This is a genomic window from Ochrobactrum chromiisoli (assembly GCF_026241335.1).
GTDB lineage: Bacteria > Pseudomonadota > Alphaproteobacteria > Rhizobiales > Rhizobiaceae > Brucella > Brucella chromiisoli.
Window position 1 is genome coordinate 633,121 of sequence record NZ_JAPHAV010000001.1, and the last position, 57,046, is coordinate 690,166.

A 57,046-nucleotide genomic window follows, 5' to 3' on the forward strand; every position below is an offset into this window, starting at 1 on the left:
AAAATGCACGCTATCAGAAAATATCCTGCAAATTTTTCAAAAAAATCCCTATCAATATTTTGATTTTAAATAATTTTACTTCGATACTGTAAGTATCGAATGGTCGGAATTTTCAAAAATTACTGAAAATTAGATTGGCTGATTGCGACGGCGTGCGACAAAATGGCGCAAAATTGCCGCACGTCTCAATGCAGAGATCTGCTTTCGCGCGGCACTTTGGGGCGTGTTTTGATTGAAAGCCTCTTGCTCAAAGCATGAATTCGGGAATTCTTGGTCCGTGCTGATGGGGCTTATGCACTAGGGTCCGTGGACATTTACTTTAACGCGATGATGGTTGCGACGAGGTGCCAGTTTGCAGCGTAACTAAAGGCAGTTTTCTCGTACCGCGTTGCGATTGCTCCAAATTCCTTGATCTTCGCAAAGAAATTTTCGATCAGGTGTCGCCACCTGTATGCATGGCGATCAAAGTCGCGCTGCGTCTTTCTGTTTGCTTTTGGTGGAATAACCGCCGCTGTACCACGCTGATCGAGTTCTGAAAGCAACCAGTCCGCATCGAATGCCTTATCCGCGAGCAGCGCTCCGAACGACACATTGTCGATGAGCGGGGCAACACCTTTCATGTCATGGGCTTGCCCGGGCAACAGGTGAAAGTTGAACAGGTTTCCAAGCGCATCGACCAGGGCGACGATTTTGGTGGTCAATCCGCCGCGCGAACGCCCGATAGCCTGAGGTTGAGTCCCCCTTTTGCGCCACTGGCCTTCTGGTGAGCCTGGACTATCGTGCCGTCTATGAGCGCGTACTCGAAGTCCGGGACGCCCCGGTTACCTTTGACAAGCCGCTCGAACACCCCGGCTTTGGCCCAACGGCGAAAACGCCGGAACACGCTGTTCCAGTTTCCGAACGCCGTTGGGGGATCACGCCATGGCAATCCCGTACGCACTCTCCACAGAACGTCTTCAAGAAACACGCGGTTATCTTTGCCAGTTACTCCTCGATCCCCTTGCTTGCCGACAAGCAAGGGCTCAATGCGGGAGCACGCCGCGTCCGATACCACAATCCGTGTTTTGTCCATTCAAATCTCCAATTGGGAGGCTTGAATCAGAAACGAGATCGCGATTAAAACATTCGTGTCGACAGACACCAGCACCGTCGATTGGCAAACATTAGGAATTTTCAATGCCTATACCAATGGAATACAGGCTTGCGGCTAAAGAATTCGATAATTTTCTGGCAGATGTCGCTATGAAAACGAATTTAGGTTCCAGACACCAAGCATATACAACGACGCAAGGAGTGTTTTTTTGTTTCAGGCGCAGGCTGAGTATTCATGATGCGATTTCATTTGTGCAAGTCTTGCCTGCAATGCTCCGGGCTTTATTCGTTAGCGATTGGAACACCAATGAGCTGCAAGAAAAATCATGGGATCGGGACTTGATGACAGACGATGTGAAGCAGCTTCGCAAGAATCACAATTTCTCCCCTGATACTGCAATTAATGATGTTGCCTGCGTTCTGCGCAAGTATGTAGATGAAGTCACATTCGAACGTTGTTTAAAAAAACTGCCGTCTCATGCTCGTGCTTTTTGGCTTTAGAACAGAATTTATTGTCCACGGACCCTAATAAAAGCTGGTGGGGAAATAGCGCAGATAGAGTTCTGTAAGCTTACCCTGCTGTTGCAGCGATTGAAGTGCATTGTTGAGGGCGCTTGCCAGCGGCGCATTTTTCTGTGTGACAGCTATGCTCAGGCCGGGGCCTAAAAATTGCGGCGCGAGATAAGGTCCATCTGTAAAGGTGCAGCAATCATTGGCATCCTCGCCTTCAAGCCAGAAAGACAACGCCATTCCGTCATCAAAGGCGGCCTCTGTTTCGCCTTTTTGCAGTGCCGCCAGAAGTTCCGCGCGGTTTGGATAGGGTTTGGCAATGGCTTGCGGAAAATAAGCCTTTAAAAGTTGCTCATGTGCGGTGCCTGTTATGACGCCGATATTTTTTCCCTCTACCGCAATTGCAGCAGGCTGCGCAAAGAACTTGGCTTTGGTTGTTACAAAGCGTGCAGGCAGACGCATATATGCACGGGTGAAGATAAATTTCCCCCGGTTTTGTGAATTTGCGCTCAAACCAGCAATTATGGCTTCGGCCGCACCACTTTCAAGCTTCTCTTCAAGCGCGTTCCAAGGGGCAGCCTCAATCTGGCAAATGTCGTCTAATCCCATTTGAGCACAAAGCGCTTTTGCCAGATCGACATTATAGCCGGAAAGCTGCCCCGCCTCGTTGAGCGAATTAAACGGTGGAAAGTCGAGCGTCGTTATAAAGCGTAACCTGTTCAGCCCCTGTAAGGACGGCAGGGCCAGCCTTTCCTTCTGGTTAAAGAAGTCAGGTGCCTTGGGTGCGGATTGTGCATGTGCAGGATGGCCGCCTAGAAGCCAACACGCTGCGACCGCTATGCTCAAAAGGGGTCGTTTCATCGCTACTTCGTATAAGCATTATCTGATAATTTCGCGTTAACGGAGGTTTACCAGAAGGAGAGGCCTTGTTGCAGCATGTCTTAAATAAAAATATTAATGAAGGATTAAAGAATCTTATTTCTATTTAAATTAAAATGGAATACATTTTATATGTAGGTATTTCTCCATAAAGTAATTTAGTAAATAATATTGATTGTGGAGAATAATCGATAAAATATTACATTTAATTAAATTAATACTGCGTTTAGTGCGGGGGTACTATGAGTAGTGGATCGATTGCGTTCGATCTGGGGGTATGCACAGCCATATCCGCTAGATTGGAGCGGCGAGGTGTGTCGCGCAGTTGCCTGAAACGGGCCTATGAAACAGCGCGCGTCAATGGAACGAGTTTTTGCGAGGAAATTCAGCACGAACAAGCTGTTACGGAGACGATGCTTTTCGAGGCGATTGCAGATTATCTGAACCTTCCATTCACCGAAGAGATCTTGCCATCGCGTATCTTTGTTTCGGGGGAGGCGGCTGCATCAGAGGTGGAGGTGGGGCAGGCAATGGTTTTGGGCCATGACGGCTCAACCTACTTATATCTTGCGCCGAATGAGCGTCGAACGGCACGGCTTCTTGAACACCTGCGTCGCGCTCCAGAACTGCGTGGACGCATACGGATATGCACTCATTCCCTGCTGAAGCAAATTTTGCGGCAACGCCACCAGAAAGAGTTGATCGTCAGAGCGCATTCCATGACGCCGAAGAGTTTTTCTGCGTCGCGGGTGCTGGAGACGCCTCAGGCTTTTCTCATCGCCATGGGTTTATATGCTTTTGTGGCGGGTATCGTAATCTGGCCGATGCAAACAATCTTCGCGCTTCATAGCAGCCTAACCCTGTTCTTTTTAGGTTGCGTTCTCATTCGATTGTTTGCGGCAGTTTCAAGCCGTCGTCTTCGTTTGTCACAGATCGCTCCCTTTCACAGACGCGATCTGCCTGTCTATTCCGTTCTTGTTCCGCTTTACCGCGAGCAGGCGGTTGTCGGGCAGTTGATCGCGGCACTTGACCAAATAAATTGGCCGCGCAGTAAACTCGATATAAAACTGATCTGCGAGAAGGACGATTTCGACACGCTTGCAGCCATTCGGCGTTGCAGGCTGCCGAGGAATTATGAAGTTATTCTTGTTCCAACGGGCGGACCGCAGACAAAGCCGAAAGCACTCAATTACGCGCTCCAGTTTACGCGCGGCGAGATAATTGCCGTCTTTGATGCAGAAGATCGTCCGCACCCTGACCAGCTTCTCGAAGCCTGGCAGGCGTTTCAGCGGGAAGGTCCGGTGCTTGCCTGCGTTCAGGCGCCACTCATTATCGCAAATTTTAGGGAAAACCTGCTGACGCGTATGTTTTCATTTGAATATGCCGCGCTTTTTCGCGGTCTTCTGCCTTGGCTTGCATCCCGCCGTCTCGTTATTCCGCTGGGCGGGACATCAAACCATTTTCGCCGCTCTTGCTTGGAGCAAGTTGGTGGATGGGATGCTTATAACGTCACGGAAGACGCCGATCTCGGTTTGCGTCTGGCGCGTTTTGGTTATGGCATCAGTGTCATCACTCGGGGAACGATTGAAGATGCACCGATCAGTTACAGCGTGTGGCACAAGCAGCGCACGCGCTGGATCAAGGGGTGGATGCAAACATGGCTTGTGCACGGACGCAATCCCTATGCGGCATCCCGCGAGCTTGGCTGGTGGCGTTTTACGATCAATCAGATTTACACTTTGGGGATCATTGCATCAGCGCTTTTGCATCCATTCATGCTGATGACGGTGGCTCTGTTGTTCGTGAGCATGATATTTATGCCACTTGACGCCGATAACATCTGGCTTCTTCGCATCGATATGGTGAATATCATGCTTGCTTATCTGAGTTTTTATGTGCTCGGCTCCAAAACTATGGAACCAACCGAACTGGGTGGATATTTCCATATTCTGGCCATACCCGCTTATTGGATTTTAATTTCAGTCTCTGCGTGGCGCGCAGTTTGGCAACTGGTGCGAAAGCCTCATCTTTGGGAAAAGACTCCGCACCAGCCATCCTTTTTCTATGTGCCGGATGAAGAGGACTGCGCAATTTTGGATGCAAGAAATGCAGCCCCACGACCGATGATGGACTGATCTTCTGGTCCGATGGCCGCAAGATCACGGCCTTCATATGGCAAGGTGAGCAAGATGCGTCGCATCGCGGCCAGTCTTGCCCGCCGCTTGTCGTTGGAGCGGATGATTGTCCAGGGTGCATAGCCTGTGTCAGTGCGCGCAAGCATGGTTTCCAATGCCGTTGAATAATCATCCCAGCGCGATATGCCTGCAATGTCCATCGGAGAGAATTTCCAGTTTTTGAGCGGACTATGGCGACGCTCGTGAAAGCGCTTGAGCTGCATTTCCTGACCAATATCCAGCCAGAACTTGAACAAGTGAATACCTTCGGTCACAATCATGCGCTCGAAATCAGGTGTTTCGGTGAGAAATGTTTCAAGCTGCTGGGCTGTGCAAAACTGCATGACCCGTTCAACACCCGCGCGATTGTACCAGGAGCGATCAAAGGTCACGAACTCGCCGGACGTGGGGAAATGTTGGACATAGCGCTGAAAATACCACTGGCCACGCTCGGTTTCGGTTGGCTTGGGAAGCGCAACATTGCGCGCAGTACGCGGGTTCATATACTGCCGGACGGTAAAAATCGTGCCGCCCTTTCCGGCTGCGTCCCTGCCTTCAAAGACGCTGATGACCCGTTCTCCGGTCTTTTGCAGCCAGTATTGCAGCTTGACGAGCTCTATCTGAAGTCGCTCAAGCGTTTCCTCGTAGTCTTTTAACTTCATTTTCTCGGGGTAGGGATACCCGCCCGATTGCAGCGCGTTGTTTTCAATCCAGTCCGGAAGCTTGGGGTCGTTGATGTCGAACTTATGCGTTTCACCAGCGATTTTTATCTTTATGGGCTTATCAGCGAGTTTCGTAGGATCTATTTCGGTCTTCTTGTTGTTAGCTGTCTTCGAACTGTCACCCACGATAGGCTCCCTTGGTTTATATAGGGCACGCACCGAAACGTGCCCGCAAATGCTCATCTATGATATGGGCTGTTTATAAGGCGCGTAAAGGATGCTGTTTCTGATTTTGCAGGGATGCTATCGAAAAACAGATCGCTTCGATACTGCGAGCGTAAAAGGAGTGCAGAATGAGTGAAGGCAACGGCGGGGATGTTGCGGAGCCCGCAAAGGATGAATCTCTTTTTGCACCGCTGTTTCGTGTAAAAGGCGTGATTTTTGCCAGCGTCGTGCTGATTCCCTGCATTCTGGCGCTGGACTTGCCAATCTGGTTTCGTGCCGCCCTGCTCATCATGGTGCTGATTGGAGCGGTCTGGGTTTCCAGTGCAACGGGTGACGATGAGCCAGCTCGCAAACAGGAGCAAAAAAAACAGATCAACGAGATGTCGGACGTGTCGGGCGCGCGTCTCGCCGATCTTCTGACCGATCCGATGATTGTCTTTGATCATCGCGGCACGGTGCTGTTTGTCAATGCCATGGCCATGGATGCATTTCAGTCGCTTGAGCCTGGAACGGCCCTTTACCTGCGCTTTCGTGCACCGGAAATGCACAGGCTTATTCAGAGCGTCATTACCGATGGCGAACCACGCAGCATCGATTATTTTGAGCGTGTGCCGATTGATCGGTGGTATAAGGCGATGGTCAAGGCTTTGCGTGATGCTGACGGCAAGCCGGAACTCTTCGTGTTGCTGTTTCGCGACCAGAGTGAAACCCGCCGCATCGACCGCATGCGCTCGGACTTCATCGCGAATGCGAGCCATGAATTGCGGACGCCGCTTGCATCGCTGCTTGGCTTTATTGAAACCTTGCAGGGGCCTGCACGCAATGATGCAGCCGCGCGCGATCGCTTTCTGGGTATTATGCAAAAGCAGGCCGAGCGCATGTCGCGGCTGATTGATGATCTTTTGTCACTCTCGCGTCTTGAAATGCGGGCACATCTGGCGGTGACCGAATGTGTGGACATGACGGCAGTGCTCAATCATGTGGCTGATACACTCAGCCCGCTTGCGGCAGGTCTTGACGTTACGATTGAGCGCCATTTGCCGGACCATCCGGTCAATGTCACAGGTACGCGTGACGAACTCATTCAGGTCTTCCAGAACCTGTTAGAAAATGCCTGCAAATATGGACAGGGTGGCAAGCGGGTAATCCTGTGTCTTGATGAAGAACAGACAGAGCTGGGGCAGGAACTGGTTGCATCCGTGCAGGATTTTGGTCCCGGTATTGCAACTGAGCATCTGCCGCGCCTGACGGAGCGCTTTTATCGTATCGATGTGGAGACAAGCCGCGCACAAAAAGGCACGGGCCTTGGCCTTGCTATCGTCAAACACATTCTGGCGCGCCATCGGGGACGCCTTGTCGTGCGTTCGCAACTTGGTGAAGGGTCTACGTTTGTTGTGCGTTTGCCAAAGCGCGCGTAATAAAACGGTTTCAATCAGGATTACAGATAAAGAAAAACCCCGGAGCAGGGTGCTGCCGGGGTTTGATATTGAGCAATGTTTGCGCGTTGCATCAGCGGGCGCGGCGACGCTCTGCCGTTGGCTGGAAAGCCAGCTTGGAATGATAGCTGCAATAGGGGCTTGATTCACCGGATTCACTGCCGCAGAAATGGAAATCTTCATTAAGCGGATCGCCGATTGGCCATTTGCAGGTGCGCTCGCTGAGCTGCAAAAGCGTCAGCTTGCGCGAAATCGGAACCACAACGTCCGATGCGGGGCGTACAACGCGCTCCGCTACAGCATCAGCCACATATTCCATCTGAAGCGCAGTTGCGCCAACGGTCTGCGTAACTGTTGCGGTGCGGATGGTGGTGGTCGCCTGTGGGCGGCTGGTACCGGTGCTATTGCTTGTTGCTGCAGGACGCGGGGTCGCTGCAACGGTGTTCACTTTTTTACTGCGTGGCGCTGCCGTGGTCGTTTTGCCGCGGCCCGAAAGCTTCAGGCGATGCACTTTACCGATCACTGCGTTGCGGCTGACGCCACCAAGCTGCGCTGCGATCTGGCTTGCACTCAAGCCTTCGTTCCATAATTTCTTTAGCAGTTCGACGCGCTCATCTGTCCAGTTCATCGCCCTGGGCTCCAATCAATTTTCGTTATCCGGAATCCACTCGCGTTTCCGGATTGCTCCGGCCACAATTACTATATCTATCCGGGTGACTAGGTCGGTCGCACGAAATGTAGTTTTAACTTTAAAAAAGAAACTACAATATCGAACGACTCCATGACAAGGGATAGCCTTGTCAGGCGGATTCCATTTTTATGGTTTTCCCCAACTTGGGTGATAATGACGGTTTTTCTGAGTCAGCTTTGCCCGTTTAGCAAGCATTTTTCATGGATGGTACCCGTCAGGGAAAACGTCTCAGGGGTATATATCCACCTGATCCACAGAATGCCACCCCCGCGCTGCATGACACCTATCTTATATAAGGTGTGTTTCCGGCATGAGTTCATGCATAAAGATGCATGATTATCCGGGTCGGCTTTGATTGACATTTTTTTTGTGAACGCCAATATACGCGCGGGATTAAACAATGCCGCCTTGAGGGCGGTTTTTTATTTCCACTTTAGTATGGGAAACGCTGCCTGGCCGGCCCTTGCCGGAGGCGCTGCAATGAAAAGGCTAATGGAGGCCTGCTGCAATGACCAACGTTACGACTGTGCAACCGCTTTACGACACATATAATCGTGCGGCTTTGCGCTTCGAGCGAGGTGAAGGCATCTGGCTTATTACCGAAAGCGGCGAGCGTTATCTCGATTTTGCGGCGGGCATCGCGGTTAATGCGCTGGGCCATTCTCATCCGCATCTGGTGAGTGCGCTCAAAGAGCAGGCTGATAAGCTTTGGCATCTGTCGAACCTTTATGAAGTTCCGGGTCAGGAAAAGCTGGGTCAGCGTCTGGTCGACGCGACTTTTGCGGACAAAGTATTCTTTACCAATTCCGGTGCGGAAGCACTTGAATGTGCGATCAAGACTGCGCGTCGCTATCATTATGTAAATGGCCATCCTGAACGCTTCCGTGTCATTACCTTTGAAGGTGCATTCCACGGCCGCACGCTGGCAACGATCGCCGCTGGTGGTCAGGCCAAGTATCTTGAAGGTTTTGGCCCGAAGGTCGATGGTTTCGATCAGGTTCCATTCGGCGATGAAGCCGCATTGCGTGCAGCCATCACCGATGAAACGGCAGCAATTCTGCTTGAGCCTGTGCAGGGCGAGGGCGGTCTGCGCGGTTTCCCTGAAGAGTTTATGCGCCTTCTGCGCAAGATCTGCGATGAAAAAGGTCTGCTGCTGATCCTCGACGAAGTGCAGACAGGCGTTGGTCGGACCGGCAAACTCTTTGCGCATGAATGGTCGGGCATCACGCCAGACATTATGGCAGTCGCCAAGGGTATCGGCGGTGGTTTCCCGATGGGTGCTTGCCTTGCAACGGCTGAAGCTGCCAAGGGCATGACGGCTGGTGTGCATGGCACCACTTATGGCGGCAATCCGCTCGCTATGGCCGTTGGCAATGCCGTGCTCGATGTCGTGCTGGCCGATGGTTTCCTGGAAAATGTGCAAGAAACAGCACTCACCATGAAGCAGGGCCTTGCATCGATCATCGATCGTTTCCCGAATGTCATTTCGGAAGTGCGCGGTCGCGGCCTGCTGCTGGGTATCAAATGTGTTGTTCCAAACGTGGCACTTATTCAGGCTCTGCGCGACGAGCATCTGCTCAGCGTCGGCGCTGGCGATAATGTCGTGCGTATTCTGCCTCCGCTGGTGACAACACCGGAAGAAGCGCGTGAAGCATTGGCACGTATTGAAGCAGCCGTTGAACGGCTTTCTGTCGCAAATCCGACCAGCAAGACGGCATAAGATCATGGCGAACAACGGTATCAAGCACTTCATTGACCTCTCGACGGTTCCAGCTGACGAATTGCGCGCGATCATGGAAGACGCAAAGGCACGCAAGGCGCGCCTGAAGGCTGGCGAGATCGAAAAGCCTTTCGCAGGCAAGGTTCTGGCAATGATTTTCGAAAAACCGTCCACGCGAACCCGTGTGTCGTTTGATGTTGGTATGCGTCAGCTTGGCGGCGAGACGATCATGTTGACCGGTTCGGAAATGCAGCTCGGTCGCAGTGAAACCATTGCAGATACGGCCAAGGTGCTTTCGCGCTATGTTGATGCGATCATGATCCGCACAACATCGCATGATCGGATGCTGGAACTGGCTGAATATGCAACCGTTCCGGTTATTAATGCACTGACCGACGACACACACCCTTGTCAGATCATGGCTGACGTTCTTACATATGAGGAACATCGCGGCTCGATCAAAGGCAAGACCTTTGCCTGGATGGGGGACGGCAACAACGTCCTGCATTCGCTTGTGGAAGCTGCGGCGCGTTTTGATTTCAACGTCAATATCGCAACGCCGGAAGGCAGCGAGCCGAAGCAGCAATATATTGATTGGGCAAAGGCAAACGGCGCGAACATCATGTCCACAGCGGACCCTGATCTGGCGGCACGCGATGCAGATTGCATCGTGACCGACACTTGGGTTTCCATGGGGCAGGAAGATCATGCTCGTGGCCACAATGTTTTTATGCCCTATCAGGTGAATGCTGATCTGATGGCTAAAGCTGACCCTCAGGCGCTTTTCATGCACTGCCTGCCCGCACATCGCGGAGAGGAAGTGACCAATGAGGTGATCGACGGCCCGCAATCGGTCGTCTTCGATGAAGCTGAAAACAGGCTTCACGCCCAGAAAGCCATTCTGGCGTGGTGCTTGCAAGGCAGCTGATTGGGAGCATAATTTGTCTGACAAGATCAGCAATGAGCATAACGAAGCCGAAGTCGTTCATATTGATCTGAACAATTTCGACTTCGCAGGCGATGACGCCGTTGTGCCTTTCCAGGTGGAAGGGCTCGACGTGCGTGGTCGCGCGGTACAACTGGGCGGCACAATCGATGCCATCCTGAAACGCCATAACTACCCCGAACATGTCGCACGCCTTCTGGCAGAAGCAACAGTTCTGACCACGCTTCTTGGCACATCGCTGAAATTCGAAGGGAAGTTCATTTTCCAGACGCAGTCCGATGGGCCTGTCGATATGCTGGTCGTGGATTTCCGCACACCGCATTCTGTGCGTGCCTATGCACGCTTTGATGCCGAACGTGTCGCGGAAGCGGTGAGCGCTGGCAAAACCCGTCCTGAAGAACTTCTTGGTCGCGGAACACTTGCTTTCACGGTCGATCAGGGCGCGCATACGCAGCGCTATCAGGGCATTGTTGCGCTGGATGGATCAACGTTGGAAGAGATCGCACGCACCTATTTCCGTCAGTCGGAACAGATAGCGACCGATATGCGGCTGAGCGTTGCAAAGCTCGTTGAGCGCGACAGTGATGGTAAGCTTGTCGAGTGCTGGCGCGCTGGTGGTCTGATGATCCAGTTCCTGCCTGAATCGGAGCTGCGCGCACGGGTGCCTGATCTTCCGGGTGGTGACGGCGATGAGAACACCGTTGTTCTTGATCTTGAAGATGACGGATGGGATGAAGCGCGTTCGCTGGTCGGAACAATCGAAAGCTCGGAACTGACCGACCCACAGGTTGGCTCTGAACGTTTGCTTTATCGTCTGTTCCACGAGCGCGGTGTGCGTATCTATGAAGCGATCCGTGTTGAGGACAATTGCTCATGCTCGCGCGACAAAATCGAAGGCGTGTTCAATAATTTCTCGGCGGAAGAAATTCAGGACAGCATTCAGGACGGCAAGATTTCCGTGACGTGTGAATTCTGCTCAACGACCTATGAGTTCGATCCTGCACAGTTTGCGAAATAATATTATGAGAAAGGCGCTTTGAAAAAAGCGCCTTTTTTAATTCAGGGTTCGTCTTGTCTCTGGAATATCCAGCGAGAAAGCCGGAATATCGACATCAAAGGCACTCCCATCCGGTAATTGCATTTGATAGCGCCCGACCATAACACCGGATGTGGTGCTGAGAGGGCAACCGGATGAGTATTGATAAGAATCGCCCGGATTAAGTGTGGGTTGCTCGCCGATGACGCCAGCACCCTTCACCTCTTCGATGCGGCCATTGCCATCGGTAATCTGCCAGTAACGTGAGCGCAGCTGAACGGTCTGCGATGAATTGTTGGCAATGGTTATCCGGTAGCCCCAGACATAGCGATTTTCGTCCGGTTCGGACTGGTCTTCGAGATAAAACGGTTCAGCCGTTACCTCAATATCCCGCGTTACCGCTCTGTACATGCATACCCGCCTTTAAGTCTTATCAAACATACTACACAAAGCTATCGCCAAAGTTGCGCGGGAGGTCAACGAATTGATGCCGACAAATGCATTGCAATTGCCGAAATGTTCCGGCAATTGCGTCGTTTAGGCATCAATCTTTAGCGCGCGGCTGCAAGCGCTTCCAGCACGTCCTCAACCAGATCATCCTGGTCTTCCAGACCGACAGAGATGCGCAGCATACCATCTGAAATGCCGAGTTCCGCGCGTGCTTCGTCCGTGAGGCTCTGATGTGTCGTTGTGGCCGGATGAGTGATGATGCTCTTTGCATCGCCCAGATTGTTGGAAATGCTGAACACCTGCAAAGCATTTTCGAACTTGAACGCAGCTTCCTTGCCGCCTTCGAGTTCCAGCGCGATCAGTGTCGAGCCGCCAGTCATCTGCTTGGCGATGATGTCGGCCTGCGGGTGATCGGCGCGGCCCGGATAAATGACCTGCTTCACACCTGCCTGACCAGCCAGTGCATCGGCCACGGCTGCGGCAGATTGCGTCTGCTGACGCACGCGAACGCCGAGCGTTTCAAGACCTTTCAGCATGATCCATGCATTGAACGGGCTCATGCCGGGGCCGGTATGACGGAAGTAAGGCTGGAGAACTTCTTCGGTCCATTCCTGATCGGAAAGAATGATCCCGCCCAGACAGCGGCCCTGACCGTCAATATGCTTTGTGGTCGAATAGACGACAATATGCGCGCCGAGTTCCAGAGGCCTCTGGTAAAGTGGCGTTGCAAATACGTTATCAACGATCAGCTTTGCGCCGATTTCATTGGCAATGTCGGCGACAGCTGCAATGTCGATCACCTCAAGCGTCGGGTTTGACGGGCTTTCGAGCAGCATGACTTTGGTGTTCGGACGAACAGCCGCTTTCCAGTTTTCAATCTTTGAGCCGTCGATGATCGAGAACTCGACGCCATAGCGAGGCAGAAGCGTTTCAATGATGTAACGCGACGAGCCGAAGACGGCGCGCGCACAGATAACATGCTCGCCCGCCTGTACCTGACAGAGAATAGAGGCGGCGACGGCCGCCATGCCGGATGTGAAAGCGCGCGCATCTTCCGCGCCTTCGAGCGCGCACATGCGCTTTTCAAACATATCTGTGGTCGGGTTGGCATAACGCGAATAGATGAACCCCGGATCTTCGCCCTTGAAGCGGGCCTCGGCAGCTTCTGCTGTCGGATAGAGAAAGCCTTGCGTCAGATAAAGGGCTTCTGACAACTCTGCAAAGCCCGAACGCAGCGATCCTGCATGAACGAGCTGAGTTGCCGGGCGAAACTTACGGGTAGTCTTATTCGTCATTTTTCCAACCTGTCGAAAGCTGGTCGGCCGGGGCCTGGAAATGCCTCGGCGGCCAATAAAAAACCGGCCTCGCGAACACGCAAAAGGCCGGTAACGAACCGCGGCCTTATTTTAGCGAATTCTTTAACGTGGCTGCAAGCCGGCCGGCCAAATCACCACGGAACACTTTTTCCTTATGCCTCTTGAGCGGGGCCGTCAATGCTTGAAGAAGAGCGAAGAATAGAAATTGGCGCGTAGCGATCCTGTTGTTGCAATTTAAAGCTGGGGAAACTGGCTAAAAAAGCGTTAAAAAGCTGGTCTTGATTATTATGAGCGGTCAATGGTCATAGACCGATTTTAAGTAATTCACGGAGTTGAGTGGCATGACGCAGAGGGAAGCAGGCATTCTGGCAGATGCGGATATTGCAGCACTCTTTGAAAGTGGTTTGCTCAAATCTGCGCGTCCTCTGGATGCCGACCAGATTCAGCCTGCAAGCCTCGATCTGCGACTGGGGGCAAAAGCCTATCGTGTACGCGCATCCTTTATGCCGGGTCCGGGCACGCCAGTCATCGACAAGCTGGAGCGCTTGAAACTCCATGAGATTGATCTGACCCAAGGCGCAGTTCTCGAAACCGGATGCGTGTATATTGTCCCACTGCTTGAAAGCTTGTCGCTTTCACCGGAACTGTCGGCATCCGCTAATCCGAAAAGCTCGACCGGTCGCCTTGATATTTTCACCCGCGTTATCGCCGATGGCGCGCAGGAGTTCGACAAGGTGCCTGCTGGCTATAATGGCCCGCTTTATCTTGAAGTCAGCCCACGTACTTTCCCGATTGTTGCGCGCACCGGCTCGCGGCTGTCGCAAATTCGTTTCCGTCAGGGACGTGCGCAGCTGACTGAAGCAGAACTTGCAACACTGCATCAGAATGAAACGCTGGTGGCGGCAGAACAGCCAAATATTTCTGGCGGCGGTATCGCACTCTCGGTCGATCTTTCGGGCGATAAAGACAGGCTGATCGGCTATCGTGGCAAGCACCACACGGCGGTTGTGGATGTCGATCAGCGTGCGGCACATGATGTTCTCGACTTTTGGGAGCCGATCTATGATCGCGGTTCGCGTGAATTGGTGCTCGACCCGGATGAGTTCTATATCCTCGTTTCGCGCGAAGCAGTGCATGTGCCGCCGCTTTTTGCGGCTGAAATGACGCCTTTTGACCCGCTGGTCGGCGAATTTCGCGTGCATTATGCAGGCTTCTTTGATCCGGGCTTTGGTCACACCGCTGCTGGTGGAACGGGAAGCCGTGCGGTTCTGGAAGTGCGCAGTCATGAAGTCCCGTTCATTCTCGAACATGGCCAGATTGTCGGCCGTCTTGTTTATGAGCATATGTTGAATCGCCCGAAGGCGCTCTATGGCATCGATCTGGGATCGAACTATCAGGCGCAGCAACTCAAGCTCTCCAAGCATTTCAGGTGATTGCGTTCTTCCTGATCCCGTTCATATAAAGTGGGATGTGGTGGAGGACAGCTCAGGTGAAAAAAGGGAAGGATGAGGTTCGGGAAACAACGGCAGATGCGCCATTGCGTCGTCTATCTGTCGGTATCGTTGCGCTGCCCGGCTTTACGCTGACGGCACTCAGCCTGTTTCTCGATCCGTTTCGCCTCGCAGCCGATGATCGCGATAAAAGCCGCCAGATCCGTTGCGCCTGGAAAATCTGCACCTTATCGGGCGATCCGGTGACATCCAGTTCCGGTATGGTGATCGAGCCGACCGCTCCGCTGGGGGCGCTCGATGAATGCGATTATGTGGCAGTTGTTGGTGGCCTGCTTGCACAATACCGTCCGCGCCAGCAGGCATTGGTTGATCTGATCAAACGCGCAGACAAGCGCGGCAAGACTGTGGTCGGCCTTTGCACGGCTGCCTTTCTGCTGGCCGAAAGTGAGTTGCTTGACGACCGTAATTGTTGTGTGAGCTGGTTCCATCGTGATGATTTTCTTGATCTTTTTGATGGCTATACTGCCGATACGACAAGTCTTTTTCATCGCAGTGGCCGACACTATACCTGCGCGGGTGGCCTGGGCGCGGCCTCACTTTCGCTGTCGATCATCCAGAATGAAATCTCTGAGGAACTGGCCCGTAAAAGCGCGTCTATCCTGATGATCCCTTACGAACTGGTGCGTTCAGAACAGCCCGCATTGAGCTTTAACGGCGTTCGCTCGCCGATGATCCGCAAGGCGATCCGCATTTTCGAGGAAACGCTGGAAGAGCCTGTGCCGATGATTGATGTGGCGCGAAAGCTTGGCATTTCGGTGCGCCAGATGGAGCGCGGGTTTCGCATGGCGATCGGCAGGACGGCTTTTGAGGTGCGCGAAGAATTACGGGTCAAGAAGGCGCGGGAGCTTTTGTCCGAAACCGGGCTGTCGTTGCTGGAAGTTGCCGTCGCCAGCGGATTTACCGACACGCGCAGCATGAATCGCTCCTTTGTTCGCCAGAAGCAAAAGCCGCCCCGCGATTATCGCAAACAGCGATGATTTTCTAAGCTTACTTGCGAATCCTGCTGGGAGCACCTATTTTCCGCGGCGAAACTGCCACTTTGGCAGGTGACAGAATACTGGAGATTTGCATGTCTGATGGTGTGAACCGATTTCTTGGCGATACGCCTGCGCGCGTGTTGATCAAGCTTGTGCTGATCTCGCTGGTGGTGGGCGTGGTGATGAGCGCATTCCACTGGACGCCTTATGATATTCTTTATGGCATCCGCGATTTCGTGCTGCGCCTTTGGAATATGGGCTTCTCTGCCATCGCAGGCTTTGCCGATTATCTCATCCTTGGTGCAGCTGTTGTTATTCCCGTCTTTATTTTGCTCCGAATCCTGAGTTATCGCAAATAAGCGATAGTCCGGGAAAATGAAAATGCCGCAGAACAATAGTTTCACTCTTTCGCGCCGTGGATTTCTGATTCTTGCCGGCGGTGCGCTGGCTTATGCAGCCCTACCGAAGGGCTTTGCTGAAGCTGCTGCGGGCGACGTTGATCCAACGGCCTTGTTCAATCAGATCCGCAAGGCCAATGGCCTGCCATCCATGACGACCGACAGCAAGCTTGAGAAGGCGGCCCTTTATCAGGCGCGCCGCATGGCAAGCTTTGGCAAGATCGGCCATTCGGTCGGTTGGGGCAATGGTTTTGTCTCGCGGCTCAAGCAGGCCGGCATTCGCGGTCCTGCGGCGGAAAATGTTGCGGCTGGTCAGCCCAATACGCAAGCCGTGTTTGATGCCTGGATGAAATCGCCGGGGCACCGCAAGAATATGCTCGATCCGACATTCGGACATTACGGGCTGGCATGGGCCACGCCTGAAAACAATCCCCGTCGCATTTACTGGGCCATGGTGCTGGGGCTTTAATCCTGCTGACATAAGGTTGTCAGGGCTGCGACAATGCGGTGGCGGAATTCGCTGTCGCTTTGAATGATTCCAGAATAGAGCTTTCCCTATAAGCGCATCCTGAGACGTGGCAAGCGGTTGTCGGATAAGATGTGCTTTAGAAAAAAGATTGGAATTATGGGAAAGCCGGGGATCAGATGCTGCACGATCAGAGCATTGTTTCCAGACCATTTGAAGTAAACCATCGCATGGTGATGATGATCGCCGTGCCGATGACACTTGCCGCCATTACCACGCCCTTGCTTGGGCTGGTGGATATGGGGGTGGTCGGTCAGATGGGGCAGGCTGAGCTGATTGGTGGCCTCGCTATCGGCGCGCTGGTGTTCGACTTTCTGCTGACCATGTTCAGCTTCTTGCGCTCAGGCACCACCGGACTTGTGGCGCAGGCGGTTGGTGCGGAAGACAAGGCCGAAGAACAGGCAATTTTCTGGCGTGCGATCATTATAGCGGTTGCCGCCGGTCTCTTGATGATCCTGAGCCTGCCGCTCGTGCTGACCATTGCGTCTGATTTCATTCATCCCACGCCTGCCACGCAGCAAGCGATGGCGACCTATGTGTCGATCCGCATGTTTTCAGCGCCGGTCGCACTCATTAATTATTCAGTGCTTGGCCTTCTGCTGGGGCGCGGGCAGGGCATTCTGGGCCTTAGCCTTCAGGTGCTGATTAACGGCATCAATATCGTGCTCTGTGTTGTGCTGGGACTGGAACTCGGCTGGGGTGTGGCCGGTGTTGCATGGGCGACCGTCACGGGCGAAACGGTCGCTGCTATCGTCGGTCTTGTACTTGTTGCACGCCACTTCAATCGCTCGACGGGACGTAAACCCGACTGGACGCGCATCTTCGACAAGCAAGGTCTGGTGCGGATGGTTGCGCTTAACCGCGATATTATGATCCGCTCGATTTTGCTGCTCACAGCCTTTGCTTATTTTACGCGGGCAGGTGCAGAACTTGGCACAGTAACACTTGCGGCAAACGCTGTTCTGATGAATTTCTTCCTTATCTGCGGCTTCTTTCTGGATGGCATGGCAGCCGCCGTTGAGCAAATTGTGGGGCGCTCAGTCGGCGCGCGCTACAGCCCGGCTTTTGTGCGCGGTGCAAAGCTCACCTTCGTCTGGGGACTGGTCATGTCCGGCTTGATTGCGTTCTTTTTGCTGGTGTTTGGCGATGCCATCATTGATCTTCTATCGAAAGCAGAAGATGTGCGTGATGAGGCCATCCGATATTTGCCATGGGCTGCTCTGACGGGGCTTACGGGCCTCCTCGCATTCCATATGGATGGGGTTTATATCGGCGCAACATGGTCGCGCGATATGCGCAACATGATGTTCTTCTCGCTGATATTCTTTTTGGTCGTTCTTTATGCAGTAAAGCCCGTGATGGGAAATCACGGGCTTTGGCTGGCAATCAATCTGTTTTTGTCCATTCGCGGCATCACGCTTCTGGCATTGCTGCCGCGCAGATATAAGGCAGAATTCTTTAAGCCCTAATCAGATAGGCGGCGCGCGGCCCATTCCTTTGTGTCGCGGTCGCGCAGGTCAGAAATGCTGGTGACACCTGCGGCCTTTACAGCCTCCGACAGGCCACGCACGATTTCCGATGCGAGGCCCGGACCGCGATAAATCATGCCAGTGTAAAGCTGGATGAGATCAGCACCCGCTTTGATTTTTGCAAGCGCCGTTTCAGCGCTATCAATGCCGCCAACGCCGATCAGGGGCATATCTGCACCGACGCGCTCGCGCATACGGGCCAGAATGATCGTCGAACGTTCAAACAGCGGCGCCCCGGAAAGACCACCGCTTTCTTCGCGGTTTTCAGCGCTGTTGAGACCATTGCGCGAGAGCGTGGTGTTGGAAACGATAATCCCGTCAAGCTTCTGCTCAAGGGCAACCGCTGCAATATCATCAAGCTCTTCGTCAACGAGGTCTGGTGCAATTTTAAGGAAAACCGGACGCTTTAGCGTGCACATCTTGCCTTCTTCATCGCGTGCGGCAAGCACACGCGAGAGTAGCTCGCGCAATGCATCGCGCGATTGCAGATTGCGCAGCCCCGGCGTGTTTGGCGACGAGATATTGACGGTGAAATAGCGCGCCAGCTGATAGAATTTGCGAATACCGGCAACATAATCGCCGATACGATCCTCAGCATCTTTGTTGGCACCAATATTGACGCCGACAATGCCGCTCTTGCCAGCGCGCTGCGACAGGCGCTTGAATGCTGCATCATGGCCTTCATTGTTGAAGCCAAGACGATTGATGACAGCGCGGTCATCCACCAGGCGGAAAATGCGCGGGCGCGGATTGCCGCTCTGCGGACGTGGCGTGATGGTGCCGACTTCCGTAAAACCAAAGCCGATTTTCAACAGCGCATCCGGCACTTCGGCATTTTTGTCAAAGCCAGCGGCCATGCCAACAGGATTTGGAAACTGCAACCCTGCAATCTTGACCGACAGCGCCGGGTCCTGCGGACGGCTACAGGTAACAATACCCGTTTTTAGTCCTGCGATGGACAGACCATGCGCTTGCTCGGCGTCGAGCGTAAACAAGGCACGTCGCCCAAAAAGTTTAAAAAGCCCGCTCATTTGTCCTCAAGCTCCGGGAAAATATGGAGACCATTTTCATCAAGCAGCAATGGCTCAACCTTCACGACCGCTGAGAGTGGCAGCACCGCATAAAGATGCGGAAACAAGGCGCCGCCGCGTGAGGTTTCGTATTTCAGCGCGTCGCCTAAAGAGGTCGCATCCACGCTTACCAGCAGCAGATTCGCTTGCCCGGTAAAATGTTTGGCGGCTGTTTCGCGCACCTGTTCATGGGTGGAGAAATGGATATAGCCATCGGCAACATCAACCGGTGCTCCGGTAAAAGTACCAGCCTGTTCTGCCTGCGCCCAGAGATCGCGCGGGGCGATCTTGTAGATGGTCGTTTTGGTCATGGCTGCTCTCTATCCCGAATTTATTTTAAAATCAAAGCATGACTTGTTCGTTTTTCTTGCATAGCTCCCATATGATGGGGGGCAGGATCGGAATAAGCCGATAGGAGATTTGACTATGTCTGGCCAAAACATGCCTTTGCTTCGCACACTCGTCGCTGTTTCATTTCTTGGCACGGGCTTTATAGCCAGCAGTGCTTATGCGCAGGATAATGGGCGCTATCGTATTGAAGGCACGGAAACCGGCTATGTGCGGCTGGATACGCGCACAGGTGCGCTTTCGGTCTGCAATGAGCAGCAGGGGCAGCTCATCTGCAAGATGGCAACCGAAGATCGCGAAGCATACGAGAACGACATTTCGGATTTGCAGGACCGCGTGAAAACGCTTGAGGACAAGCTTTCAGCGATTGAATCGGGCGCTGCATCCGCCACGCCTTCCAAGCTTCCCTCCGAGGCAGAGTTTGAACAGTCGCTTGGCTATATGGAACGCTTCATGCGCCGCTTCATGGATGTCGCCAAGAGCTTTGACAGTGAGCCTGAGAAGCCAGCAGCTGGCACGCAGCAATAAGCGTATGCTGCGAACGTAGCTCTTGCGCGCCATCGCTGAAAATGCTTGCCTTCCCACATCTGTTTGCTCAATAGGGGCTTAACAGGTGGGGAGGGAAGTTCGGCAATATGCAGGGCTGGGGAGTTTTAGGCGTTGCTTTTCTGTATTTGCTGATGTTGTTTGCCGTGGCAAGCATCGGCGACCGGCAGGCTGCACGCTGGAGCAGCGCTCCGCGCCCTTATATTTATGCATTGAGCCTCGCGGTCTATTGCACGTCGTGGACGTTTTTTGGCTCGGTCGGCCTCTCGGCTCAGCGCGGCCTGGAATTCCTGGGCATCTATATCGGGCCTATTCTGGTTTTCACGCTCGGCAATCGCCTCCTGCGCCATATCGTGCGATTGGCAAAATCAGAACATATCACCTCAATCGCCGATTTTCTGGCTGCCCGTTATGGCAAAAGCTTTGGTGTTGCGTCGCTTGCCACTTGTATCGCAGCAGTAGGATCCATCCCCTATATCGCGCTGCAACTCAAAGCCGTTTCGGGCAGTGTCGGACTGGTGATGGAGCATTATGGCGCTGCGTTTGATCCGTCATCTTTTGTGTTTGGCGATATTTCGTTGCCGGTAGCGGCGGTGTTGGCGGTTTTTGCGATCCTGTTTGGCACGCGCCACACGGATGCAACCGAACATCAGGACGGGCTTATTCTGGCAGTGGCGCTTGAGTCGGTTATTAAACTCTGCGCGTTTCTTATGGTCGGCTTGGCCTGTACTTTTTTCTTGTTTGGCTCCCCCGGCGAATTGATCGACAGAATTTCACACTCGCCAGCCGCACTTGACGCTTTTCACTATGAGACATCCATTGGCACATGGATCGTGCATACAATGTTGAGTGCCGCAGCGATTATCATGCTGCCGCGCCAATTTCATGTGACGGTTGTCGAAAGCCGCAGCGAGAAAGAATTGCGCACGGCTTTCTGGCTGTTTCCGCTTTATCTGATCCTGATCAACATCTTCGTTTTTCCGATTGCGCTGATCGGTGTGATGACGCTGGGCAATACAGTCAGCGGCGATCTTTATGTGCTGGCATTGCCGCTTTCAATTGGTGCGCACTGGCTGGCTTTGATCGCGTTTCTCGGTGGGCTTTCGGCTGCAACGGCGATGGTGATCGTTGCCTGCGTGGCGCTGTCGATCATGATCTCAAACCACCTGGTTCTGCCGCTGATCATCCGCAGACTGGCTGTTCGTCATCCCAATGGCCAGCACGATCTCACACAGATCATTCTCAACACGCGGCGGCTGACGATTATCGCCATTCTGGCGCTGGCCTTTGCCTATTATCGCATGGCGTCGAACAATATTCACCTCGCATCCATTGGCCTTATATCCTTTGCTGCCATTGCACAGTTTGTACCCTCCTTTATCGGCGGGTTATTCTGGCGTAACGCCAATGGGCGCGGTGCGATGCTGGGCCTTTTGGCAGGCTTTCTGATCTGGGCCTATACGCTGCTGCTGCCAACGGTTGCGCCGGAGGATGCAGCAATCCTGACCAATGGCCTGCTGGGTTTTACGGCCTTGCGCCCCGAAGCCCTGTTTGGCACCGATGCGCTGCCATTGACGCATGGCGTTATGTGGAGCCTCGCTGCCAACACGCTGTTTTATATTCTGGGTTCGCTTTCGCGTGCCTCGACACCGCTTGAGCGTATTCAGGCCAGTATCTTTCTGCCGCGCTATTCCATTACGGTGCCAACACTCAAACGATTCCGCACCACCGTCACAGTTGCCGAACTCAAGGCAACCATGGCCCGCTATCTCGGTGCAGAACGCGTTGAACGTGCATTTATCCGCTTTGAAGGGCGCGAGCAGCGCAGGCTCGATCCCGGTATGACGGTCGATACGCCATTGATCCGCTATGCAGAACAATTGCTGGGTACGGCGGTTGGCTCTTCATCGGCCCGTCTGGTTCTTTCGTTGCTTCTCAAGCGCAATGATGCATCGGCACGGGATGCGCGGCAATTGCTGGATGATGCTTCCATTGCCCTCCAACAAAACCGCGATCTCTTGCAGATTGCACTCGACCAGATGGATCAGGGAATCACCGTTCTCGACAAGGATTTGCGGCTCACATGCTGGAATCGCCAGTTCCGCAGCTTATTCGATCTGCCGGATGAGGTGATGCAGGTTGGCATTCCGGTGTCCGAGATTGTGGAGCATCTTGCACGCAGTGGCGATCTTGCTCCCAATGCGCAGCATGCAGCCATTCGTTCGCTGGCGACATTGCGCAAACCATGGCGACTGACGTTGAAATCGACGGGCAAGGTGCTTGAGATCAATTCCAACCCGATGCCGGATGGCGGACTGGTTGCGACCTACACCGATATTACCGCCGAAGTGGAGGCGGATTTGATGCGGCAGAGGGCGGCGGAACTTCTGGAGCAGCGCGTGGCTGATCGCACGGCAGAACTCACCCATGTCAACCAGAAACTGGCCAAAGCGCAGAGCGCTGCCGAAGAAGCCAATCTCGGCAAAACGCGCTTTCTGGCCGCCGCTGGCCACGATATTCTGCAACCGCTCAATGCTGCCCGGCTTTACAGCACTGCACTGGCCGAGAAGCTTGGTCGTGCAGAGACAAGCCAGCTTGCACGCAATATCGATTCTTCACTTGAATCGGTCGAAGCCATTCTCGGAATGGTTTTGGACATATCCCGGCTTGATACAGGTGCGCTGAAACCCGAGGCGACAGTTTTTCGGCTCGACCGCCTTCTAAGCCAGATTGCAACGGACTTCACGCCGATGGCACGCAAAAAGGGGCTGAAGTTGCGTGTAGTGCCATCAAGTATTGTGGTCAAAACCGATCGCAACATGTTGCGTCGGCTTATTCAGAATCTTGTTTCCAACGCGATTAAGTATAGTCGCAAAGGCAGCATCCTCTTTGGAGTTCGTCGCCGTGGCAAGTTTGTTGATTTGCAGGTGCTCGACACCGGCATTGGCATTCCGCAACAGAAGCTGAAGCTCGTTTTCCGTGAATTTACACGTCTTGATGAAGGAATGCGCGAGGCGGAGGGGCTGGGGCTTGGCCTGTCGATCGTTGATCGTATTGCGCGAATGCTTGAACTGCCACTGACCATTTCGTCCGAACCGGGCAGGGGCAGTGTGTTCATCCTACGCCTTCCGGTCAGCGATGAGATCGTGCCGGTTGAGGAAGTTGCCAGCCGCAAGGGCGTTAAGCGTGCATCCAGCCTGACCGGGCTCGATGTGGTCTGTGTCGACAATGACGCCAATATTCTTGCGGGTATGGAAACGCTCCTCCAAGGCTGGGGCTGCAATGTGACGACGCTTCGCAACGGTGCGGGTTTGAAAGTCTTCTGCGTTGAACGTGAGGTGGCGCCCGATATTATCGTGGCTGATTATCACCTTGATCATGAAAACGGGCTGGATATGATCGGCTTTGCGCGGGAACGCTTCGGCAGCGACATCCCGGCGATCCTGCTGACGGCGGATCGCTCCAAAGAAGTGCGCAAGCGGGCCGACGATGAAAATGTCATTGTGCTGCACAAGCCTCTGCGTCCGGCGGCATTGCGCTCGCTGCTTTCAAGCGCACTGCATCAGCGTCAGTCAGCCGCAGAATGAATGATCAGGGCGTGTCAGAGGTGAGCGTATCACTGCCAATCCGCGACAGAACAATGACGGCTTGCGTGCGGCTGTCAACGCCAAGCTTTTGTAAAACAGCGGAAACATGCGCCTTGACAGTCGCTTCCGAGACGTTGAGCTCATAGGCGATCTGCTTGTTGAGCAGGCCTTCGCCAAGCATTGTCAGAACGCGGGTCTGTTGCGGTGTGAGCGTCCTGATCTTGGCAATCAGGGCTTCGATTTCCGGGTCATGTGCCTGATCAAGATCAATATTCTCCGGCATCCAGACATCGCCTGCCAAAACGGCATGGACGGCTTCGCCAATGGTTTCCATGCTGGCAGACTTGGAAATAAAACCGGATGCGCCCAAGTCAAGCGCATGTCGAATCGTTGCAACATCGTCAGTTGCTGACACGATGATGATCGGCAGTGCAGGTTCAAGCGCTTTCAGGGCAACAAGGCCGGAAAGCCCCGTTCCGCCCGGCATGGTCAGGTCGAGCAGCAGAAGATCAATATCATCTCCGTCTGCGACCAGTTTTTTCGCAGCATCGAAATCGCCGACTTCAATGATTTCGGCCTCTTCCGGCAAGCTGGACAGCACTTGTCTGAGCGCGCCTCTGAAAAGCGGATGGTCGTCAGCAATGATAAACTGCATAAGCCTCGCACGCCATTTTGAAAGTCCTCCCCGAGCGATGCATTTTACATGCAACTGTTTCGTTTTATGCCGTTTTTCAATCCGGGCAACCAAAAATAGCGTTATCTGGCTGGTTTCTTATGTCGCATTGCCGCGTTGTGGCCGTATTATTTGCTAGTTTTAAGTTCGATCGAAAGCACCATGCTGTAGCGGGAATGAAAAGGCATCTTATGACGCGCAATACGCTTTATCCTGAAATTCAGCCCTTTAAAGAAGAGATGCTGCAGGTTTCACCCTTGCATCGCATCCATGTTGAACAATGCGGTAATCCCGATGGCAAGCCGGTTATCATGATCCATGGTGGCCCCGGCGGCGGTATAACGCCTGCTATGCGTCGTCTGCATGATCCCGAGAAATATCGTATCATTCTTTTCGATCAGCGCGGCTGCGGACGTTCCACGCCACATGCTGAATTGCGCGAGAATACAACCTGGGATCTTGTGGCCGACATGGAGCATATCCGCGCTCATCTTGGTATCGATAAGTGGCAGGTTTTCGGCGGCTCCTGGGGCTCGACATTGGGTCTGGCTTATTCCGAAACGCATCCTGAGCGGGTCTCGGAAATCATTCTGCGCGGCATTTTCATGGTTCGTCGGTTCGAAGTGGACTGGATGTATTCCAACGGCGCGAGCATCATTTTCCCGGACCACTTTGAGGCCTATCAGGAGCATATCCCCGAAGACGAACGCGGCGACATGATCGCAGCTTATTACAAGCGTCTGACTGATCGCGATCCGCAGGTGCAGCTTGCCGCAGCCCGTTTATGGGCGCGCTGGGAGGGTTCGGTGCTGTCAATCCAGCCTGATCCGGCGCGTGTGGAAGCATTTGGTGACGATCTTTATGCTGTCGCTTTTGCCCGTATCGAATGTCATTATTTCCAGAATCGGGGATTTTTGGAAAGCGATGACCAGCTTTTGCGCAATGTGGAGCGTATCCGCCAGATTCCGGGCGTCATTGTGCATGGCCGTTATGATATCTGCACGCCGTTTATCAATGCGTGGCAGCTTAAGAAAATGTGGCCGGAAGCCGATCTCAGAATCGTTGAAGATAGCGGTCATGCCGTGACAGAACCGGGGATCACACATGAACTGATCGAAGCGACCAAACGCTTTGCAGATTAACTTTAAAAAAGGCGCATTTTCTGCGCCTCTTTTTTTAGAGATCGTTAAAAAGCCCCTTTCAAATAGCGCCTTTTGAAAGTTTATCTTTTCTTTGAATATTTTCGCCTACAATCTAACGAGAGAACAATTGCGACCATATTCGGTTTCAAGTGTTTATCGTAAGGATTTTGTGGCGAAGCTTATCCGTTAGCAAGGACGGCCCGGTATAAGTTCGTGTTCGAGAGGGATACAGCAATGTTAAAGGAATTCAGAGAGTTCGCTCTCAAGGGCAATATGGTCGATCTGGCCATCGGTGTGATCATCGGTGGAGCGTTCGGTGGTTTGGTCAATTCCATCGTCAATGACATCATCATGCCGATCATTGGTTTGATCACAGGTGGTATCGACTTCTCCAATATGTTCATTCAGCTCGCCGGTGCACCTCAGTCCACGCTGGCGTCGGCTCGTGAAGCGGGTGCGACGATTGCCTATGGTAACTTCGTCACCCTGCTCATCAACTTCCTGATCATTGCATGGGTTTTGTTCCTCGTCGTTAAAGGCATGAACAGGCTCAAGAAGAAGGAAGAAGCAAAGCCGGAAGCCGCAGCAGAGCTTCCACGCGAAGAGGTTCTGCTCGCCGAAATCCGTGATCTTCTCGCAAAGCAGAGCAAAGCCTGAGTGCTTGACAAACGCTGACATAAAACGGGGCCTTATGGCTCCGTTTTTGTTTGATCCATCAATAGAGCTTATCGGATCATCACAAAATGCCACGTGATTTCATGCGTGTGCCTTGCTAAGCAGTGCAAAGACAATCCAAGTTTATGTGAGAAAACATGACGCTTATTGCCAATCTTCGACGCGAAGCAGCCCTTTCCCCGGAAAGCGGCATCATTACCGTAGCCAATCACGGTCGTGGCAAGGAAGGCATTATCCCGCTTTGGGTCGGAGAGGGTGATCTGCCGACCCCTGAGTTCATCCGCGCGGCGGCCCAAAAGGGCATTGCCGATGGTGAAACTTTCTACACATGGCAGGCCGGTATTCCCGATCTGCGTGAAGCCCTAGCCCGTTATCATGCGCGCCATTTTCCGCAACCGTTCAAACCGGAAAATTTCTATGTCACCGGCTCTGGTATGCACGCCATTGAGATGGCGCTCAAGGCAACAACAGGCGCGGGCGAAGAGGCAATTTATCTTTCACCGGCTTGGCCAAATTTCGTCGGCGCGGCAGGTCTTGCAGGGGCAGTGCCCGTACCTGTCGAACTTGAGTTTGGAGCCAACGGTTGGGTTCTCGATCCTGAAAGGATTGTAAGTGCGATCACACCGCGCACCCGCGCGCTGTTTATCAATACGCCCTCCAATCCCACGGGTTGGACCGGAGATCTTGATACGTTGCGTTTCATTCTCAATCTGGCGCGTGAAAAAGGCATCTGGATTATTGCCGACGAGATTTACACCCATTTCTATTATGGCGGTGGCCGTGCCCCTTCCTTCATGGACATTATGGAGCCGGATGACCGGATCATCTTCGTCAATTCTTTTTCAAAGAACTGGGCGATGACCGGTTGGCGGGTGGGCTGGATGAATGTGCATCCCTCCATCGGTCCGGCGATTGAAAACATGATCCAGTATTCCAATTCCGGTGTGGCGCAATTCATGCAGCGGGGTGCTGTTGCAGCCCTGGATCAGGGCGATGACTTTATTGCCATGCAGGTCGAACGCACGCGTTCAACACGGGACCGTCTTTGCGCAACGTTGCAGGAAACGGGAAGAGTTCGTCTGACACCGCCGCAAGGCGCGTTCTATCTGTTTTTCGGCGTCGAAGGTGTGACGGATTCGGTCAACGCCGCATTTGATATGGTCGATAACGCCAATGTCGGTCTCGCACCGGGCAGCGCATTCGGGGTGGGCGGCGAGGGCTTTTTCCGTCTCTGTTTCGGCCGAGATCCACAGCAGGTCGATGAAGCGGCGGCAAGACTGGTTCGCTGGATCAATAATCTTTAAAAAGAAAGGCCGGTGAAAACCGGCCTTTTTTCAATGCGTTGATGCTGAGTTGATCAGCCGCCGGCTTTAGAAACCATCAGCGGAATGATGCGGTCAGAATTTGCAGCTTTCGGCGCGTCCGGTTCAGCAAATGGAATGCCCAGCGTGTTCCAGACTTCCAGCAGCGCATCCTTGAGGCCATCAATCAGCGCATCGTCATGCAACGGTGATGGTGTGATGCGCAGGCGCTCGGTGCCGCGTGGAACGGTTGGATAGTTGATGGGCTGAATATAGATGCCATGCACGTCGAGAAGACGGTCGCTGGCTTTCTTGCAAAGCTCTGGATCACCGACCAGAATTGGAACGATGTGTGTTTCCGATGGCATGACGGGTAGGCCGGCTGCCGACAAAACATCCTTGGCGCGTTGCGACTGGCGCTGCTGGCCATCGCGCTCGACTTGCGAAGCTTTCAGGTGACGGATCGCAGCGGTCGCGGAAGCAGCGACTGCTGGCGGCAGCGACGTGGTAAAGATGAAGCCCGGCGCATAAGAACGCACGGCATCAATGATTGCACGTGAGCCGGTGATATAGCCCCCCAGTGCACCGAATGCCTTGGCAAGCGTGCCTTCGATAATATCCATGCGATGTGCAAGACCGTCGCGTTCGGTAATACCACCGCCGCGCGCACCATACATGCCAACCGCATGAACCTCATCAATATAGGTCATGGCATTATATTTCTCGGCCAGATCGGCAATCTTTTCAATTGGCGCAATGTCGCCATCCATCGAATAGACGGACTCAAATACGATCAGCTTGGCGCGGGAACGGTCCGCAGCCTTCAAAAGCTGTTCCAGATGCTCAACGTCATTGTGACGGAAAATCTTTTTCTCTGCACCGGAACGACGCACACCCTCGATCATCGAAGCGTGGTTTAATTCGTCAGAAAGGATCAGGCAGTTTGGCAGCAAGCGACCGATGGTCGAGATCGACGCTTCGTTGGAGACGAAACCGGATGTGAAGACAAGGCCTGCCTCTTTGCCATGCAGATCGGCAAGTTCGGCTTCAAGCTCAACAAGCGGGTGGTTATTGCCCGAAATATTGCGGGTGCCGCCTGCGCCGGAACCGGCGCTGTTGGCCGTATCGCACATTGCCTGAATGACATCGGGATGGTGCCCCATACCCAGATAGTCGTTCGAGCACCACACAGTGATCTCACGTGCTGAGCCATTGTTACGCCAGGTAGCGCGGGGGAAACGTCCAACAATGCGTTCAAGATTGGCAAAAACGCGGTAACGTTTCTCGGCGTGCAGCTGGTCGATCGCTTCTTCAAAAAACCGGCGATAGTCCATTATACGCTCCTTAGTTATGCTCTAGTACCGCTTTTGCATCTCTGCGTCCATGGCAGATTGACGGGCAATTTGCCACGTTTTCGTGAGGCTGCATTGATCAAAATCAAATAAATAGCCAAGTTTTTTAGCGTGTTATTAAACGGTAGATGAATTTCGGCGCCAGATCTCTGCGGCGAACATAGACCCGTGGCATCCCGAACGGATCATCACTTGCTCTTGCGCGGGCATGGACTGTTGTGGTGGCGGTTTCATACCCGGCTTCACGGCACATTTCACGATGAACGGGAAGATTGCCGCCATAAGGGTAGGCAAAATTTGTCACTTCCGATCCAAGCATATCCTCAAGCACGGTTTTGCACTGAGCGATCTGACGGCGGGCTTCGTCGTCCGGTGTTTTCTCCAGATTGACGTGGTCAAGCGTATGCGCGCCGACCTCGTGGCCGAGTGCCGCCCATTCACGCATTTGCCCTACCGACATACAGGGCGATTGCGGTACCCCCAGAGCATTGTCCCAGACATTGCTGCCGCCGATCTGATTGGCGACAAAATAATTGGTGGCAGTAAAACCAAATTCAGCAAGCACCGGCAGCGCATTTTCGTAATTGTTGAGAAAGCCATCATCAAACGTAATGACCGCAACTTTGCCGGTCTTCTCGCCCTTGATGTAGGGCATGGCATCGCGCAGCGAAAGACCCTGATAGCCAAGCCTCTTTAACCACGCCATCTGGCTGCGGAATTTGTCAGGATGCACCCAAAGCCCGCGAAACGGAATTTTCTTGTGCGGTAAAGCGGCGATCTGATGATAAAGAAGAATCGGAACAGCCATATGTCTCACTTCGATCTCGCAGAGAATTGGCGCACGCGCATCCGGTAGAGGGGGCGCAGGATTTCACGTGCAAGCTTGTCCTTGAAGGATTTTTTGTGCTGAATTGTCGTGCCGCCAAGCTCGGCAGAGATTTCTTTCACCCCGCCCGGAATGACGGCAAGTGGCTGTAATCCAGTCACCCAGCGCATCTGCACGGTGGTATCGACAGGTCGGTCAAACTGTTGAGTTGCGGCAAGCAGTTTTTTCGCGGCATCAAAGCTGACAAGTTGCGCCACCATGCCAAGCCCAATCGGGTTGGGGATGATGATGCGTAATTGATCATTGCGGAAAACTTCGCGGCCCTGTTCCCGGTCGCGGAACGTGAAGCGTACAAAGCTGCCCGGCTCGAAATGATTGGTGACAGCGTGAAACGCGGCATGGAAAACGTCTGTCAGTTCGATGTCATCTTCAATGATAAAGCCAGCATCCAGTTTCTGATCGACAATAGCCTGCCATGCTTTGCGGTGGGATAGAAAGCAGGCAATCTCATTTTTGCTCAATTCAAAAGGATAGCGGGGCGCGTGAAGTTTGCGCCGATAAACGCGCTTTATCTCCGCATCTGACAGCGTACGGCTATCAACAGCATCAATGATCTCGGCTTTCACATGCAGTTGCTGGATGAGCTTTTCGACTTGCGGTCTGCGATCCGTCGCGCGCGCCAAGTGAATGATGAGGGCCTTGATGTTCATGGTAAACCTGAGCGTATAGCGCGTAAAGTCAGCCGAATTGGCATTCTATATCTGCTATGTGCTCAATTTGCGCAAGTCGCACCTTCTATCCAACCTTGTGAAGATGTCCGATAGCGATCTTTTCTTCGATCCATTTGCGCTCCGCAGCCCAGTCATGCCGTTTCCAGCCCTCCCAGCTAAAGCCGCATATTTTGATCTCCCAGTCGGGCTGCGAGTATTTGCGTAAAACCAGCCAGATGCCGAAGAAGCCGGTGCTTGGGAACACCTTTTTCATCTGATCTGGGGTAATGCCCAACTCTTCGCAGACAGAAAAATAATCCTTTGAGGGCATGATGCGGATTTTTTTGCCAGCACGGCCAAAATAATCGATGGCCTCATTTGTCCAGTCGGCGCGTCGACCTTTGAGGCGGGACAGGATATTGGGCTGGTGGTGAAAGCGTTTGATGATGCTCGGATGGAACGCAAACAGAAGTTCTGGCGCATTGCGGACAATGTCCGAATTGATAAAAGCCGGGTCTTTGATCCACTGTTCCATTTGTTTGCTCGATGTGGCGAGCATCAGCATATCTGTCTTTGTGCCCGTCATGCCACGCGAAACGCGCGGCTCGTTGAAGCGAAGCACAAGATCAGCGGTATCTATCTGTGCGGATAAATCGTTCTCGACAGGGCCGTTGCCGACAATGAATATGGTTCTTTTCATATGGTGTGGGATCTTGTCTCGTGAGTCACAATTTACAGATTTAAACAAAATGCGGCTGTTGTAACCCTCTAAAACACCCCTCACGGTTTTACTCTACATTTAGCAATCACTTTTTTCGTACGCTCTAACGAACTGCGTTACTGTTCGCCATGTTTACGCGCGCTGTTCCAGCATTGCAGCCATGCAGTTTATGCACTTCTCAAAACGATTAAAAAGACGGAAGCTTCAGAGTGGGAGGAAGGTAAAAAGCCCAGCACTCAAAGGTGCTGAAGATAAGGGGATACCACCATGAACCACCTTCGTACCCAGTTCTCCCGTTGGATGCAGTACCGCGAAAATCTGCGCGAGTTAAGCGGTTGCAGTGATCGCGAACTTTCCGATCTTGGCTTGTCGCGCAGCGATATTCGTCGCGTTGCCCATGAGGCAGCTTTCGCCTGATCTTGTCAGGCGAAAGAGATGCGGTATGGCAAGCGCAGGCTTTAAACCTCGCCGGGCTTCTTGAAGCGGATGTGAATGTCATCGCCTGCAAGATCAAAACCGGCATAATTGCGTTGGAAGGCGATAAGGGCATCATTGACGCCCTTTGAATAATCATCGTCGTGTACGTCAACGTGATGCCGGTAAATGATCCTGTCGCCTTTGTAGAATATAACCTGACCTTCCATGATAGCCTCCTTTTGAGCAAATCCCGAAAAGCGTCGAGCGGCTTTCGGATAAGATGCGCAGTAAAATAGGTCTAAAAGACTGATGGTTGAGAAGGGCGTGAGTGCTCCCACAATGTCGGTATATTCAAAAAGATAGGCGAGCGGCTGGGCAGGTCAAGCCTACTCCGCAGTATTCTCGCCTCTGCAAAGCGCAAGCCATGCCCTCGCGGCATGGGACAGGAACGCACCTTTTCGCCAGATGAGCGCCATGTCCCAGTTCAGTTTCGCATCCTTGATGTGATGAATGCGAACGCCGGGATGTTTGCGCTGTTCGGCAATCATTTGCGGCAGAAAGCCTATCCCCATGCCTGCTGCGACCAGCTCGACGATGAAGTCGATCTGGCTTGATCTGACAGCGACATGAGGAAACAGTCCGCGCTGATTGAATGCTTCAAGAATGATCTGATTGAGCGCAAAGCCGCTTTCAAAAAGAATGAAGGGCAGACTGGCAATATCGGACAAGGGAATACCGCCATCATCGACGAAGCTGTGGCTGGCTGGAAGCAGGGCAACAACGGGCTCACAACGAACGGCCTGCCACTCGAAACTTTCTTCGACGGGCAAAAGGGAAGCGGCCAGTTCGACGTCACCTGCCAGAAGAACTTCTTCCAGTCGTTTGCTGCCATGTTCGACAAGCTGAATGTCGATATCGGGATAAAGCTTGGTGAAGGCTGCAAAGACGGGGGCAAAAAGCACGCTGGAGCCGATGGGTGGCAGGCCAAGGCGCAGGAGTCCGCGCTTGAGGCCGCGCAATTCTTCAAGCTCGCTCAGCATGTCGTCTTTTTCAGTCAGCATTGCAACTGCGCGCCGATAGACGATTTCCCCGGCGCTTGTCAGGCGCGGTGGGCTGACCTCACGGTCAAGAAGGGTGAGGCCAAGCTCATCTTCGAGCTGCCGCACCGTCTTGCTGACGGTTGATTGAGTGGCGTTGATGGTGCGGGCCGCTGCCGAAAAGCCGCCCTGCCGCACCACTTCCACGAAAGCTTGAAAGCCGCGTAAGTTCATGAGCCATTCTATTATGGAATAGCTGCAATGAAATCAATTCATTTCTGGAATGGCGATACTGCGCCTATAGTGAATTCACAAATACCTGCATTGGAACATCATCATGAGCGCCCACAACCTGACAATCCGTTTTCGCTATGCGCTGCACAACAGCCGTCTTATGCAGATTGCGACATTGTTCGGCTTCTGGCTGGCAGGGGAAGCTTTTGTTCGCTTGGTCGGCTTGCCGCTGCCGGGTGGCATTGTTGGCATGGTACTGGTTCTGGCCCTGCTCTTAAGCGGACGCATCAGCCTGTTCAGCATGAAGCGCGGTGCGGAATGGTTTCTGGCAGAAATGCTGCTGTTTTTCGTGCCGGCGGTTCTGGCTATTCTCGAACATCAGGAACTGCTCGGCATGCTGGGCGTGAAAATCATGGCTGTTATTCTGGTCGGAACGCTGACTGTTATGACTGTGACCGCGCTGACTGTCGATATGTGTTATCGGCTGAGTGTACGCTATGCCGCTAAGTAACCCCTATGTGGCAACGCTGTTCTGGTCTGCCGCTACAATCCTTCTCTACCTCGCAGCAAAACGCGTCTATCGTCGCTTTCCGATGTGGTGGCTGACGCCGCTTGCTGTCACGCCGTTATTGCTGATGGCCCTGCTCATAGGGTTCAATGAAAACTACAGAGGTTATTTCAGCGCGACCCATTGGCTTGTGGCGCTTCTTGGCCCCGCAACCGTGGCTTTTGCGATTCCGATCTATCAGCAGCGTGCAACCATTCGACGATATTGGCCGGTCTTGCTGGTTGGCGTCGTGGTCGGCAGTTCGTCTGCGATGCTCTCCGCCTGGGGGCTGGCGCATCTTCTTGGTCTTAGCGACGCTATCAGCTTGAGCTTGATGCCGCGCTCTATGAGTACGCCTTTTGCGATGACGGTTTCCGGCGATATTGGCGGAATGCCTGATCTGACGGCCATTTTCGTCGTGCTGACCGGTGTATTTGGTGCTGCAATGGGTGAAGTGATGCTCAACTGGCTGCCGCTTCGCTCTGCTTTGGCGCGCGGCGCATTGTTCGGTATGGGGGCGCATGGCGCTGGCGTTGCCAAGGCGCATCAGATTGGCAGCGAAGAAGGGTCAATTGCTGGTCTTGTGATGGTGCTGGTTGGTCTGGTCAATGTTCTGGCTGCGCCACTGATCGCGCATCTTCTCTGAAACACTGATTTTGCAGCATATTTTTCTCAGCCTGCTCATTCTGTGAGCAGGTTTTTTATATTTAGGATTCTGCATTAAACTTAAGCATCGGCGTATTTGCATAACTGATATGCGTTATTGGTCGTTGTTGAATAAAGAGGCGCTTGGTAAATATTGGTCATCGGGTTCACTCCTCCTCCCAGAGCCCGATGACGAATACGGCACTCCTCCTCCCAGCCGTATTCAAGATCAGGCCGCGCATCCTCCTCCCGCGCGGCCTTTTTCTTTTTTAAAGCTTCCCTTAATCACTCTGATCTGTTGGCCGTGCGTTGCTCGCACCACCCATGGGCAATTGCGTTCAACAATACGTTCGCGGTGACAGTGTTCTCGCGCAAAAGCTTTGAAAAAAGACGAAAGGCAGCTGTGGAAATAGCTGTCCTTTATGGGCCTTGTGTAACTGAGATGCCGCAGCGGCATAATCTTTCCACAGGTGTCGACAATTAGGGCTTGGCATATCTCTTCCGGTAAAGAATATATTACCCGCGCCCAAACTAAAATGTTGATCGGGCGGTTTGGGGATCAAGTCTTGTCGGGGAGTTGGGTTTTGCAGAGTATTTTTCGTCGCATCACCCCTGCATTTCTCGTTGTCCTGATTATCATCGCAGGCTGCGCAAGTCGGCCGGATGGTATTCTGATCCCTGTTGGTCAGAGTGTTCCGGGTGCATCCAAAGTCAATCTTATGGTTGCAACGACACGCGCGCCTTCGGGTGATCCCGGCACATTGTTTTCCGGGGAACGCGATCAGGATCTCAGTCTGACACAGATTGTGGTTTCAATTCCACCGGATAAAAATCGCAAGATTGGTGAAGTTCAGTGGCCCAAAAAGCTTCCGGCCAATCCGCTTAAAGATTTCACCACCGTTGAGGTGAAGGCAATCAATTCAACCAATGGCGCTCAACAGTGGTTGAACAGCAGCCTGCCCAAAAATCGCCGCGTGATGGTTTTTGTCCACGGTTTCAACAACACCTTTGAAGACTCGGTTTATCGTTTCGCCCAGATCGTGCATGACTCCGGCGCCGAAGTCGCACCAGTTATTTTCACATGGCCGTCGCGCGGCAGCGTGTTCGATTATAATTACGACAAGGAAAGCACCAATTATTCGCGAGATGCACTGGAAACAGTGCTACGAAAGATTGCGCAAGATCCACGCGTCAAAGACATAACGATCATGGCGCATTCGATGGGGAGCTGGCTGACCGTTGAAGCACTGCGCCAGATGGCAATCCGCGACAAGCGCGTTGATCGCAAGATCACTGACGTCATTCTTGCGTCACCTGATCTTGATGTGGATGTTTTCAACAAGCAGTTCCGTGCGATGGGCAAGGAGCATCCGCGTTTCACATTGTTCACATCACGCGATGACCGTGCCCTTCGTGCATCGCGCTTCATTTCCGGCAATGTTGACCGTCTGGGGCAGATCGACCCCTCGGTTGAGCCTTATCGCTCGCAACTTGAGAAGGCTGGTATCACCGTTATTGACCTGACGCGTCTTAAGGCGGGTGATAGTCTCAACCACGGTAAGTTTGCCTCAAGTCCCGAAGTGGTTCAGTTGATCGGTCAGCGTCTCGTCACCGGCCAGACGATCACGGATTCGGATATTGGTCTGGGTGAGCGCCTTGGCGCCGTAGCCCTTGGTACAGCGCAGGGTGTGGGTACGGCTGCGTCACTGGTCGTCAGTGCACCGATTGCGGTTTTTGATCCGAATACCCGGCGAACCTATAACGAACAGATTGACCGCTTTGGCAGAACGGTGGGCAGCACTGTTGAGGCCGTTGGCGGACAGTAATTGCTTTGCATTTTAGCAATTGAACTTGTAGGAGTGGCGGCCAAATCTGGTCATTTGGCAGGGAGGTCGCCATGCGGATCATCCATACGATTGAAGCTTTGCGTCAGGCGCTTGGTGAGGTCCGCAGGAGCGGCCAATCCATTGGTCTCGTGCCGACCATGGGTTATCTCCACAAAGGGCATCTTGAACTGGTGCGCCGCTCACGTCAGGAAAATGACATTACAGTTGTTTCGATTTTCGTGAATCCTTTGCAATTTGGCGCCAATGAAGATCTCGACAAATATCCGCGTGATCTGGAGCGTGATGCAACCCTGCTGCGCAGTGCGGATGTTGATTTTCTGTTTGCGCCTGCGGTGTCGGATATGTATCCGCGTCCGATGCAGACAGTGGTCGATGTCCCAACGCTCGGCAATCAGATGGAAGGCGAAGCACGTCCCGGTCATTTTGCGGGCGTTGCAACCGTAGTCAGCAAGCTTTTCAACATCGTCGGCTCGGACGCCGCTTACTTTGGCGAGAAGGATTTCCAGCAGCTCGTCATCATCCGCCGCATGGTCGACGATATGGCGATTCCGGTGCGGGTGGTTGGTGTTGAGACCGTGCGGGAGGATGACGGAATTGCCTGTTCATCGCGCAATGTTTATCTCAGTGAAGCGCAGCGTGCCGCAGCGATCATCGTACCAAAGGCGCTGGAGGAAGCCGAACGGCTTTATCGGTCCGGTGTCGATGACCCGGAAGCGCTTGAAGCAGCAATCCGTACTTTCATTGCAACGGAACCGCTGGCAGTCCCGGAGGTGGTGGCATTGCGTGATCCTGACACTTTGCAGCGTCTTAAGTCCGTTCAGGGCAGGTCGGTTCTGGTTGCGCTTTTTGTGCGGTTCGGCACCACGCGCCTTCTCGACAATCGTTTGATCGCGCATGTGGCGCAGGAAAAGGCCGCCTGACATGAGCGTCACCGTTAAGAAGAAGCGCCTTTCGCCCAAGGCAATTCAGGCAATGAAGGGCGAGCGTCCGATCGTCAGCCTTACGGCCTATACAACACCGATTGCCCGTCTGCTTGATCCTCATTGTGATCTGCTTCTGGTTGGTGATTCCGTTGGTATGGTGCTTTACGGCATGGATTCAACGCTTGCCGTCACGCTCGACATGATGATTGCACATGGACAGGCGGTTATGCGCGGCGTCGAACATGCCTGCGTGACGGTCGATCTTCCATTCGGCGCTTATCAGGAATCGAAAGAACAGGCTTTTCGCAGCGCAGCCCGTATCATGCAGGAAACCGGCTGCGATGGCGTGAAGCTTGAAGGCGGCGAAGAAATGGCCGAGACGGTCGATTTTCTCGTCAAACGCGGCATTCCGGTTTTCGGCCATGTCGGACTGATGCCGCAGCAGGTCAATACGGTCGGTGGGTTTCGCTCGCTTGGACGTGATGATGCGGAAGCCAATCATATCCGCAAGGATGCACAAGCCATTGCGGATGCCGGTGCTTTTGCGCTGGTGATTGAAGGCACTGTTGAGCTTTTGGCCCGCGAGATCACGCAAACGCTCTCCATTCCCACTATTGGAATCGGCGCATCGCCTGCCTGTGACGGCCAAATTCTGGTTTCCGACGATATGCTGGGACTATTTGAGGATTTTACACCGCGTTTCGTGAAACGCTTTGCCACGCTTGCGCCGCTGATTTCCGATGCTGCGCAAGCCTATGCGGATGAAGTGCGCGCCCGCTCATTCCCAGGGCCGGACCATGTTTTTGGTGTGAAGCCAAAAGCCTGATGAGAGAGCAGGCCTTTGGCGTATCAGATCAACTCCCGCAAATCTGGCTTTGCCAATAGCGATAAAGTGTGTCCACATCACTGTTGGTCAAAATTGCCATCGCACCTTTCAATTGGTCGTCCGACCAGTCCCACCACTGCATTTCCAAGAGTTGTCTGACGGCGACTTCATCAAAGCGGGAGCGGATGGTGCGGGCGGGGTTGCCGCCAACAATCGTGTAGGGCGCAACATCGCGCGTCACGAGCGCGCGTGTGCCGATAATCGCGCCATGACCGACTTTCACACCGGGCATGATAATGGCTTCAGAACCAATCCATACGTCATTGCCGATCACTGTATCGCCTGATGGGCTGTAGCCATTTGCGCTTCCTGCAAATATGTCCACTTCCGACATGAAGAAGAACGGGAAGGTACTGATCCAGTCGTACCGATGGCCCTGATTGCCTGCCATGATGAAAGCAGCCCCCGACCCGATGGAGCAGAAGCTGCCAATGATCAGCTTGTCAGCACCTTCATCGGGCAGGAGGAAGCGCGCGCAATCATCAAAGCTATGGCCATGATAATAGCCAGAATAATAGCTGTAGCGCCCAACGAGGATGTTTGGATTTGTGACCTGCTTGTCGAGGGTTATGCCCTTGAATGGGCTTTCAAAGTAATTTTTCATGATAATGCTCACTGCACGAGTTCCGATGAGACCGGCATTTATCCGCTCGCATATAGCCAAGCGAAGACTGCGCAAGAAACGCGTGGTTTGCTTGCGTCCATGCTCCTTGTGCTTAAATCACAGGAGCGCGATGCAGGGGATACTCGAACAGTTTATCATGCGGGTGAGCATAAAGACGGCAGCGAGAAAAAGAAAGGGAGGCGTGCGCCCCCCTTATTAAAAAATATTTTTATCGCTTACTTTTCCACGAAAGCCTTTTCGATAACGAAATGACCGGCTTCGCTCTGGCTGCCCTCTTCAAGGCCGAGGCCTTCAAGAATCTGGCGCATATCGGCCAGCATTTCCGGGCTTCCGCAAAGCATCATGCGGTCGTCCTGTTCGGAGAATTTCGGAAGGCCGAGATCTTCAAAAATCTTGCCGGAGCTGATGAGGTCAGTGATGCGACCCTTATTGCGGAATTCTTCACGCGTCACAGTTGGGTAGTAAATCAGCTTCTCGCGCACCATTTCGCCCAAGAATTCGTCTTCCGGCAGTTCCTTCGTGAGGAGATCGGCATAAGCCAGTTCGTTCACTTCACGCACGCCATGCACCAGGATGATCTTCTTGTAGCGCTCATAGACTTCCAGATCGCGAATGATCGACAGGAACGGCGCAAGGCCTGTACCGGTTGAAAGCAGCCACAGATTGTCGCCGGGAATGAGATTGTCATAGAGCAGCGTGCCAACCGGCTTTTTGCCGACGATTACCTTGTCGCCTTCTTTCAGGTGCTGAAGGCGCGAGGTCAGCGGACCATCCTGCACTTTAATCGAGAAAAACTCGAGTTGTTCATCATAGACGCTGGAAGCAATCGAATAAGCGCGCAGCAGTGGTTTGCCATTGACTTCAAGGCCGATCATGACGAACTGGCCGCTCTGAAAGCGGAAGCCCTGATCGCGCGTGGTGCGGAAGGAAAACAGTCTGTCGGTCCAGTGGTGAACGTCAAGAACGGTTTCCTGATAAAAATTGCTGCTCATGTCGGAACTGTCTCTGTTTCGCTTTTCACGGTATTTGCTTCAGATGAAGCAAACGTCTTTCATCGCAATCAAGGGGGATCGCGTCTGGCTGCCTTGAGGGTGGCTTCCGCGGAGGTCGTGATTTGCCAACATGCTGTACCATGTCCGGCCGACGATTACGGAAGTTGGAATAATGCTTCTATGTCCCGACATCAAGAGTTAATCAGGCGATATGCGTTGCGCAATTAAATCGAATTCAGAGGCAGTCTCAAGGAAAGACGTCCTAATCAGGATGGCCTCCGAAGCATGATATGCTCTGAAGGCCTGTTTTCGTGTCTCAGCGTGAACTGCGCACCAGCGCGATTGCTGCAAAAAGCGCAACACTCGACATTGTAGCAAAGCCGATGAACAGCCAAAGTGCTGCATTTGACGTGCCGGCAAAGCCACCGGGATTGCTCAGACCGGCAAGATTCGCAATCATGCCTGCAAGGGCAGCACCCATGGCCGTGGTGAAAAGCTGGACGGTTGTCAGTGAAGCTGATGCGAGATTCTGGTCGCTCGCATCGGCCCGTTTGAAAATCCGCGTCAGCAGATGCGGCCATGTCATGCCAACACCAAAACCCACAACGATCATTGCAAGACAAATCGGAACAAGTGTGGTCCAATGACCGTCGCTGCCGGGGGGAACCAGAATGGCAAGTGTTGTCATGCCCAGAATGCCCATAATTGGCGCTGCAAGGATAACCCGGTTTACGCTTTTGCCTGTCACGCCGGATGAGCCGATGGAGCCGAATGTCCAGCTTCCGCCCATCAGCGCTGCAAGATAACCAGCCACCAGCGGTGATTGATTATGCAGGACCTGAAAGAACAGCGGCACGAACACTTCGGAACTTGTGACCGATCCGCCAAGAAAGCCCATGGTGAGATAGAGCGCACCAAGACGGCTCAGGCTGAAAGTACCCTTCGGCAAAATACGTTTCGTGGACCGATGCTCGACGAAAACAAGCAGCATCAGCACGGCAAATGCAACCGCAACGCCAGCGATGTTCCATATAGCACTTTGTGAAATACTTGCGGCCGAGATGATGAGCACGGCTGTGGTCAGCAGAATAAGCTGCGGCCATGCAAGCCGGTCTTTGTTCTCAGCGCTGTCTTTCTGCTTTGGCAGGACCAGCATTGCCATGACAGCAAAAATGCCGATCACCGGCACAAGCGACCAAAACGCTGCACGCCAGACGCCAAGTTCAGCAAAAATACCGCCTACTGCCGGGCCAACGAGCGTTGCCACACCCCACATGCCGGAAACGAGCGCAATAGCGCGAGGCCAGAGCCTTTCGTCAAAGACGATACGGATCATGGCATAAGAGAGCGCCAGCATCATGCCGCCGCCAAGCCCCTGCACCACACGACCGCCAAGCATGGCAGGCATGGAGGGGGCAAGACCACAGGCAAGCGTGCCAATGGCGAAGATGATCGCCGCCACGAGATAGGCATAGCGTGGGGCTGCCTGTGACAGAAGTTTGGGCACAAGCGCCGAGCCGAGAATGGACGCCGTTACAAACAGCGCTGTGTTCCAGGCATAATAGTCCATGCCGCCAATATCGGCGACGACGGTTGGTAATATGGTTGTGGCAATAAAAACATTGATAGCGTGGAGCGCAACTCCACCGACGAGCGTCAGCGAACGGATCGCATTTTTGCCCGCAAACAATTCTCCCCAGCCTGCAGTAGCCCCTGCGGTAGCAGTGGCGGCTGGATTTTCGGTCTGCATTTCTTTCCCTGGTCCTATCCCGCATTTCAGAGGCGGGTTGATGCCCGCTGTCCGCACGCGTGTGCTGGTTCTATAAAATGCTTTTTCAAACTTCGGAATAGGGGAGGAAGTAAAACAATATCAATCTTAATCAGAAGGGGTTCAATTTGCCCTGAAAAGCCCTATATGAAGCTTTGAATATAAAATCCGCCGCAGCAGGTGAGAAAATTTTCTCCAAACCTCTGTGGCGGATTTGTGTTTCTGTCACAAGCTTCCTATAAGCCTCTTTAAGTGCGGCTTTCTGTTGCTGCATAACATGCCGCCAGCCAGCTGGACAGGCCATCTTCCCTAATTGACGACCCGGAACGACCATGATCCAGACGCCTTACTATCTGATTGATAAGACAAAGCTGAAACGCAACATGCAAAAAGTTGCTTATGTGCGCGAGAAATCCGGCGCCAAGGCTCTTTTGGCGCTGAAATGCTTTGCCACATGGTCGGTGTTTGATCTGATGAGCGAATATATGGACGGCACCACCTCGTCTTCGCTCTATGAAGTGCGTCTTGGCCATGAGAAATTCTCTGGCGAAGCCCATGCCTATAGCGTGGCCTATGCCGATTACGAGATCGACGAAGTCATCAGCCATGCCGACAAGATCATTTTTAATTCGATCAGCCAGTTTGAACGCTTTGCCGATAAGGCCGCCCATATCAAGCGTGGTCTGCGTTTGAATCCCGGCATTTCGTCTTCAAGCTTTGATCTTGCCGATCCGGCGCGTCCGTTCAGCCGTCTTGGCGAATGGGATGTCGCGAAGGTCGAAAAGGTCATGGATCGTGTCACCGGTTTTATGATTCACAACAATTGCGAAAACGCCGATTTCGGTCTGTTCGACAAGATGCTGACCGATATTGAAGAAAAGTTCGGCTCGCTTCTCCATCGCGTTGAATGGGTGAGCCTTGGCGGCGGCATCCACTTCACCGGCGACGATTATCCGGTCGATGATTTCTGCGCGCGCCTGAAGGCATTTTCGGAAAAATTCGGCGTACAGGTCTATCTGGAACCCGGCGAAGCTTCGATCACCAAGACCACGACGCTGGAGGTGACGGTGCTTGATACGCTTTATAACGGCAAGAATCTTGCTGTCGTCGATAGCTCGATTGAAGCGCATATGCTGGATCTGCTCATTTATCGCGAAAAAGCGAAGATGGCGCCAAATAATGGCGAGCACAGCTACATGATCTGCGGAAAATCCTGCCTTGCCGGTGATATTTTCGGCGAGTTCAATTTCGACAAGCCTTTGCAAATCGGCGACCGTCTCTCATTTGAAGATGCGGCCGGTTATACCATGGTCAAAAAGAACTGGTTTAATGGTGTGAAAATGCCAGCCATTGCCGTGCGTGAGCTGGATGGCACGGTCAAAATTGTCCGCGAATTTGATTACGCGGATTTTGAAGGGTCGCTTTCATAAAGATCCTGTTGCAGCGTTCAAACTGCAATGAACTCGTGTGTTCCGACGGGAAAGTGATCGGGACGTTTAACAGATGGCGGGGAACCGCTGGAAGAGGAAGCATCGACAGAAAATGAAGAAGAACGTTCTCATTATCGGCGCCGGGGGCGTGGCTCAGGTTGTTGCACATAAATGTGCACAAAACTCTGACATATTGGGCGATATCCATATTGCGTCCCGCACGGTTGAGAAATGCCGCAAGATTATCGATAGCGTGCATGAAAAGAAGAGCCTCAAGACCGAGGTGAAACTGGAAGCGCATGCGCTGGATGCTATGGATGTGGAAGCCACCAAGGCTCTCATTCAGAAGACTGGCGTTCAGATCGTGATCAATGTCGGCTCGGCCTTCCTCAATATGTCGGTCCTTCGCGCCTGTATTGATACAGGCGTGGCTTACATGGACACTGCGATCCATGAAGATCCGAAGAAGATCTGCGAAACCCCACCGTGGTATGGCAACTACGAATGGAAGAACCTGAAAGAATGCGAAGAGAAGGGCATTACAGCCATTCTCGGCATTGGTTTTGATCCGGGCGTGGTCAATGCCTATGCACGCCTGGCTGCTGATGACTATCTCGATGAGGTTAAATCCATCGACATCGTTGACATCAATGCCGGTTCGCATGGCCGCTGGTTTTCGACCAACTTCGACCCGGAAATCAACTTCCGCGAATTCACCGGCACGGTCTATTCATGGCAGGGTGGGCAGTGGCAGTCGAACAAGATGTTCGAAGTTGGCCAGACTTTTGATCTGCCTGTTGTTGGTCCAAGCAAGGCCTATATGACCGGGCATGATGAAGTGCACTCGCTATCCAAGAACTACCCGAACGCCGATGTGCGTTTCTGGATGGGCTTTGGCGATCACTACATCAACGTCTTTACCGTGCTGAACAATCTCGGTCTCCTGTCCGAACAGCCGGTCAAAACCGCTGAAGGTCTGGAAGTCGTGCCGCTCAAGGTGGTCAAGGCTGTGCTGCCTGATCCATCATCGCTTGCGCCAGATTACACTGGCAAGACCTGCATCGGCGATTTCGTCAAAGGCACCAAGGACGGCAAAGAGAAGGAAGTCTTCATCTATAATGTTGCCGACCACAAGGACGCCTATAACGAAGTGGGCAGCCAGGGCATTTCCTACACCGCAGGTGTGCCACCCGTTGCAGCCGCAATCCTGATCGCTTCGGGCGAATGGGATGTGAAGAAGATGGTCAATGTGGAAGAGCTGAACCCGAAGCCATTCCTGCACATTCTGAACCAGATCGGCCTGCCATCGCGCATTAAGGACGAAGACGGCGACCGCGCTCTCGACTTTGCATAAGCGTGGGTTGAATGAATAAAGAAAGCCCCGCCTGGTGCGGGGTTTTTATTTCGACATATGTCAGCAGTTGAGAATTTACTTCTCAAGATATGTTGCTTCTTTATGCAAGTCTGGTATCCATTGCGCATTAATTTTGTGCCAATCGATGTGCAGCCCGCCTGGCTCCGGATCAGTCTCTGGAACATACACAACGTTCCCATTAGAGACTGAAGAACCCGAAAAGTGGGAGCAAAGTCGCAATCGCGATGAAAGCTCTTAGCCGGCATGGGGCGATCGATATTCGTATCACGATGCTAAATTCCTCAGATTGACATGGTCTCTGACGTCATGGCACGTGTTTCAGCTATGGATTGTCTGGCGGATTGACGGCCCCGGACAGTTCGGGGAGTGACTTGTGATCAATACAGTTGTTGAAGGCTTTCGTGAGCCACATTTGAGCCGTTTTCAGCGCTGGAGCCGGGAAATAATAACAGCCCTCAAGCTAGGCTGGCCGTTGATTTTCACCAATCTTTCGCAGGCTGCATTGACTGCCACTGATGTTATTTTCATCGGGCGGCTGGGTAAGGACACGCTTGCCTCGGCACTTTTGACGACCAGTTTTTATCATACGCTGATGATCTTTTCGATGGGGCTTGTCTCGGCTGTTATGCCAATGATCGCCATTGCACTCGGCAGGAACCGTCATTCGGTGCGCGACGTGCGCCGGACTGTGCGTCAGGGCATGTGGTCGGCGATTATGATCTCGATCCCGATATGGTTCGTGTTGTGGCATTGCGAGGAAATATTCATCTTCCTTGGCCAGCAGCCGGATATTGCCGCGCGTTCCACCGATTTCATGCACACGCTGCAATGGGCGCTGTTGCCTTATCTGTTCTATATTGTGCTGCGCTCATTTTTTGCGGCCATGGAAAAGCCGATGTGGACATTGCTGGTTGCGGCTGCGGCCATTGGTTTCAATGCGCTGGCTGGCTGGACACTCATTTTCGGTCACTTTGGCTTCCCACGTATGGAGTTGCATGGCGCCGGTATCGCCACCACGCTTTCGAGCAGCATGATGTTTCTTGGTATGGCGTTTATCGCGACCCGCCATCGGCGTTTCCGTCGCTATCGTCTGTTTGGTCGCTTCTGGCGTGCTGACTGGCCACGTCTCATCGAGCTCTGGCGTATCGGTTTTCCGATGGCGCTGACCTTTGTGTTTGAAACCTCGATTTTCTATGCTGCCGTCATCATGATGGGCTATATCGGCCCGACTGCGATGGCAGCCCATGCCGTTGCAATTCAGGTGGCGTCACTTAGCTTTATGGTGCCGCTCGGTTTCGGGCAGGTCGCAACGGTTCGAGTCGGGCGTGCTTACGGACGCGGTGACCCGCAGGCTGTAGCCTATGCGGGCTGGAGCGCTTATGCGTTGGGAGTGGGCTTCATGGCGATCATGGGATTGCTGATGATTTTGATTCCACGCGTGTTTATTGGTGCATTTCTCAATCTAAAAGACCCCGAGAATTTTGCCGTTATCGAACTTGCGGTGACATTTCTGGCGCTTGCGGCGCTGTTTCAGATCGTCGACGGTGCCCAGGCCGTTGCCGCAGGTATGCTGCGCGGTCTGCGTGATACGCGCATTCCGATGTATCTTGCGCTTGTCGGTTACTGGGGTGTCGGCTTGCCGTTGGGTGCGCTTCTGGCATTCCAGTTTAAGCTCGGCGGCGCTGGGGTCTGGCTTGGATTGGCCGCAGGCCTGGCCATCGTTTCCGTACTGATGACCATGCGCTGGCGACGTTCACTCACCCGCATCAGCAATATCTCAGTCGATGCATAAACAAAAGCCGCTCCGCTTTCGGCGGGGCGGCTTAGCATTAGAGAGTAGAACGCTTACTTTGTCAGCGTGACGATGCGGTCAAGGGCGGCACCGAAGCCTTTCAGCGAAACCTTGAAGGCAACAGGCTGGCTAGGGCTGAGAGCAGTCGTGGTTACGTTAAGGTTGCTGCCAGCTTTCAGCGCTGCGGCCTGCTTGGCGTCAAAGCTCACAGGCGCGAGGCAGCCTTGCGGCAAACAGGTCGAGAAAGTCAGGTTCGGACCGGCGGCGTCGTCAATTTTGAGCGTCGCGCCCTTCGCGAGATCAAGGCCGAATGGCATCAGCAGTACGCCTTCAATCTTGCCGCCTGCCATATTACGAAGCTCGGCAGTCAATACGCGCTGGCCAGTCTGTGAACTATTCTGGTCCTGACGGATCGCGCAGACGGTCGTTTCCTTCTGTGACTGGCAAGAGACTGTCCAGTCCTCATAGGTTTCCTGAAGCGTGCTTGCGCCGCCTGGGAGAGGTGCTGCAAAAGCGGAAAGCCCCGAAAATGCTGTGAAGGCAACTGCGAGACCAAAGGAGCGATAGTTTTTCATAAATGTATTCTCTGTTGAATTGATGTTGGTTAGTGACGACGGAAAACTCATAACCCTATTATTAATATTGAGCATAAAATAAGTCTCTGTTCAACAGGCAATATATTGGAGATTTTATTGACATTATAATATTCGAAATACCTTTCGTAAGGGTGTGTGGCATGTATTTCAATTTTTATCCCTGTTTTTGAAGCAAACGGCTGGCAGGGTGTTTTTTAGGATATTCTGAAAAATGGTTGAAGAGTGAAATTATAGAATATTAGTAATATAATTTTGAAAATAAAAAGTTGCTAGCTATTATTTTATAACTATTAATTGAAGGTATAAATTTTAAAATTGGGATAATGTAAAGCAAATACTAAATAGTTGCGCATATGATACATATTAACTGCTGTTTTAAATACTGATGAAAATGCGATTGCCGCTTATAATAATTGTGTTCTATCAGAAAGGAGTCTGAATTTATATATCTACTGGAGTATAATAAAATGACTATTAAAGGTCTTCTTCTTGGTTCCGCAGCCGTTATGGCTGTAGCGACAACCAGTGCTTACGCTGCTGACACGATCGTGTCTCCAGAGCCGGAACATGTTGAATATGTGCGTGTATGCGATGCTTATGGCGCGGGCTATTTTTATATTCCAGGCACCGAAACCTGCCTGCGCGTTTCCGGTTACGTGCGTTATGATGTCGGCGGCGGCGATAATGTTTATGGCCGTGGTTTCAGAGATCGTGAAGGTTTTGTCGACACCCGCCGCAACAGCTGGGACAACAAAGCGCGACTTTCACTGCGCCTGAGCACCGCGTCGGAAACTGAACTTGGCACTTTGAAGACATATGCTGAAACCCGCTATGACTGGGGCAATGGTGTAGAAGGTGCTTCCGGTTCGCTTCGCTTTGGTTATATTCAGCTCGGTGGTCTTCGCCTTGGTCTTGATGAATCCGCATTCGTGACGTTCCCGGGTTATCTTGGCGACGTCCTCAATGATGACGTGATCCTCGCAGGCGGTTATCGTACGGGACTGGTCAGCTATACGTTCACTGCCGATAACGGCTTTTCTGCTATCTTGTCGCTGGAACAAGGCAACAACGAAGATACAGACAGCGCCTATGGCTTTAATGGCACGATCAAAGATTACACCCCGCATGTTGTTGGTGGTGTAAAGTATGAACAGGGATGGGGCACGATTGCCGCCGTTGCTGCTTATGACGCACGTAACGAAGAATGGGCTGGCAAGCTGCGCGGTGATTTGAACCTTACCGATCGCTTCTCGGTTTGGGCTATGGGTGGCTACAAGTCCAACAAGGACATCTATCAGGACGGTGTTCGCATGATCAGCAGCTTCTACGGCACATGGGGTGGCGATTGGGCTGTTTGGGGTGGTGCGAAATTTAAGGCAACTGACAAGGCAACGCTGAATGCGCAGCTTGCCTTTGATGGCACCAATACGCTGGCGGCGACGGCAAATGTTGCTTATCAGCTGGTTCCTGGCTTCACTGTTACGCCAGAAGTATCCTACACCAAGTGGAAGGATAGCCATTCTGTTCTCAATGGTAAGGATGCATGGGGCGGTATGGTTCGCTTCCAGCGCTCGTTCTAATATTAAAAAAAGGCCGTCACTATATGTGGCGGCCTTTTTATAATCTTCAATATTATCTTCCTAAGAAATAATAGCAATAAATTGTATTTTTACTTTGATTTTGGGTTGAATGATCAAAATAAACTATATGTGATTATTTTTAACTGAAAATACAAGCTATATAGAGAATGCCATTGAACAGCGTAGAAGGACTGCGCAAAGTTTATCTGATCTCCAGTCAGGCATGGCAGCGGCGGGCTTTTGGCCCGCCGTTTCTACTTTTAACGCGATAGCTTCATATGGCGGTTGACGTCTTTATAAAGCAGATAGCGGAATTTTCCCGGACCACCAGCATAACAAGCCTGCGGGCAGAAGGCGCGCAGCCACATGAAATCACCGGCTTCCACTTCCACCCAGTCCTGATTGAGCCGATAGACGGCCTTGCCTTCCAGCACATAAAGCCCGTGTTCCATCACATGGGTTTCGGCGAACGGGATCACGCCACCCGGCTCAAATGTGACGACGGTCACATGCATGTCGTGACGCAGATCGTTCGGGTCAACAAAGCGCGTTGTTGCCCATGCGCCGTTGGTGTCGGGCATCGGTGTCGGTGCGATGTTCTTCTCATTAAGAAAAAGCGGCTCCGGCACGTCGAGGCCGTCGACATATTCGTAAGCCTTTCGCACCCAGTGGAAGCGTGCGACAGCGCCTGAATTGTTGCGAAGCGTCCAGCCGCTCTTGGGCGGCAGATAGGCGTATCCGCCTTCGCTCAACACATGATCCTTGCCCGCAAGCGTAACCGTGATTTCACCTTCGACAACAAACAGTACGCCTTGTGCGGCGTCATCGAGTTCCGCACGGTCGCTGCCGCCGCCGGGTTGTACTTCCATGATATATTGCGAGAAAGTCTCCGCAAAGCCCGAGAGTGGGCGGGCAATGATCCATAGACGCGTCTTGTCCCAGAAGGGCAGGAAGCTTGTGACGATATCGCTGAATGTGCCTTTCGGAATGACCGCATAGGCTTCAGTGAACATGGCCCGATCAGTCAGAATTTGCGTCTGTGGCGGCAGGCCACCGGTCGGTGCGTAATAATTACGGCTCATTGTTGCCTCTGATCAATATAGTGTTTCGGGAAGAATATCTTTGAGCCGCAGCAGCGCGATGCGCTCGACCTGTTCACACGCGGTTTCCAGCTCCGCTTGTTTCGAATTTTCAACACGCCGTTTGAAAGCGTCGAGAATTTCCTTCTTGTTGCGTCCCTTGACCGCAATGATGAAAGGAAAGCCGAATTTCTGCGTATAGGCGTCGTTGAGTTCGGTGAAAGTCTTGCGCTCGTCATCGCTCAAAGCATCAAGGCCCGCAGATGCTTGCTCAGATGTGGATTCCGGTGTCAGACGCTTCGCCGCCGCAAGCTTTCCTGCAAGATCGGGATGGGCGCGTAAAACACCGAGCTTTTCATCGTCTGATGCAGCGCGGAATGCGCGGACCAGAACCGTATGAAGACCGGATGCAGAATCGGCCAGTTCCGTCAGACCCATGTCATAGGCGCGTTCGGCAATCCATGGCGAATGCTCGAAAATCCCGCCATAGCGCGCAACAAAGTCGGCCTTGCTGGCCTTGGAGGGTAGGACATCGGCCTGCTTTGGCTTGTGATGCTCATGCCAGTGACGCGCAATATCGACGCGCTTGGCAACCCAGACCTTGTCGTGGCTTTGCACATAATCGAGGAAGCGTTCAAGTGCCGCTACACGGCCCGGACGACCGACGAGGCGGCAATGCAGGCCAATCGACATCATCTTCGGCGCACCTTCTGCACCTTCGCGGTAAAGCACGTCGAATGTGTCTTTGAGATAGGTGTAGAACTGATCGCCGGAGTTAAAGCCCTGTGGCGTGGCAAAGCGCATGTCATTTGTATCAAGTGTATAAGGCACGATCAGATGCGGACCTTTTGGCCCCTTTACCCAGTAAGGCAATTCATCGGCATAGGAATCGGCTGAATAGAGAAAGCCGCCTTCCTCCATCACCAGCTTCAGCGTGTTATCCGATGGCTTGCCCTGATAGATGCCGAGTGGGCGCGAGCCTGTAATTTCGGTATGCAGGCGCACAGCTTCGCGAATGTGTTCGCGCTCCACCTCTTCGGGAACATCCTTATATTCCCACCAGCGCAGACCGTGGCTGGCAATTTCCCAGTCGGCTTCCTTCATGGCGCTGATGGCTTCGGGATTGCGCTCCATGGCAAGGGTCACGCCATAGACGGTTACCGGCATGTTGCGTTGCGTGAATGCGCGCCACAAACGCCAGAAGCCGGATCGGGCACCATATTCGTAGATCGATTCCATGTTGAGGTTGCGCTGACCGTTCCATGCCTGCGCGCCGACGATTTCCGAAAGCAGGCATTCGGATGCGGGATCGCCATCAAGGATGCAGCTTTCACCACCTTCTTCGTAGTTGACGACGAACTGCACGGCGATATTTGCCCCACCCGGCCAGCGTGGGTCTGGTGTGTTGCGGCCATAGCCAACCAGATTGCGCGGATAACTCATGTGGAATTCCCTCGATTTTTGTCTGTTTTGCTTATGATAATAAAGATTTACGCCGACCATTCCCCCTCAAAATTTTGAAAGACATCCAACGATTATCATCTTTCCCAAGACATAACTTCGGTAAATACTCACAATAGGGAACAAGTGTGGTTCGCAAACACTCACGTGTTGCGTGAAATAAATCACACAAAAACAAGTGCTTGCAATGGTTCTAACGGTAATGTCGGAAGAATCGTGCAGGCGGCAGGAGTAAAAATGGGAAGCCAAGCAAGCGGTCAGGGCCGGTTAACGACGCATGTCCTTGATACGGTCAATGGTAAACCAGCGGCAAATCTGCGCATCGAATTGCGCCGGATCGAGAATCAGCAGGCAGAAATCTTGCGCGAAATTCGCACCAATGCGGATGGTCGCTGCGGTGAACCGCTGCTTGCGGGCGATGCGCTCCATTCTGGTTCATATGAGCTGCTTTTCCATGTCGGTGAATATTTCGGCAAAAGGGACGGTGTGATCCCGTTTCTGGATGTGGTGCCATTGCGTTTTGGTATTTCTGACGAAAAGGCGCATTATCATGTGCCGCTTCTGGTTTCGCCGTTTTCTTATTCAACCTATCGCGGGAGTTAAGCGGTATGGGTCAAGCAGTCAGACACACAATCCGCTTTCTGCTGAACGGCGAGACAGTTGAGCTCGACCGTGTTTCGCCGACAGAAACCCTGCTCGATCATCTGCGTTTGTCGCGCAAACTGCGTGGCAGCAAGGAAGGTTGCGGTGAGGGCGATTGCGGTGCCTGCACGGTGCTGGTCGGCAAGATCGTGGGTAACGAACTCGTCTATGAAAGCGTGAATGCCTGCATCCGCTTCGTGGGTTCGCTGGATAGTTGTCATATCGTGACCATTGAGCATTTGCGCGGCTCCGACGGTGGCCTGCATCCGGTGCAAAAGGCGATGATCGATTTTCACGGCTCGCAATGCGGCTTCTGCACGCCGGGCTTCGTCATGTCGCTTTATGCGCTGTGGATGCGCAATCCAAAGCCTGTGGATGCTGAGATCGAAAAGGCGCTGCAAGGCAATCTCTGCCGCTGCACCGGCTATGAGGCCATTATACGTGCAGCGCGGGCGATTTCCGATTATGGCACGTTGATGGATGATGCGCTTGCTGTTGAGCGTGCGCATGTGTTCCGCCAACTGACGGCCTTGCGTGATGGTGCGCGGGTTGAGGTTGGGAGTGGCAAAGACCGTCTGGTCGTCCCTGCCGACCTCAATGATTTTGCCACTGTTTATGCAAATGAACCGAAGGCGACAATCGTTGCCGGTTCAACCGATGTCGGCCTTTGGGTCACGAAGATGATGCGCGATATTTCGCCGGTCATCTTTATTGGGCATCTCAATGAACTGCGCACAATCAGCGAAGAAAATGGCGTTATCAGTATCGGCGCGGGCGTAACCTATACGGAAGCTTTCTCGGTTCTTGCAAAACGCATTCCGGCGCTGGGAAATCTCATCAATCGGATTGGCGGCGAGCAGGTGCGCAACATGGGCACGATTGGTGGCAACATCGCCAATGGGTCTCCGATTGGCGACACGCCACCGCCATTGATCGCGCTTGATGCAAAGCTGACAATGCGCAGAGGTGCAGAACGCCGCACTATTGCGCTGCAAGATTTTTTCATTGCATACGGCAAACAGGATCGGCAGCCGGGCGAGTTTGTGGAGGCTGTGCATGTGCCGCTACCAGTGGCAGACAGCCAGTTCGCCATTCATAAAATTTCCAAGCGCTTTGAAGAAGACATCACCGCAACGCTTGGCGCTTTCCATCTTGGACTTGACGCTGAGGGCAATGTCGCCTCCATCCGCATCGCCTATGGCGGTATGGCTGCAACGCCAAAACGCGCACTCAATGTGGAAGCAGCGTTGACGGGTAAACCTTGGAATGAGGAGAGCGTTGAAGCCGCAATTAAATCCTATGGCCTCGACTATCAGCCTCTGACCGATATGCGCGCTACAGCAGAATACCGTCTGCTGGTTGCGAAGAATTTGCTCCGCCGTTTCTATGCTGAAACGCAAGGCGAGAGCGAACCTTTGCGTAAACCAAACGTTGTCGCTGCATAAGGAGGATGACATGAACAAGCATCCTGCAAACGCAATCAAAGCGAGCCGTATCAAGGGCGGCGTTGCCACCGATCAGCGCCATGACTCGGCCCACAAGCATGTGACGGGCGAAGCAGTTTATATCGACGATATACCGGAGCCTGAAGGCACCCTTCATATTGGTGTTGGCTTCTCAACTGTTGCGCATGGCAAAATCACTGGCGTTGATTTGTCTTCCGTGCGCGCTGCTCCCGGTGTCGTCGATGTACTCACCTATCAGGATGTGCCCGGCGAAAACGATGTCTCACCATCGGGAATGCATGACGATCCGATCTTCGCGGTCGATAACGTGCAGTTCCATGGCCAGCCGATTTTTGCGGTTGTGGCCCGCACGCGTGATCAGGCGCGCCGTGCAGCACGTCTTGCAAAGATCGACTATGAAGAAATGACGGGCCTGTTTTCGATTTCCGGCCTCGACGGCTATAAAGACAAGCTGGTTTTCACGCCGCTGACGCTCAATCGTGGCGATGCCCGCAAGGCCATCGATGAAGCACCGCGCAAGGTCAAAGCACGTATGAAAATCGGCGGACAGGATCACTTCTATCTCGAAGGGCAGGCTTCGCTTGCAATCCCCGGCGAAGATGACGATGTGACCATCTATTGCTCCACGCAAGGCCCAAGTGAAACGCAGCATCTGGTCGCCCACGCGCTTGGCGTGCCAAGCCACTCGGTGACGGTGGAAGTGCGGCGCATGGGTGGCGGTTTTGGCGGCAAGGAAACGCAGGCCAATCAATGGGCAGCGATTGCCGCGATTGCTGCCAAAAAACACAAGCGCGCCGTCAAAGTTCGTCTTGATCGTGATGAGGATATGACCTCGACCGGTAAGCGGCATGATTTCATGATTGATTATGAAGTCGGTTTCGATGATGAAGGCAATATTCTCGGTGTCGATTATCTGTTTGCACTGAATGCGGGTTTCTCTGCCGATCTGTCTGGTCCGGTTGGCGACCGCGCGCTGTTTCATTGTGATAACGCCTATTTCTTCCCGGCCGTTCACGCGCAGTCCGCACCGCTTTATACCAATACCGTGTCCAACACGGCATTCCGTGGTTTCGGTGGTCCGCAGGGCATGGTGGGTGCCGAGCGCGTGATTGAGGAAGTGGCTTTCGCGGTCGGCAAAGACCCGCTCGAAATCCGCAAGCTCAATTTCTATGACGCCATGGGCACAGACGGCACGCGCAATGTGACGCCCTATCACCAGAAGGTGGAAGACTGCATCATCCAGCGTATTGTTTCCGAGCTTGAGGAAAGCGCTGATTACGCGAAGCGCCGCGAGGCAATCCGCGAATTCAACGCCAAAAGCCGCTACGTCAAACGCGGTATGTCACTGACTCCGGTGAAATTCGGCATTTCCTTCACCAAGACGGAATCCAATCAGGCTGGCGCGCTGGTGCATGTCTATAATGACGGCTCGGTGCATATGAACCATGGCGGCACGGAGATGGGGCAGGGGCTTCATCTGAAAGTAGCCCAAGTGGTGGCGGAAGAATTCCAGATTGATCTTGATCGCGTGAAGATCACAGCAACAACGACCGCGAAAGTACCTAACACTGCTCCCACAGCAGCATCGTCCGGGGCTGATCTCAATGGGATGGCCGCGCAGGATGCCGCGCGTCAGATCAAGAAGCGGCTCATTTCTTTTGCCGCGCAGCAATATCAGGTGGCCGAAGATCAGGTGGTCTTCCTGCCGAACCGTATCCGCGTTGGCAATCAGGAAATAAGCTTCAACGATCTGGTCAAACAAGCCTATATCGGGCGCGTGCAGCTGTCCGCATCGGGACATTACAAGACGCCGAAAATCCATTGGGATCGCGCCAAGGGGAAAGGCCACGCCTTCTATTATTACGCCTATGGCGCAGCCTGTTCCGAAGTGTCGGTGGATACGCTGACAGGTGAATACGTGGTCGAACGCACGGATATTCTTCACGATACGGGCCGCTCGCTCAACCGTGCCATTGATATTGGTCAGGTGGAGGGCGGTTTCGTGCAAGGCATGGGCTGGTTGACCACGGAAGAGCTTGTCTGGGACGACAAAGGACGGCTACGCACGCATGCCCCGTCAACCTACAAGATCCCGCTTGCATCAGATCGTCCGAAGATTTTCAATGTGGCCTTGACCGACTGGTCGGAGGCTTATGAGCCGACAATTCACCGCTCCAAGGCGGTTGGTGAACCGCCGCTGCCGCATGGCATGTCGGTGCTTTATGCGCTGTCGGATGCAGTGGCGAGCGTTGCCGATCACAAGATCAGTCCGCGCCTTGATGCGCCTGCAACGCCCGAGCGCGTGTTGATGGCCATTGAACGGCTGCGGTCTCAGAAGGGCTGATGGTATGTCGGGCAGGCGGGACGATATTCGGGATTTTCTGAACCGTCGCCCTGATTGTGTGCTGGTGGAAGTTGCGGACGTTAAAGGCTCTGCCCCGCGAGACGTGGGCACGTGGATGCTTGTTGCGCGCGATATGATCTTCCGCACCATTGGTGGCGGGCAACTCGAATATATGGCGATTGACCACGCCCGAAAAATTCTTGCTGGCGGCAGGGATACGCCTATGGATATTCCACTTGGCCCTGAAATTGGCCAATGCTGCGGCGGTCGCGTGGCTTTAAGCTTCCGGCGGGTTAATCGTGGTCTGGCAGAAGACCTTATTGCCAAAGTCGATGCCGAAATTGCCACCCGCCCGCATGTCTATATTTTCGGTGCCGGCCATGTCGGCGATGCGCTGGCCTATGCGCTGTCGCTGACACCTGTGCGGGTAATTCTGGTGGATACGCGTGAAGCGGAACTGATGGCGGTTGATGCCCCCGGCGTTGAAACCTGTCTTGCGGCCATGCCGGAACAGGTGGTGCGTTCGGCTCCTCCGGCAAGCAGCTTTATTGTGCTGACCCATGATCATGCGCTGGATTTTCTGATCGTTGCCGAGGCTTTGCAGCGCGGCGATGCGGTCTATGTCGGCATGATCGGCTCGAAGACCAAGAAAGCCACTTTCAAAAGCTGGTTGAAACGAGAAATGGGCAGCGATGATTTATTTGAAAATCTCATATGCCCAGTTGGCGGGGCGCTTGTGAAAGACAAGCGACCGGAAGTCATTGCCGCACTGGCTGCGGCGGAAGTGCTGACTGCTGTTCTGACTTCCACCAAGGTTCTACAGCTTGTTTAAGCCAAAATCTCCTTGATCTGCCGCTGGCAGCGCTCTGTCATGAAATCAATGATCAGGCGCACTTTCGGGTCCTGAAACCGCTTGTGCGGATAGATCGCAGCGAGCTGGATGGATGCAGGAGGCGTGCTTTCAAGGATTGGAACCAGCCGCCCTTCGCGGATATATTCCTTCACCTCAAACAGCGGTTTGTTGATGATTCCGCGTCCACTCAGCGCCCATTGCGTCAATACGTCGCCATCATCGGAGTCGTAAGGTCCGGTGACTTCAAACTTGCGCAGGCCTTCCGGTGTCTGCAACGACCAGAAATACTCTTTTGAGCCGGGAAAGCGCAGCAGAAGGCAATCATGTTGATCGCCCAACAGCTCATCCGGCGATTGAGGCGTGCCGTGTTTTTCGAGATATGCGGGCGCTGCACAGATCACGCGTTCGCAGTTTAAAATGCCGCGCATCCGCAAGTTGGAATTTTCCAGAACGCCTAATTTGAAAGCAACATCAACGCTTTCACTCATGATGTCGATCTCGTGGTCAGATAGTCGCAGGCGCACTTCTATGTCCGGATATTTGTCGTGAAACTCCGGAATTGCCGCGGCGATCAGTCTGCGACCCAGCCCCAATGGCGCTGTAATGCGAATCGATCCTTTTGGATTTTTGGCGAGTTCTGCGACAGCGGCTTCGGCTTCGTCTACAGCTTCCAGTATTTTAACCACACCGTCATAAAAAACGCGTCCATGCTCGGTTGGTGTGAGTTTGCGCGTGGTTCTGTTGAAGAGACGCACACCGAGATGCTTCTCTAACTCCTTGATTCGATTGCTTGCAACAGCGGGTGATGCGCGCTGGTCGCGACCTGCCGCAGACAAGTTTCCCAATTCGACAACGCGCACAAAAACACGCAGATTATCAAGATAAGACATGCGCTTGTTCCACCATTGTATATATTTTTTTGAAAGTGATGGTCTTGATGCGACGTTCACACAGGCGCAAAGCTTTGGCAAATAATAAACTAACAAACAAGGGAACGAGTAATGGGAGTGCCGGATGTATGATCTTGCTGTGGCCTGGGACTGGCTGGGCTTTGCAGCGCGGTGGCTACACGTGGTCACTGCGATTGCGTGGATCGGCTCGTCTTTCTATTTCATCGCGCTGGACTTAGGGCTTCGCCAGCGTCCCGGCTTACCCGTTGGTGCTTATGGCGAAGAATGGCAGGTTCATGGTGGTGGTTTCTATCACATCCAGAAATATCTGGTTGCCCCCGCGGAGATGCCCGAGCATCTGACATGGTTCAAATGGGAATCCTACGCCACATGGCTGTCGGGCTTTGCTTTGCTCTGCATCGTCTATTATGCGGGTGCAGATCTTTATCTGGTTGACCCGAATGTGCTCGATGTATCGGCGCCGACGGCAATCGCTATTTCGATTGCTTCGCTGGCTTTTGGCTGGATTGCCTATAACACCATCTGCAAATTGATGCTCGGCAAGAGCGATACGCTCCTGATGATCAT

At 53.2% G+C, this 57,046-nt stretch carries 54 protein-coding genes and 1 riboswitch (1 of these 55 cut by a window edge); of the genes, 31 read left to right on the top strand and 23 right to left on the bottom strand.

Features of this window, described 5'->3' with window-relative positions; translation table 11 throughout:
* Positions 1-314: 314 nt before the first annotated feature.
* Positions 315-1,072, bottom strand: a protein-coding gene (locus OPR82_RS02985) for an IS5 family transposase (protein ID WP_265982937.1) whose coding sequence is annotated in 2 segments (ribosomal slippage) — positions 315-736 and positions 736-1,072 — 759 coding nt in all. Because the reading frame shifts where the segments join, the coding sequence is not laid out codon by codon here.
* A gap of 104 nt (positions 1,073-1,176) precedes the next feature.
* On the opposite strand from OPR82_RS02985, the gene OPR82_RS02990 reads away from it, so the two are divergent.
* Positions 1,177-1,593, top strand: coding sequence for a DUF2267 domain-containing protein (locus OPR82_RS02990; protein ID WP_265982938.1), 417 nt, complete (start codon positions 1,177-1,179; stop codon positions 1,591-1,593).
* Between the two features lie 24 nt (positions 1,594-1,617).
* Here the strand turns inward: OPR82_RS02990 and OPR82_RS02995 are convergent, their stop codons facing one another.
* Complete coding sequence (locus OPR82_RS02995) at positions 1,618-2,463, bottom strand: transporter substrate-binding domain-containing protein (protein WP_265982939.1); 846 nt, start codon at positions 2,461-2,463, stop codon at positions 1,618-1,620.
* Between the two features lie 260 nt (positions 2,464-2,723).
* Between OPR82_RS02995 and OPR82_RS03000 the strand changes: the two genes are divergently transcribed.
* On the top strand, positions 2,724-4,616 hold the full coding sequence (locus tag OPR82_RS03000) for a glycosyltransferase family 2 protein (RefSeq protein ID WP_265982940.1): 1,893 nt from the start codon (positions 2,724-2,726) through the stop codon (positions 4,614-4,616).
* Here the strand turns inward: OPR82_RS03000 and ppk2 are convergent.
* On the bottom strand, positions 4,544-5,503 hold the full coding sequence (ppk2, locus tag OPR82_RS03005; RefSeq protein ID WP_265982941.1) for a polyphosphate kinase 2: 960 nt from the start codon (positions 5,501-5,503) through the stop codon (positions 4,544-4,546). The two genes, OPR82_RS03000 and ppk2, sit on opposite strands and share 73 nt — an antisense overlap.
* A 167-nt stretch (positions 5,504-5,670) precedes the next feature.
* Here ppk2 and OPR82_RS03010 point away from each other — a divergent pair, with 167 nt between their 5' ends.
* Positions 5,671-6,960, top strand: coding sequence for an ATP-binding protein (locus OPR82_RS03010; protein ID WP_265982942.1), 1,290 nt, complete (start codon positions 5,671-5,673; stop codon positions 6,958-6,960).
* 91 nt (positions 6,961-7,051) lie between these two features.
* Here OPR82_RS03010 and OPR82_RS03015 read toward each other — a convergent pair whose 3' ends face one another.
* Complete coding sequence (locus tag OPR82_RS03015) at positions 7,052-7,606, bottom strand: GcrA family cell cycle regulator (protein WP_265982943.1); 555 nt, start codon at positions 7,604-7,606, stop codon at positions 7,052-7,054.
* 571 nt (positions 7,607-8,177) lie between these two features.
* On the opposite strand from OPR82_RS03015, the gene OPR82_RS03020 reads away from it, so the two are divergent.
* Genes OPR82_RS03020 through OPR82_RS03030 form a run of 3 tightly spaced genes read left to right on the top strand, consistent with a single transcriptional unit; the run spans position 8,178 to position 11,353 of the window.
* Positions 8,178-9,389, top strand: a complete 1,212-nt coding sequence (locus OPR82_RS03020) for an aspartate aminotransferase family protein (protein ID WP_265982944.1) — start codon at positions 8,178-8,180, stop codon at positions 9,387-9,389.
* Positions 9,390-9,393: 4 nt separating this feature from the next.
* Entirely contained in the window at positions 9,394-10,317 is a 924-nt protein-coding gene (argF, locus tag OPR82_RS03025) for an ornithine carbamoyltransferase (RefSeq protein ID WP_265982945.1), read from the top strand.
* A gap of 13 nt (positions 10,318-10,330) precedes the next feature.
* Positions 10,331-11,353: an Hsp33 family molecular chaperone gene (locus tag OPR82_RS03030; RefSeq protein WP_265982946.1), complete on the top strand. Its 1,023-nt coding sequence runs from the start codon at positions 10,331-10,333 to the stop codon at positions 11,351-11,353.
* A gap of 36 nt (positions 11,354-11,389) precedes the next feature.
* On the opposite strand, the gene apaG is transcribed toward OPR82_RS03030, so the two are convergent.
* Together apaG and OPR82_RS03040 are read right to left on the bottom strand one after the other, a co-directional pair.
* Positions 11,390-11,782, bottom strand: coding sequence for a Co2+/Mg2+ efflux protein ApaG (gene apaG / locus OPR82_RS03035; protein ID WP_265982947.1), 393 nt, complete (start codon positions 11,780-11,782; stop codon positions 11,390-11,392).
* Between the two features lie 140 nt (positions 11,783-11,922).
* A complete protein-coding gene (locus OPR82_RS03040) occupies positions 11,923-13,116 on the bottom strand; it encodes an O-succinylhomoserine sulfhydrylase (RefSeq protein WP_265982949.1) in 1,194 nt (397 codons plus the stop codon).
* Positions 13,117-13,204: 88 nt separating this feature from the next.
* A riboswitch (SAM riboswitch) is annotated at positions 13,205-13,285 on the bottom strand.
* A 193-nt stretch (positions 13,286-13,478) separates the two neighbouring features.
* Between OPR82_RS03040 and OPR82_RS03045 the strand changes: the two genes are divergently transcribed.
* From OPR82_RS03045 to OPR82_RS03065, 5 genes are all read left to right on the top strand, one after another.
* Positions 13,479-14,570 (top strand): 2'-deoxycytidine 5'-triphosphate deaminase, encoded by a 1,092-nt coding sequence (locus OPR82_RS03045; protein ID WP_265982950.1) that lies wholly within the window; start codon positions 13,479-13,481, stop codon positions 14,568-14,570.
* A gap of 35 nt (positions 14,571-14,605) precedes the next feature.
* Positions 14,606-15,625, top strand: a complete 1,020-nt coding sequence (locus OPR82_RS03050) for a GlxA family transcriptional regulator (RefSeq protein WP_265982952.1) — start codon at positions 14,606-14,608, stop codon at positions 15,623-15,625.
* Between the two features lie 92 nt (positions 15,626-15,717).
* A complete protein-coding gene (locus OPR82_RS03055) occupies positions 15,718-15,984 on the top strand; it encodes a DUF6460 domain-containing protein (protein ID WP_187546315.1) in 267 nt (88 codons plus the stop codon).
* A 22-nt stretch (positions 15,985-16,006) separates the two neighbouring features.
* A complete protein-coding gene (locus tag OPR82_RS03060; RefSeq protein ID WP_265982953.1) occupies positions 16,007-16,492 on the top strand; it encodes a CAP domain-containing protein in 486 nt (161 codons plus the stop codon).
* Positions 16,493-16,668: 176 nt separating this feature from the next.
* Positions 16,669-18,018 (top strand): MATE family efflux transporter, encoded by a 1,350-nt coding sequence (locus OPR82_RS03065; RefSeq protein ID WP_265982954.1) that lies wholly within the window; start codon positions 16,669-16,671, stop codon positions 18,016-18,018.
* Here OPR82_RS03065 and OPR82_RS03070 read toward each other — a convergent pair.
* Both OPR82_RS03070 and OPR82_RS03075 read right to left on the bottom strand, forming a co-directional pair.
* Positions 18,015-19,109, bottom strand: a complete 1,095-nt coding sequence (locus OPR82_RS03070) for a quinone-dependent dihydroorotate dehydrogenase (RefSeq protein ID WP_265982955.1) — start codon at positions 19,107-19,109, stop codon at positions 18,015-18,017. The two genes, OPR82_RS03065 and OPR82_RS03070, sit on opposite strands and share 4 nt — an antisense overlap.
* Positions 19,106-19,459, bottom strand: coding sequence for a DUF952 domain-containing protein (locus OPR82_RS03075; protein WP_265982957.1), 354 nt, complete (start codon positions 19,457-19,459; stop codon positions 19,106-19,108). The genes OPR82_RS03070 and OPR82_RS03075 overlap by 4 nt, the downstream gene beginning before the upstream one ends.
* 115 nt (positions 19,460-19,574) lie before the next feature.
* Between OPR82_RS03075 and OPR82_RS03080 the strand changes: the two genes are divergently transcribed.
* Together OPR82_RS03080 and OPR82_RS03085 are read left to right on the top strand one after the other, a co-directional pair.
* Positions 19,575-20,024 carry a hypothetical protein gene (locus OPR82_RS03080; protein ID WP_265982958.1) on the top strand — a complete coding sequence of 150 codons (450 nt, stop codon included), beginning with the start codon at positions 19,575-19,577 and terminating at the stop codon, positions 20,022-20,024.
* Between the two features lie 107 nt (positions 20,025-20,131).
* Positions 20,132-23,629: a PAS domain-containing hybrid sensor histidine kinase/response regulator gene (locus tag OPR82_RS03085; RefSeq protein ID WP_265982960.1), complete on the top strand. Its 3,498-nt coding sequence runs from the start codon at positions 20,132-20,134 to the stop codon at positions 23,627-23,629.
* Positions 23,630-23,633: 4 nt separating this feature from the next.
* Here the strand turns inward: OPR82_RS03085 and OPR82_RS03090 are convergent, their stop codons facing one another.
* On the bottom strand, positions 23,634-24,284 hold the full coding sequence (locus OPR82_RS03090) for a response regulator transcription factor (protein ID WP_265982961.1): 651 nt from the start codon (positions 24,282-24,284) through the stop codon (positions 23,634-23,636).
* A 209-nt stretch (positions 24,285-24,493) separates the two neighbouring features.
* Between OPR82_RS03090 and pip the strand changes: the two genes are divergently transcribed.
* From pip to OPR82_RS03105, 3 genes are all read left to right on the top strand, one after another.
* Positions 24,494-25,444 carry a prolyl aminopeptidase gene (gene pip, locus OPR82_RS03095; RefSeq protein WP_265982962.1) on the top strand — a complete coding sequence of 317 codons (951 nt, stop codon included), beginning with the start codon at positions 24,494-24,496 and terminating at the stop codon, positions 25,442-25,444.
* A 234-nt stretch (positions 25,445-25,678) separates the two neighbouring features.
* A complete protein-coding gene (gene mscL / locus OPR82_RS03100; protein ID WP_265982963.1) occupies positions 25,679-26,101 on the top strand; it encodes a large conductance mechanosensitive channel protein MscL in 423 nt (140 codons plus the stop codon).
* A 155-nt stretch (positions 26,102-26,256) separates the two neighbouring features.
* A complete protein-coding gene (locus tag OPR82_RS03105) occupies positions 26,257-27,423 on the top strand; it encodes a pyridoxal phosphate-dependent aminotransferase (RefSeq protein ID WP_265982964.1) in 1,167 nt (388 codons plus the stop codon).
* A gap of 53 nt (positions 27,424-27,476) precedes the next feature.
* Here the strand turns inward: OPR82_RS03105 and hemA are convergent, their stop codons facing one another.
* The 4 genes from hemA to OPR82_RS03125 all read right to left on the bottom strand — a co-directional run bounded on the left by hemA (position 27,477) and on the right by OPR82_RS03125 (position 31,008).
* Complete coding sequence (hemA, locus tag OPR82_RS03110) at positions 27,477-28,754, bottom strand: 5-aminolevulinate synthase (protein WP_265982965.1); 1,278 nt, start codon at positions 28,752-28,754, stop codon at positions 27,477-27,479.
* A 124-nt stretch (positions 28,755-28,878) separates the two neighbouring features.
* Positions 28,879-29,580, bottom strand: a complete 702-nt coding sequence (locus OPR82_RS03115) for a polysaccharide deacetylase family protein (RefSeq protein WP_265982967.1) — start codon at positions 29,578-29,580, stop codon at positions 28,879-28,881.
* Positions 29,581-29,585: 5 nt separating this feature from the next.
* Positions 29,586-30,308: a glycosyltransferase family 25 protein gene (locus OPR82_RS03120; RefSeq protein WP_265982969.1), complete on the bottom strand. Its 723-nt coding sequence runs from the start codon at positions 30,306-30,308 to the stop codon at positions 29,586-29,588.
* Between the two features lie 85 nt (positions 30,309-30,393).
* Positions 30,394-31,008: a glycosyltransferase family 29 protein gene (locus OPR82_RS03125; protein ID WP_265982971.1), complete on the bottom strand. Its 615-nt coding sequence runs from the start codon at positions 31,006-31,008 to the stop codon at positions 30,394-30,396.
* 288 nt (positions 31,009-31,296) lie between these two features.
* Here OPR82_RS03125 and OPR82_RS03130 point away from each other — a divergent pair, with 288 nt between their 5' ends.
* Complete coding sequence (locus tag OPR82_RS03130; protein WP_265982973.1) at positions 31,297-31,446, top strand: DUF1127 domain-containing protein; 150 nt, start codon at positions 31,297-31,299, stop codon at positions 31,444-31,446.
* A 41-nt stretch (positions 31,447-31,487) separates the two neighbouring features.
* Here the strand turns inward: OPR82_RS03130 and OPR82_RS03135 are convergent, their stop codons facing one another.
* Together OPR82_RS03135 and OPR82_RS03140 are read right to left on the bottom strand one after the other, a co-directional pair.
* Complete coding sequence (locus OPR82_RS03135; protein WP_265982974.1) at positions 31,488-31,673, bottom strand: hypothetical protein; 186 nt, start codon at positions 31,671-31,673, stop codon at positions 31,488-31,490.
* A 159-nt stretch (positions 31,674-31,832) separates the two neighbouring features.
* Positions 31,833-32,717 carry a LysR family transcriptional regulator gene (locus OPR82_RS03140; RefSeq protein ID WP_265982975.1) on the bottom strand — a complete coding sequence of 295 codons (885 nt, stop codon included), beginning with the start codon at positions 32,715-32,717 and terminating at the stop codon, positions 31,833-31,835.
* A gap of 103 nt (positions 32,718-32,820) precedes the next feature.
* Between OPR82_RS03140 and OPR82_RS03145 the strand changes: the two genes are divergently transcribed.
* The 5 genes from OPR82_RS03145 to panB all read left to right on the top strand — a co-directional run bounded on the left by OPR82_RS03145 (position 32,821) and on the right by panB (position 37,505).
* Complete coding sequence (locus tag OPR82_RS03145; protein ID WP_265982977.1) at positions 32,821-33,228, top strand: CidA/LrgA family protein; 408 nt, start codon at positions 32,821-32,823, stop codon at positions 33,226-33,228.
* A complete protein-coding gene (locus OPR82_RS03150) occupies positions 33,215-33,910 on the top strand; it encodes an LrgB family protein (protein ID WP_265982979.1) in 696 nt (231 codons plus the stop codon). Before OPR82_RS03145 ends, OPR82_RS03150 begins: the two co-directional genes overlap by 14 nt.
* Before the next feature lie 583 nt (positions 33,911-34,493).
* A complete protein-coding gene (locus OPR82_RS03155) occupies positions 34,494-35,735 on the top strand; it encodes an alpha/beta hydrolase (RefSeq protein ID WP_265982980.1) in 1,242 nt (413 codons plus the stop codon).
* A 71-nt stretch (positions 35,736-35,806) separates the two neighbouring features.
* On the top strand, positions 35,807-36,676 hold the full coding sequence (gene panC, locus OPR82_RS03160) for a pantoate--beta-alanine ligase (RefSeq protein WP_265982982.1): 870 nt from the start codon (positions 35,807-35,809) through the stop codon (positions 36,674-36,676).
* A 1-nt stretch (position 36,677) separates the two neighbouring features.
* Positions 36,678-37,505 (top strand): 3-methyl-2-oxobutanoate hydroxymethyltransferase, encoded by an 828-nt coding sequence (gene panB, locus OPR82_RS03165; protein ID WP_265982984.1) that lies wholly within the window; start codon positions 36,678-36,680, stop codon positions 37,503-37,505.
* A gap of 28 nt (positions 37,506-37,533) precedes the next feature.
* Here panB and catB read toward each other — a convergent pair whose 3' ends face one another.
* The 4 genes from catB to OPR82_RS03185 form a co-directional block, all read right to left on the bottom strand.
* Positions 37,534-38,169 (bottom strand): type B chloramphenicol O-acetyltransferase, encoded by a 636-nt coding sequence (gene catB / locus OPR82_RS03170; protein WP_265982986.1) that lies wholly within the window; start codon positions 38,167-38,169, stop codon positions 37,534-37,536.
* Positions 38,170-38,405: 236 nt separating this feature from the next.
* Positions 38,406-39,182 carry a ferredoxin--NADP reductase gene (locus tag OPR82_RS03175; protein WP_265982987.1) on the bottom strand — a complete coding sequence of 259 codons (777 nt, stop codon included), beginning with the start codon at positions 39,180-39,182 and terminating at the stop codon, positions 38,406-38,408.
* Between the two features lie 316 nt (positions 39,183-39,498).
* Complete coding sequence (locus OPR82_RS03180) at positions 39,499-40,932, bottom strand: MFS transporter (protein WP_265982988.1); 1,434 nt, start codon at positions 40,930-40,932, stop codon at positions 39,499-39,501.
* A 130-nt stretch (positions 40,933-41,062) separates the two neighbouring features.
* On the bottom strand, positions 41,063-41,284 hold the full coding sequence (locus OPR82_RS03185) for a hypothetical protein (RefSeq protein ID WP_265982990.1): 222 nt from the start codon (positions 41,282-41,284) through the stop codon (positions 41,063-41,065).
* On the opposite strand from OPR82_RS03185, the gene nspC reads away from it, so the two are divergent.
* From nspC to OPR82_RS03200, 3 genes are all read left to right on the top strand, one after another.
* The gene (gene nspC, locus OPR82_RS03190; protein WP_265982991.1) at positions 41,283-42,380 is read left to right on the top strand and encodes a carboxynorspermidine decarboxylase; all 1,098 of its coding nucleotides are present in this window, start codon (positions 41,283-41,285) and stop codon (positions 42,378-42,380) included. The genes OPR82_RS03185 and nspC overlap by 2 nt on opposite strands.
* Before the next feature lie 112 nt (positions 42,381-42,492).
* Positions 42,493-43,734, top strand: coding sequence for a saccharopine dehydrogenase family protein (locus tag OPR82_RS03195; protein WP_265982992.1), 1,242 nt, complete (start codon positions 42,493-42,495; stop codon positions 43,732-43,734).
* 397 nt (positions 43,735-44,131) lie between these two features.
* A complete protein-coding gene (locus OPR82_RS03200; RefSeq protein ID WP_396997737.1) occupies positions 44,132-45,547 on the top strand; it encodes an MATE family efflux transporter in 1,416 nt (471 codons plus the stop codon).
* A gap of 53 nt (positions 45,548-45,600) precedes the next feature.
* On the opposite strand, the gene OPR82_RS03205 is transcribed toward OPR82_RS03200, so the two are convergent.
* Positions 45,601-46,122 carry an invasion associated locus B family protein gene (locus OPR82_RS03205; protein WP_265982994.1) on the bottom strand — a complete coding sequence of 174 codons (522 nt, stop codon included), beginning with the start codon at positions 46,120-46,122 and terminating at the stop codon, positions 45,601-45,603.
* A gap of 488 nt (positions 46,123-46,610) precedes the next feature.
* Between OPR82_RS03205 and OPR82_RS03210 the strand changes: the two genes are divergently transcribed.
* A complete protein-coding gene (locus OPR82_RS03210) occupies positions 46,611-47,723 on the top strand; it encodes a porin (protein ID WP_265982995.1) in 1,113 nt (370 codons plus the stop codon).
* A gap of 260 nt (positions 47,724-47,983) precedes the next feature.
* Here OPR82_RS03210 and OPR82_RS03215 read toward each other — a convergent pair whose 3' ends face one another.
* Both OPR82_RS03215 and puuE read right to left on the bottom strand, forming a co-directional pair.
* On the bottom strand, positions 47,984-48,805 hold the full coding sequence (locus tag OPR82_RS03215) for a bifunctional allantoicase/(S)-ureidoglycine aminohydrolase (protein WP_265982996.1): 822 nt from the start codon (positions 48,803-48,805) through the stop codon (positions 47,984-47,986).
* 12 nt (positions 48,806-48,817) lie between these two features.
* Positions 48,818-50,245, bottom strand: coding sequence for an allantoinase PuuE (gene puuE / locus OPR82_RS03220; RefSeq protein ID WP_265982997.1), 1,428 nt, complete (start codon positions 50,243-50,245; stop codon positions 48,818-48,820).
* A 255-nt stretch (positions 50,246-50,500) separates the two neighbouring features.
* Between puuE and uraH the strand changes: the two genes are divergently transcribed.
* The 4 genes from uraH to xdhC are packed head-to-tail and all read left to right on the top strand — an operon-like array spanning position 50,501 to position 55,547.
* Positions 50,501-50,866, top strand: coding sequence for a hydroxyisourate hydrolase (gene uraH, locus OPR82_RS03225; RefSeq protein ID WP_265982998.1), 366 nt, complete (start codon positions 50,501-50,503; stop codon positions 50,864-50,866).
* A gap of 5 nt (positions 50,867-50,871) precedes the next feature.
* A complete protein-coding gene (gene xdhA, locus OPR82_RS03230; protein ID WP_265982999.1) occupies positions 50,872-52,350 on the top strand; it encodes a xanthine dehydrogenase small subunit in 1,479 nt (492 codons plus the stop codon).
* Between the two features lie 10 nt (positions 52,351-52,360).
* Positions 52,361-54,715 carry a xanthine dehydrogenase molybdopterin binding subunit gene (gene xdhB, locus OPR82_RS03235; protein WP_265983000.1) on the top strand — a complete coding sequence of 785 codons (2,355 nt, stop codon included), beginning with the start codon at positions 52,361-52,363 and terminating at the stop codon, positions 54,713-54,715.
* A gap of 4 nt (positions 54,716-54,719) precedes the next feature.
* Positions 54,720-55,547 carry a xanthine dehydrogenase accessory protein XdhC gene (gene xdhC / locus OPR82_RS03240; protein ID WP_265983001.1) on the top strand — a complete coding sequence of 276 codons (828 nt, stop codon included), beginning with the start codon at positions 54,720-54,722 and terminating at the stop codon, positions 55,545-55,547.
* On the opposite strand, the gene OPR82_RS03245 is transcribed toward xdhC, so the two are convergent.
* Positions 55,544-56,458, bottom strand: coding sequence for a LysR family transcriptional regulator (locus OPR82_RS03245; RefSeq protein WP_265983002.1), 915 nt, complete (start codon positions 56,456-56,458; stop codon positions 55,544-55,546). The genes xdhC and OPR82_RS03245 overlap by 4 nt on opposite strands.
* A 124-nt stretch (positions 56,459-56,582) precedes the next feature.
* On the opposite strand from OPR82_RS03245, the gene OPR82_RS03250 reads away from it, so the two are divergent.
* Positions 56,583-57,046 carry the beginning of a urate hydroxylase PuuD gene (locus OPR82_RS03250; protein WP_265983003.1) on the top strand. Its footprint extends 772 nt past the window's final position, so only the first 464 of its 1,236 coding nucleotides appear in the window; its start codon is at positions 56,583-56,585; its stop codon lies off the right edge, out of view.

Bases quoted from the DNA above. Each gene is read 5' to 3' on its own strand.
- OPR82_RS02990 (WP_265982938.1), top strand. From the start codon at position 1,177: ATGCCTATACCAATGGAATACAGGCTTGCGGCTAAAGAATTCGATAAT.
- OPR82_RS02995 (WP_265982939.1), bottom strand. From the start codon at position 2,463: ATGAAACGACCCCTTTTGAGCATAGCGGTCGCAGCGTGTTGGCTTCTA.
- OPR82_RS03000 (WP_265982940.1), top strand. From the start codon at position 2,724: ATGAGTAGTGGATCGATTGCGTTCGATCTGGGGGTATGCACAGCCATA.
- OPR82_RS03010 (WP_265982942.1), top strand. From the start codon at position 5,671: ATGAGTGAAGGCAACGGCGGGGATGTTGCGGAGCCCGCAAAGGATGAA.
- OPR82_RS03015 (WP_265982943.1), bottom strand. From the start codon at position 7,606: ATGAACTGGACAGATGAGCGCGTCGAACTGCTAAAGAAATTATGGAAC.
- OPR82_RS03020 (WP_265982944.1), top strand. From the start codon at position 8,178: ATGACCAACGTTACGACTGTGCAACCGCTTTACGACACATATAATCGT.
- argF (WP_265982945.1), top strand. From the start codon at position 9,394: ATGGCGAACAACGGTATCAAGCACTTCATTGACCTCTCGACGGTTCCA.
- apaG (WP_265982947.1), bottom strand. From the start codon at position 11,782: ATGTACAGAGCGGTAACGCGGGATATTGAGGTAACGGCTGAACCGTTT.
- OPR82_RS03040 (WP_265982949.1), bottom strand. From the start codon at position 13,116: ATGACGAATAAGACTACCCGTAAGTTTCGCCCGGCAACTCAGCTCGTT.
- OPR82_RS03045 (WP_265982950.1), top strand. From the start codon at position 13,479: ATGACGCAGAGGGAAGCAGGCATTCTGGCAGATGCGGATATTGCAGCA.
- OPR82_RS03050 (WP_265982952.1), top strand. From the start codon at position 14,606: ATGTGGTGGAGGACAGCTCAGGTGAAAAAAGGGAAGGATGAGGTTCGG.
- OPR82_RS03055 (WP_187546315.1), top strand. From the start codon at position 15,718: ATGTCTGATGGTGTGAACCGATTTCTTGGCGATACGCCTGCGCGCGTG.
- OPR82_RS03060 (WP_265982953.1), top strand. From the start codon at position 16,007: ATGCCGCAGAACAATAGTTTCACTCTTTCGCGCCGTGGATTTCTGATT.
- OPR82_RS03065 (WP_265982954.1), top strand. From the start codon at position 16,669: ATGCTGCACGATCAGAGCATTGTTTCCAGACCATTTGAAGTAAACCAT.
- OPR82_RS03070 (WP_265982955.1), bottom strand. From the start codon at position 19,109: ATGAGCGGGCTTTTTAAACTTTTTGGGCGACGTGCCTTGTTTACGCTC.
- OPR82_RS03075 (WP_265982957.1), bottom strand. From the start codon at position 19,459: ATGACCAAAACGACCATCTACAAGATCGCCCCGCGCGATCTCTGGGCG.
- OPR82_RS03080 (WP_265982958.1), top strand. From the start codon at position 19,575: ATGTCTGGCCAAAACATGCCTTTGCTTCGCACACTCGTCGCTGTTTCA.
- OPR82_RS03085 (WP_265982960.1), top strand. From the start codon at position 20,132: ATGCAGGGCTGGGGAGTTTTAGGCGTTGCTTTTCTGTATTTGCTGATG.
- OPR82_RS03090 (WP_265982961.1), bottom strand. From the start codon at position 24,284: ATGCAGTTTATCATTGCTGACGACCATCCGCTTTTCAGAGGCGCGCTC.
- pip (WP_265982962.1), top strand. From the start codon at position 24,494: ATGACGCGCAATACGCTTTATCCTGAAATTCAGCCCTTTAAAGAAGAG.
- mscL (WP_265982963.1), top strand. From the start codon at position 25,679: ATGTTAAAGGAATTCAGAGAGTTCGCTCTCAAGGGCAATATGGTCGAT.
- OPR82_RS03105 (WP_265982964.1), top strand. From the start codon at position 26,257: ATGACGCTTATTGCCAATCTTCGACGCGAAGCAGCCCTTTCCCCGGAA.
- hemA (WP_265982965.1), bottom strand. From the start codon at position 28,754: ATGGACTATCGCCGGTTTTTTGAAGAAGCGATCGACCAGCTGCACGCC.
- OPR82_RS03115 (WP_265982967.1), bottom strand. From the start codon at position 29,580: ATGGCTGTTCCGATTCTTCTTTATCATCAGATCGCCGCTTTACCGCAC.
- OPR82_RS03120 (WP_265982969.1), bottom strand. From the start codon at position 30,308: ATGAACATCAAGGCCCTCATCATTCACTTGGCGCGCGCGACGGATCGC.
- OPR82_RS03125 (WP_265982971.1), bottom strand. From the start codon at position 31,008: ATGAAAAGAACCATATTCATTGTCGGCAACGGCCCTGTCGAGAACGAT.
- OPR82_RS03130 (WP_265982973.1), top strand. From the start codon at position 31,297: ATGAACCACCTTCGTACCCAGTTCTCCCGTTGGATGCAGTACCGCGAA.
- OPR82_RS03135 (WP_265982974.1), bottom strand. From the start codon at position 31,673: ATGGAAGGTCAGGTTATATTCTACAAAGGCGACAGGATCATTTACCGG.
- OPR82_RS03140 (WP_265982975.1), bottom strand. From the start codon at position 32,717: ATGAACTTACGCGGCTTTCAAGCTTTCGTGGAAGTGGTGCGGCAGGGC.
- OPR82_RS03145 (WP_265982977.1), top strand. From the start codon at position 32,821: ATGAGCGCCCACAACCTGACAATCCGTTTTCGCTATGCGCTGCACAAC.
- OPR82_RS03150 (WP_265982979.1), top strand. From the start codon at position 33,215: ATGCCGCTAAGTAACCCCTATGTGGCAACGCTGTTCTGGTCTGCCGCT.
- panC (WP_265982982.1), top strand. From the start codon at position 35,807: ATGCGGATCATCCATACGATTGAAGCTTTGCGTCAGGCGCTTGGTGAG.
- panB (WP_265982984.1), top strand. From the start codon at position 36,678: ATGAGCGTCACCGTTAAGAAGAAGCGCCTTTCGCCCAAGGCAATTCAG.
- catB (WP_265982986.1), bottom strand. From the start codon at position 38,169: ATGAAAAATTACTTTGAAAGCCCATTCAAGGGCATAACCCTCGACAAG.
- OPR82_RS03175 (WP_265982987.1), bottom strand. From the start codon at position 39,182: ATGAGCAGCAATTTTTATCAGGAAACCGTTCTTGACGTTCACCACTGG.
- OPR82_RS03180 (WP_265982988.1), bottom strand. From the start codon at position 40,932: ATGCAGACCGAAAATCCAGCCGCCACTGCTACCGCAGGGGCTACTGCA.
- nspC (WP_265982991.1), top strand. From the start codon at position 41,283: ATGATCCAGACGCCTTACTATCTGATTGATAAGACAAAGCTGAAACGC.
- OPR82_RS03185 (WP_265982990.1), bottom strand. From the start codon at position 41,284: ATGGTCGTTCCGGGTCGTCAATTAGGGAAGATGGCCTGTCCAGCTGGC.
- OPR82_RS03195 (WP_265982992.1), top strand. From the start codon at position 42,493: ATGAAGAAGAACGTTCTCATTATCGGCGCCGGGGGCGTGGCTCAGGTT.
- OPR82_RS03205 (WP_265982994.1), bottom strand. From the start codon at position 46,122: ATGAAAAACTATCGCTCCTTTGGTCTCGCAGTTGCCTTCACAGCATTT.
- OPR82_RS03210 (WP_265982995.1), top strand. From the start codon at position 46,611: ATGACTATTAAAGGTCTTCTTCTTGGTTCCGCAGCCGTTATGGCTGTA.
- OPR82_RS03215 (WP_265982996.1), bottom strand. From the start codon at position 48,805: ATGAGCCGTAATTATTACGCACCGACCGGTGGCCTGCCGCCACAGACG.
- puuE (WP_265982997.1), bottom strand. From the start codon at position 50,245: ATGAGTTATCCGCGCAATCTGGTTGGCTATGGCCGCAACACACCAGAC.
- uraH (WP_265982998.1), top strand. From the start codon at position 50,501: ATGGGAAGCCAAGCAAGCGGTCAGGGCCGGTTAACGACGCATGTCCTT.
- xdhA (WP_265982999.1), top strand. From the start codon at position 50,872: ATGGGTCAAGCAGTCAGACACACAATCCGCTTTCTGCTGAACGGCGAG.
- xdhB (WP_265983000.1), top strand. From the start codon at position 52,361: ATGAACAAGCATCCTGCAAACGCAATCAAAGCGAGCCGTATCAAGGGC.
- xdhC (WP_265983001.1), top strand. From the start codon at position 54,720: ATGTCGGGCAGGCGGGACGATATTCGGGATTTTCTGAACCGTCGCCCT.
- OPR82_RS03245 (WP_265983002.1), bottom strand. From the start codon at position 56,458: ATGTCTTATCTTGATAATCTGCGTGTTTTTGTGCGCGTTGTCGAATTG.